Origin of the sequence: Zoogloea ramigera (assembly GCF_006539865.1) — a bacterium.
Taxonomy (GTDB): domain Bacteria; phylum Pseudomonadota; class Gammaproteobacteria; order Burkholderiales; family Rhodocyclaceae; genus Zoogloea; species Zoogloea ramigera.
In genome coordinates, this window is record NZ_BJNV01000006.1 from 1 (window position 1) to 56860 (window position 56860).

Genomic DNA, 56860 nt, shown 5'->3' on the forward strand with positions numbered 1-56860 from the left:
AATGGTGACGCCGCCGGGCAGCAGCGTGTCCTGGCCGGGGTCGAGGTAGTTGGCGAGGTTGAGGGTGTAGGCGACGCCAGCCGTGGCCGTGGCGGCGCCGCTGGCGTCGATGTCGGGGGCGACGTTGGTGACGTTGACGGCCTTGGTGGTGCTCCAGGTGCCGTCTTCGTCGGTGGCTTCCACGGTGATGTTGCGGTTGGCATCGCCATCGGCGTAGGTGTGGCTGAGGTTGCCGCCGAGGGTGGTGAGCTGGGCTGCACTGAGGACTTCGACGGCGCTGCCGTCACCCCAGTCGATGCGGTAGGTGTGGAGGGTGTCGGCGCCGGGGTCGCTGTGGGCGATGTGGAGGGCGTAAAGGCTGCCTTCCGGGGTGCTGGCGTTGCCGCTGAGGGTGAGGGTGGGGGCCACGTTGTTGACGGTGATGGCCTTGCTGCCGGCGTTGGCGTGGGCGCCGTCTTCGTCGGTGACGAGCACGCTGATGGTGGGGGTGGTGTTGCCGTCGGCGTAGATGTGGCTGTAGCTGCCGAGGCTGGCGACCACTTCGGCGTTGCCGTCGCCCCAGTTGATGGTGTAGCTGGTGGGGGTGTCGGTGCCGGGGTCGGTGACGCCGACGAGGGTGAGGGTGTAGCTCCCGCCTTCGTCGATGGCGTCGGCGCCGCTGAGGGTGACGCTGGGGGCGACGTTGGCGACGGTGATGGCCTTGGTGTTGCTCCAGGTGCCGTCTTCGTCGGTGGCCTCGACGGTGATCGTGCGGGCCGCGCTGCCGTCGGCGTAGGTGTGGCTGATGTTGCCGCTGGCGGCGGCGAGTTCGGCGGCGCTGAGCAGGGTGGCGGGCGTGCCGTCGCCCCAATCCACGCTGTACTGGGTGATGCTGTCGGTACCCGGGTCGGAGGCGGCGATGTTGAGGGTGTAGAGGCTGCCTTCGGCGGTGCTGCCGTTGCCCGACAGGCTGAGCGTGGGGGCGACGTTGTTCACCGTGACCTGGAAGCTGTCGCTGGCCTGCTGGGCGCCGTCGTCGTCGATGTTGACCGACACGGTGTAGGCGGTGGTGCGGTCGTCGGCGTAGCGGTGGCTGATGTCCAGGGTGCCGGCGTTGTGGGTGCGGCCGCTCGACGTGCTGCCGTCGCCCCAGTCGATGGTGTAGAGGCGGCCGGTGGGGTCGGTGTCGGTGGGGTCGGTGAAGGTGATGGTCTGGATGAAGGTGCTGCCTTCGCCCACCGTGCGGTCGGCGCCGGCATCCACCGTGAGCACTTCGGCCGGCGCGCTGACGGTGACGGCCTTGGTGGCGACGTTGGTGTAGCTGCCGTCTTCGTCGGCCAGGCTGACGTTGATGGTGCGGGCGCCGCTGGAGGCGTAGGCGTGGGTGAGCTGCCGGTTGGCGGGCAGGTCGGCGGGCAGCACGATCTGGGTGGGGCTGCCGTCGCCCCAGTCGATGCGGTACTCGCTCAAGGTGTCGGCGCCCGGCTCGGTGATGCCGCCGAGGGTGAGGGTGTACACCTCGTTCTGCACGACGGTGGCGTCGCCGAAGAGGTTGAGGTCGGGGGCGACGTTGCTCACCGTGACCTGGAAGCCGTCCACCTGCACGCTGTTGCCCTGGCCCTGCTGGTCGTTGGCGGTGACGGTGACGTTGTACACGCCGTCGTCGGCGTAGGTGTGGCCGATGTTGAACAGGTCGGCGCTGGTGTTGTAGACGCTGTTGGGGCTGCCGTCGCCCCAGTTGACGGTGATCTGGTGGGTGTCCGGGTCGGGGTCGCCGAGGGTGATGGCGTGGGTGAAGAAGTGGCCTTCGGCGGGGGTGTCGTCGGCGCCGGCTTCGAGGGCCGGGGCGTCATTGACGTTGCTGAGGTTGATGTTGGTGTAAACCGGGGTGCCGGCAAAGGCCACGCCGTCGCTGCCCGTCCAGGCGAACTGGTCGAGGCCGAAGTAGTTGGCGTTGCCCTGATAGGTGAGCTTGCCGGCCTGCAGCTCGGCGAGGCTGATCTCCTGCCCGGCGACGAGGTCAATGCCGTCGAGCCTGAGGGTGCCCTCGCCCGGCAGCGTGGTGATCTTGATCGCGGCGAGGTTCTGGCCTTCCGGGTCGTTGAAGCCGGAGATGAAGAGCGCGTCGGTGAGGACGATGCTGCTGTCTTCTGCGCCGCTCACGAAGACGTCGGTGAGCACCGGCGCGGTGTTGCTGTAGCGCTGGAGGCGGATCTCCTGGGTGTTGTTGCCGCCGTCGGGCAGGCCGTCGCCGTTCTGGTCGCTGGAGTACACATAGGACGCGTAGGCCACCACGAAGCCGCCGTCGGCCATGCTGGTGATGGCGGGCTGGTTTTGCGTGCTGGGTGTGTAGCGGTTGACCAGGGTCTGGCCGTCGAGCTGGCGGCCGGCGGCGTCGTATTGCTGCAGGAAGACGTCGGAGTCGGCCCAGGTGATGACCCAGCCACCGTTTTCGAGGGCGGTGACCGCCGGGTCGTCCTGGTTGCCGCTGGTGGTGGTGTTGACGCGGAACTCTGCGCCGACGGTGTTGCCGGCGGCATCAAAGCGCTGGGCGTAGATGCCGCCGCTGGAGAGATCCTGCCCCTCCGAGCGCCACACGATGAGGTAGCCGCCGTCTTTCAGGGCGGCGATGTCGGGCTGGTACTGGTTGCTGTCGGTGTAGGTATTGACGCGGAACTCGCCGCCGAGCTTGCTGCCGTTGGCTGCAAAGTGCTGGGCGTAGACCCCCGTGCCGTTGCCGTCCTGGGCGGCGTCGGTGCGCCAGGTGACGACGAAGCTGCCGTCGCCGAGCACCGCGATGGCCGGCTCGTACTGGTTGGACGGGCTGGCCGTCGGGGTGTTGGCCTTGATCTGACCGGTGAGGGGGCTGCCGTCGGCGCCGAACTGGCGCACGTAGACATCGCCATGGCTGCCGGTGCCCGAGCTGTCGTAGTTGTCGTTGTACCAGGTGACGGCGAAGGCGCCGTCGGCGAGGGCGGTGACGTCGGGCTGGTACTGGCCGCCGGCGGTGGTTTCGTTGATCCGGAACTCGCCACCCACGGCCACGCCGGCGGCGTCGTAGCGCTGGGCATACACGCCGGCGCTGCCGCCGTCCTGGTTGTCGGAGCGCCACACGGCGACGAAGCCGCCATTCGTGAGGCCGACCACCCGGGCCTCGTACTGAGCGCCAGCGGTGGTGGTGCTGATGCGGAATTCGCCGCCGACGGCGTTGTCGTCGGCGTCGTAGCGCTGGCCATAGACGCCGTGGCTGCTGCCGTCGGCGCCGCCCTGGTCGGTCCACACCACCACGTAGCCGCCCGCCGCCAGGTGGGCGATGGAGGGCTCCACCTGGTTGCCGGCCACGGTGGTGTTGACGGTCTTTTCGAGGCCCCGTGGCACGGCGCCATCCACCGCCGCAGTGACGTTGAGGGTGATGAACTTGGCGTCGCTGGCGCCGCCGTCGCCGTCGGTCAGGCGCACCGACACCGTGCGGCTGGCGAAGGGGTTGCTGGAGGTGTTCTGGTAGGTGAGGTTCTCGACGACCGACTCGACCGCTTCGACCGTGGCGTTGCTGTTGAACACCACCGCCAGCTTGCCGTGGTTGGCGCCGTTGGCGGTGATGGTGCCGACCTGCACCCCGCTGTAATACACGCCGAGGCCGCTGACGCGGACCTGGGTCGGGCCGTCGCCCTCGGAGCGGATGCCGAGCTGGTCCTGGTTCTCGAGGCCCTGCATGCCCAGCTGATCCTGGCCGCCGTAGCCGCTGATGTAGTCCACCTCGAGCCGCCCGCCGGCAAAGTTGGCCGAGTCGGGGTCGTAGAGGCCGACGCCCGGGTCGATGAGCTGCGGCGCCAGGTTGAGCGCGTTCTCGCCATAGGTGACGCTGCTGGCCACATCCACCAGCAGCGGGTTGGTCTGGCGGCTGAAGTCGGCCGGGTTGCCGAACAGGCGCTGGTAGATGCCGTAGGAGCTGGCGCCATCGTCGCCCCGGTCGGCCCAGCTGACGACGAAGTTGCCGCTGCCCAGGCCCAGCACCACGGGCTGGGTGGCGGAGCTGTTGTCGGCCACGTCGACGCGGATGTCGCCATCGACGGCCACGCCGTTTGCGTCGAACTGCTGGGCGAAGATCTGACTGCCGTTGGTCCACGCGATCACGAAGCCGCCGTTGGCCAGGGCGCCCACGCTGGGCTGCTGCTCGCTGCTGGCGGTGGCGGTGTTGACGCGGAACTCGCTGCCGACGGGGGTGCCGTCGTTGGCGTAGCGCTGGGCAAACACGCCGAAGTTGCTGCCGCTGTCCTGATAATAGGACGTCCAGCTCACCACGAAGCCGCCGCCGGTGAGAGCCGCAATGCTCGGATCCAGCTGGTTGTTGGGGGTGTGGGTGTTGATGCGGAACTCGCTGCCGAGGGCGGCGCCGTTGGCGGCAAAGCGTTGGGCAAAGATGCCCGAGTCGTTGCCGTCCTGGCTGCCGTCGGCACGCCAGGTCACGACGAAGCTGGCGTCGCTGAGCACCGCGATGCTGGGTTCGTACTGGGCGCTGTTGGTGAAGCCGGCGCTGGTGTTGGCGCGGGTTTCGGTGCCTAGCGGGCTGCCGGTGTTGTCGAAGCGCTGGACGTAGACGTCGTAGTAGCGCCCGTCCTGGAGCGCGTCCGAATACCAGGCGACGATAAAGCCTCCACCGGCCACGCTGGCGATGGTCGGCTGGTACTGGTTGCCGCCGGTGCTGCTGTTGACCAGGAAGGCCTCGCCCACCTGCAGGCCGCCGGCGTCGTAGCGTTGGCCGAACAGGCCGGAGCCGCTGCCGTCGCGGCCGCCCTGGTCACGCCACACGACCACGAAGCCACCACCGTCGAGGCTGGCCACCTCCGGCTCGGTCTGGTCGTAGGGTGTGTAGTCGTTGACCTGGAACTGGTTGCCCACCGCGACGCCCTGGGCGTCGTAGCGCTGGCCGTAGATGCCGTAGCCCCAGCCGTCCTGGGTTTCAGACGTCCACACGGTGACGTAGCCACCGTCGCCCAGGCGGGCCATGGCGGGCTGGCTCTGGTCGGACGGGGTGTAGGTGTTGACCAGGTCTTCGGTGAACAGGGGCTGGCCGCCGTCGTATTGGGGGGTGACGTCGATCTGCACCACCTGCGGCTTGCCGGCCCCGCCGGCGCCGTCGCTGACCTGGATGCTCACCAGGCGGCTCGCTGCCGGGTTGGAGGCGGTGTTGCGGTAGGTGAGGTTCTCGATCACCGCTTCCACGGCGGCTGCGGTGGCAGCCCCGTTGAAGGTGACGACGAGGTCGCGGCCCGCCGCACCATCGGCGACGATCGTGCCGATGGGAGTGCCGCCGTAGCGCAGCTCGGTGCCGGAAACCGACACCTGGCCGGTGCCGCCGCCCTGGTTGCGGATGCCGAACTGATCCTGGGCTTCCGGATTCTGGGGCAGCTGGGCCTGTTCGATGCTGCCGTAGCCGCTGATCACGCTGACCACCAGCTGGCCGCCGTTGAAATTGGCGGAGTCGGAGTCGGTGAGGCGCACCGCGGCGTCGATGAGCTGGGGCGTGGCGTTGACGAGGTTCTCGTCGAAGCTGACCTGGCTGGCCACATCGACCAGCTCGGGTGCCGCCGAGCGGGTGATCGAGCCCGGGGTGCCCAGGATCTGGCTGAAGATGCCGTAGGTGCTGGGGGCGCCGGCCTCCTGGTCGTAGCCGGCCCAGGTGACCACGAAGTTGCCGCCGCTGCCGATGGCGGCGACGTCAGCGTAGTACTGGGTGCTGGCGGTGGTGGTGTTGACGCGGGTCGGGCCGTCGACCTTGCCACCGGCGGCGTCGAACTGCTGGATGTACACCTCGTAGCCGTTGGCGTCCCAGGCCGCGACGAAGCCGCCGCTGGCCAGGGCCGTGACGCGGACGAAGTTGTTGTTGGGGGCGGTGTCGACGGTGCTGATGCGGAACTCGCCCGCCAGCTTGGCGCCGGCGGCATCGAAGCGCTGGCCATAGAGCTGGTTGTCGGCCGACCACCAGGCGGCCACGTAGCCGCCACCGGCGAGGGCCGCCACGTCGTGGCCGCTCTGCTGGCCAGAGACGGTGGTGCTGACCACCTGCTCGGCCACCGCCTGGGTGCCGTCGGCGTTGAAGACCTTGCTGAAGACGCCGTAGCCGCTGCCGTCGTTGCTGCTGGCGTCGCCATAGACGGCGACGAACCGTCCATCGGCGAGGGCCGCCAGGCGCGGGTTGTACTGGGTGCCGGTGGTGGTGGTGTTGACGGTGAACTCGGGGTTGAGCTCGTTGCCGGTGGCGTCGAAGCGGCGGGCCAGCACGTCGTCGTTGTAGTAGCCGGAGGCGTTGGTGTAGTCGCTGCGGTAGGCGACGACGAAGCTGCCGTCGGTAAGGCCGACCACGGCCGGCTCATTCTGGTTGCTGGTGGTGGTGGCGTTGAGCTGCCGCTCGGAGCCGACGCGGGCGCCGTCGGCGGCGTAGATCTGGCCGTAGACCCCGGCGGCCGAGCCGTCCTGGTTGTCGGAGCGCCACGCGACGACGAAGCCGCCATTGGCGAGGCTGGCCACCTGGGGCTCGTACTGGGCGCCGAGGGTCTGGCTGTTCACCTGGAACTCGGCACCGACGGCGGCGCCCCGGGCGTCGTAGCGCTGGCCGTAGACGCCGTAGCTGTCGCCGTCCTGGGCGCTGGAGCGCCACACCACGACGTAGCTGCCGGTGTTGGGGCCCTGCAGGCCGACGGTGACCGGCACGTGCTGCTCGTTGGTTTCGTAGGTGTTGACCTGCTGCTCGCCGAAGATCGGGCCGGCGCCGTCGACCTGCGGGGTGACGTTGATCTGCATGTCGCGGGCGGTGCTCGCGGCGCCGGTGCTGTCGGTCAGCACGAAGCGGATGTTGCGGCTGGCGTTGGGCCCGTCGGAGGCGTTGCGGTAGGTGAGGTTCTCGATGACCCGCTCGATGCCCTGATCGGTGGCGCTGGCGTTCCAGGTGATCTGCAGGTTGTTGCCGTTGACGCCGTTCAGCGTGCCGCTGAGGGTGCCGATCTCGGTGCCCTGGAAGCTCACCGCGGTGCCGGAGACGCCCACCTCGTTGGGGCCGCTGCCCTGGTTGCGGATGGCGAGCTGGTCGTCAACGCGGTTGGTGCTGCTGAGGTAGGAGACCGTGAGGGTGCCGGTGTTGAAGTTGCCGGCGCCGTAGTAGGCGACCTGCGCCGCGTCGTCGAGCACGAAGCCGCCGGCCTGGGCCTGGGCTTCGGTGAGGGTGACGCTGGTTTCGATGTCGTTCACGAACTCTGCGGTGGGCGCGATCGTGGGCTGGATCTGGATCTCCACGTTCGCCGCGTTGCTGGTGCCACCGTCGCCGTCGGTGAGGCGGAAGCTCACGTAGCGGTCGGTGGTGCCGGAGGGCGGCGCGGTGTTCTGATAGGTGATGTTCTGGGCCAGGGCGCGCAGCGCCAGCGGGGTGGCGTTGGCGTTGAGGGTGACGGTGAGCAGGCCGTTGCCGGCGCCGCCGCCGGTGAAGCTGCCGATCACGGTGCCGGCGAAGCTGACGTCGCTGCCCGACACGCCGATCTGGAAGGCGCCGGTGCCCTGGTTGCGGATGCCGAGGGCTTCGCTGGCCGTGGCGCCGTTGAGCAGCGTGACGGTGAAGCTGCCGCCGTCGAAGTCGGTGGAGTCGGCGTCCTGCACGCTCACGTCGGCGTCGATGAGCTGCGGGTTGCCGGCGTAGAAGGACGAGGCGGCATCACTGACCAGGATGCGCTGGGTGCGGAAGTCGTCCAGCACCGGGCCGGCCGAGCTGCGGGCGAGCTCGGCGGCGTTGCCGAAGAGCTGCTGGTAGACGCCGGAGTTGCTGCCGTCCTGGGTGTCGGAGCGCCAGGTGACGACGAAGTTGTCGCTGCCCAGGTGGGCGATGGCGGCTTCCGACTGGGTGCTGCTCGGGAAGCTGTTGACCTTGCGCTGGCCGTCGATGGCGACACCGCTGGCGTCGTATTCGCGGATGTAGACGTCGGCGGTGGTGCCGCTGCCGCTGATGTCGTAGTTGTCGTTGAAGAAGCTGACGACGAAGCCGCCGTTGTCGATGCCCACCACGTCGGGCTGGTACTGGCCGCCGCTGGTGGTTTCATTGACCAGGAACTGGGCGCCGAGCTTGTTGCCGGCCGCGTCGAAGCGCTGGCCGAAGACGGCGTTGCCGGAGCCGTCGGCGCCGTTGTCGTCGCGCCACACGATCACGAAGCCACCGCCGACGAGGCTGCCGACCTTGGCTTCGTACTGGTTGCTGGCGGTGAGGGTGTTGGCCAGGGTTTCGGGGCCGAGCTTGTTGGCGCTGGCGTCGAAGCGCTGGAAGTAGATGCCGGCGCCGCTGCCGTCCTGGTTGTCGGAGCGCCAGCTGACGACGAAGCTGCCGTCGGCGTGGGTGGCCACGTCGCTTTCGTACTGGCTGCCGCTGGTGGTGGTGTTGGCGCGGAAGAGGGCGCCGACCGGCGTGCCGTCGGTGTTGAAGCGCTGGGCATACACGCCGTAGCCGCTGCCGTCACCGCCGGTGGCGAGGGTGGCGTTTGATTGCCAGGTGATGATGTAGCCGCCGGCCGCGAAGGCATCGATGGCGGGCATTGCCTGCGTGCTGTTGGTGGAGGCGCTGTTGACCAGGAACTGCGACCCCGCCGGCACGCCGGCGGCGTCGAAGCGGCGGGCGTAAACGCCGTAGCTGCTGCCGTCGGCATTGGTGTTCTGGTCGGTCCACGTGATCACGAAGCTGCCGTCGGCGAGGCCGGCGGCCTTGACTTCACGCTGGTTGCCGTCGGTGCTGGTGTTCACCCGGAACTCGGGCCCCGTGGCTACCCCGTTCTCGAGGAAACGCTGGGCGAACACGCCGTCGCCACTGCCGTCCTGGCTGCGGGAGATCCAGGTCGTCACATAACCGCCACCACTCAGCGCGGCCACCGCGGGCGACCACTGGTAGTCGAAGGCCTGGGTGTTGACCTGCTCCTCGCCGTGGGCAGTGGGCGTGCCGTCGAGGCTCTGGGTGATGTTGACGGTGAGGGTGCTGGGTTCGCTGGTGCCGCCGTCGCCGTCGGCGACGCGCAGGGCGAGGCTGCGGGTGGTGGTGGGGCTGGAGTCGGCGTTGCGGTAGCCGAGGTGCTGGATGAGGGCCTCGACCGCCTCGACGGTGGCGGCGGTGCTGGTGAAGTCGATGCGCAGGTTGCTGCCGTTTGCGCCACCGCTGACGGTGCCGATGGCGGCCCCGCCGTAGCTGACGGTGCTGCCCGCCACGCCGATCTGGCCGGGGCCGTTGCCCTCGTCGATGACGCCGAGCTGGTCTTCGGCGCCGGCGCCGCGCACGTAGTAGAGGTCGAGCCGCCCGCCCTCGAAGTTGCCCGAATCCGGGTCGGTGAGGCCGACGGCCGTGTCGAGGGCCTGCAGGCCGGCGTTCACGTCGTTCTCGACAAAGGTGACGGTGCCGGTGACGTCGCCCAGCTCCGGGCGCTCCGAGCGGGCCAGGGCGGCGCCGGTGCCGAAGAGCTGCTGGCGGATCTCGTAGGTGTTGTTGCCGCCGTTTGCGCTGGTCGCGTAGCCGCTATAGACGACCGCGAAGTTGCCGCCGCCCAGGTCGGTGACGGCGGGCTGTCCGGCGGTGCTGTTGTCGGGGGACTCGAGCTTGCGCTGGCCGTCGATGGGGTTGCCGCTGGCGTCGTATTCGCGGATGTAGACGTCGGAGGTGGTGCCGGCACCGCTGATGTCGTAGTTGTCGTTGTAGAACGTGACGACGAAGCCGCCGGTGGACAGGGCGGTGATCTCGGGCTGGTATTGGCTGCCGGCGGTGGTCTCGTTCACCACGAACTCGCCGCCGAGCTTGTTGCCGCTGGCGTCGAAGCGCTGGCCGATCACGGCCCAGCCGTTGCCATCCTGGAGGTAGGAGGGCCACACGACGACGAAGTTGCCGCTGGCGAGCACCGCCACGTTGGGCGCCTCGTCGTAATCGCTGGCGCCGCTCTGCTGGTTGGCGGTGGTGGTGTTGACCAGGAAGCTGCTGCCGAAGGTGCCAGCCGCGGCGTTGTAGAGGCGGCCATAGACGCCGTAGCTGCTGCCGTCGTTGCTGCCCCCGTCGGCCCACACGACGATGAGGTTGCCGTTGCTCCAGGCGGCCGCGTCGGGCAGGTACTGGGCTCCGCCCTGGGCGGTGGCGCCGCCGGGCACGGTGCTGACGAGGGTCTCGGCGCCTACCTTGACGCCGTCGTTGTTGAAGCGTTGCTGGTAGATGTCGCTGCCGGTGCTCCACACCGTGGCAAAGCCGCCGGGGTAGGCGGCGACGTTGTTGTGGTACTGGGTGCCGCTGGTGGTGGTGTTGATCAGGAACTGGCCGCCGAGGGCGCTGCCGGCCGCGTCGAAGCGCTGGCCATACACGGCGTAGCCGCTGCCGTCGTTGGCGCCGTCGTCCTGCCAGGTGATTACGTAGCCGCCGGTGGACAGGGCGGCAACCTGGGCCCAGCTCTGGTTGCCGCCGGCAAGGGTGTTGACCCGCAGCTCGGGCCCGATGACCTCGCCGTTGCTGGCGAAGCGCTGGGCGTAGATGCCCCAGCCGTCACCGTCCTGGCCGCTGTTGGACTGCCAGGTGACCACGTAGCTGCCGTCGGCCAGCGTGGCTGCCGAGGGCCAGTACTGGGCGCCCGTGGCGTGGGTGTTGACCTGCTCCTCGGCGTGGGCGAGGGGCGTGCCGTCATTCTCACGCAGCACCTTGATCTGCACCGACCCGGCGTTGCTGGTGCCGCCGTCGCCGTCATAGACGCGCACGCTCACGGTCCGGCTGGCCTGCGGGCTGTTGGAGCTGTTGGCGTAGGTGAGGTTCTGGATCAGCGCCTCGACCGCGTCGACGCTGGCGTTGGCGTTGAGGTCGATCGTGAGCAGGCTGCCATTGGTACCGCCGCCGAGAGTGCCGATGGCGACCGCACCGCTGCCGTCGTTGTAGCTGACCGTGTTGCCCGTGACGCCGATCTGGGCCACGCCGGTGCCCTGGTTGCGCACGCCAAGCTGGTCTTCGGGGCTGCCGAACTGGGTGTAAAAAATTTCGACACGGCCGCCGTCGAGGTTGGCGGAGTCGAGGTCGAGGAGGCTGACCGCCGGGTCGATGATCTGCGGCGTGGCGTTGACCAGGTTTTCACCGAAGGTCAGGGTGCCGGCGAAGTCGCCCAGGCTGGGGCTGGCCTGGCGGGGAAGTTCGGTGGCGTCGCCGAAGAGCTGCTGGTAGACGCCGCTCTGGCTGCCGTCCTGGCCTTCGGAGCTCCACACCACCACGTAGTTGCCGCTGCCCAGGCTGGCGATGGCCGGCTCGGACTGGGAGCTCTGGCTGGCGGTGGGTGTGTTGGCCTTGAGCTGCCCGGTGAGCGCGGTGCCGTCGCCGGCGTATTCGCGCACGTAAACGTCCTGGTAGGAGCCGGTGCCGGACACATCGTAGTTCTCGTTGTACCAGCTGACCGCGAAACCGCCGCCGGCGATGGCCGACACATCGGGCTGGTACTGGCCGCCGGCGGTGGTCTCGTTGACCCGGAACTCACCGCCCGCTGCGACACCGGCGGCGTCGTAGCGCTGCCCATAGACGCCCGCGCTGCTGCCGTCCTGGCTGTCGGAGCGCCACACGACGACAAAGCCGCCGCCTTCAAGGGCGGCCACCCGGGCTTCGTACTGGTTGCCCGAGGTGGTCGAGTTGGCCCGGAACTCGCCGCCCGCCGGGCTACCGTCGGCGTTATAGCGCTGGGCATAGACGCCCGCGCTGCTGCCGTCCTGGCCGTCGGAGCGCCACACGACGACGAAGCGGCCGTCGGCGAAGGCCGCCACGTCGGGTTCGTACTGGCTGTTGGTGGTGGCGGTATTGACGCGAAACTCGTTGCTGCCGCCCGTCAGCACCGGGTTGCCGGCGTTGTCGAAACGCTGGGCGTACACGCCGTAGCCGCCGCCGTCCTGGCCGTTGGAATACCAGGTGACGACGTAGCCGCCGGTGTAGGCGGCGATGCTCGGCTGGCCCTGGTCATTGGTCGTGAATGTGTTGACCTTCTGTTCGCTGCCCAGCAACTGCCCCGCCGCGTTGACCCGCTGCATGTAGATCCCGTAGCTGCTGCCGTCGGCGCCGCTGCCGTCGGTCCACACCACCGCGAAGCTGCCGTCGGAGAGGCCGGTCACCCTGGGTTGGACCTGGTTGTTGACCGTAGTGGTGTTGACGCGGAACTCCGGCCCGGTCGGCACCCCCGAGGCGGTGAAGCGCTGGGCGTAGATGCCGTCGTTGCTGCCGTCCTGTTCGCGGGACGTCCACACCACCACGTAGCCGCCGCCTGCGAGAGGTGAGACGCTCGGCGCATACTGGTAATCGACGGTGTAGGCGTTAACGCGTTCTTCACCATAAACGTAGCTCATGAAGGCACCTCTTCGGATCGGTTAGGCTGGGGACGCGGGCATGGCGTCGATGTCGAATGTGATCAGCAGCAATTTTGATGCCATTCGAAAAAACCTATAAAAAAGCCGGAGATGTGCCATTAGTGGCGGTGTGGTGTAAAAAAAGCTGACATGGGTTGCCAGGTGTTTTTGCTGTGAAAAGCCTTGGTATTAATATTCTCTATATGACCACTTTGTTTTTGTGGTGAAAAAATCTCGGGTTATGCCTTCTGAGCGTTTTTGCCGTGCTGCTTGGTGGCTGTGCTGGCGCTCGTCATGCGTCAGCCGGCTGGGATTGGGTGGCCTGCTCTGCGTGCTGAGCAGCTGGGCCGTGGCCCAGGACGAGGGGTTCGCGTGGATTGCCGACGGGCGCCCGAACCAGGAGGCCCACCAGGCGGTGTCGATTCTGCTGGGGGCTGCCGCCGACGGGCTCGAGCCCGACGACTATGGGGCGGGCGGGCTCGAGCAGGCGCTCGCCGAGGCCGAGGCCGAGGCCCTGGACGCCGCCGGGCAGCGTGCCCTCGAGGCGGCGCTCACCCGGGCCATGACCCGTTATCTGGCCGACCTGCACGGTGGCCGCGTGGATCTGCGGGTGATCCAGCCCGGTCAGCGTTTCGAGCGCGACAACGGCTTCGCTCCGGCCGAGGTGCTGCAGGCGGCGCTGGCCGCCGGGCGTCTGCCCGAGGCGGTACGTGAGGCGGCACCGGCCCAGCCCGACTATCCGGGCCTGCGGCGCGCCCTCGGGTGGTATCGCGAGCTGGCCGAAGACCCGCTGCGCGGCGGCCTGTGGCAGACACCGCTGGCGCCGCTGCCCGGGCGCAAGCTCGAGCCCGGGCAGGCCTGGGCCGGGGTCGGCGACCTGGCCCGGCGTCTGGTGGCCCTGGGTGATCTGCCGGCGACGGCCCGGCTGGCGAGCCGCTATGAAGGCGAGGTGGTGGCCGGCTTGCGGGCCTTCCAGGCGCGCCACGGCCTGGCGGCGGATGGCGTGATCGGCCGCGAGACCGTCGCCCAGCTCGAGGTGTCACCGGCGCACCGGATGCGCCAGATCGTGCTCGGCCTCGAACGCCTGCGCTGGACGCCGCGCCTGCGGGCGCCGCGGAGCATCGTGGTGAATGTGCCCGAGTTCATGCTGCGCGCCTACACGCTGGAGGGCGGTGCGGCTACGCTGGCGCTGCAGATGCGGGTGATCGTCGGCAAGGCACTGGACACCCGCACGCCGCTCTTCGCCGAGGACATGCGCTTCATCGAGTTCAGCCCCTACTGGAACGTGCCGCCCTCCATCGCCCAGGCCGAGCTGGTGCCCAAGCTGCAGCGCAGCCCCGGCTATTTGGCCCGTCAGGGTTTCGAGTTCGTCGATGGCGGCGGCCACGTTTACACGACGCTGGCCCCGGACCGGCTGAACGCGGTGCTGCGCGGCCAGTTGCGCATCCGCCAGCGGCCGGGGCCGAAGAACGCGCTGGGGGACATCAAGTTCGTGTTTCCCAACGACGACAACATCTACCTCCACCACACCCCCTCTCCGGGGCTGTTTGCGCGCCAGCGGCGGGATTTCAGCCACGGCTGCATCCGCGTCGAGGCGCCGGTGGCGCTGGCGGGCTTCGTGCTGGCGGGCATGCCCGGGTGGGATGAGGCGCGCATCCGCGAGGCGATGGCGCGGCGCAGCTCGAACACCCTGCGGCTGCGTGAGCCGCTGCGGGTGGTGATCGCCTACAACACGGTCGGGGTGGCACCGGATGGGCGGGTGTTGTTCCATCCGGACATCTACGGCCACGATGCAGCCCTCGACGCGGCCTTGCGCCGTGGTGCGCGGGCCGCGGCGCCGTGAAGCCTAGCGGCCGAAGGGCAGCATCCGGCGCAGGGTGGCGTCCTTGTCGATCAGGTGGTGCTTGAGGGCGCCGGCCACGTGCAGGCCCACCAGCACCAGTAGCGCGAGGTTGAGGGCCTCGTGGGCTTCCTTCAGCAGGTCGCCGAGCTCCTTGTCCTTGCCCACCAGGTCGGGCAGCGGCAATACGCCGAAATAGACGGTCTGGAAGCCCTTCGCGGAGCTCATCAGCCAACCCGACAGCGGCACCAGCACCATCAGCAGGTAGAGCAGGTGATGGGTGCCCTCGGCCACCTTGTGCTGCCACGCCGGCATCGGCAGCGGGGCCGGCGGGCGGTGGGTGATGCGCCACAGGATGCGCGGCACGAAGAGCAGCAGCATCGTGATGCCGATCCACTTGTGGTACGCGTAGAGCTTGAGCTTGTCGGGCGACAGGGGCAGCTCGTGCATGTACGCGCCCAGGGGCCAGGCGACGATGATCAGCAGGGCGACGACCCAGTGGGCGGCGATGGCCGGGCCGGTGTAGCGTGCGGGCGAGTTCATTGTTGTGCGGGTGCGGGAGTGAAGGGGGCGGGGCTGGCGTCCTGCCACAGGTAGGCGTCCATGGCGAGGCCGCTGTAGGTGTATTCGGGGGTGAGGCGCAGGGGCTTCTCGCCGGGCTCGGCGGCACCCAGGGCGGCAAACAGCGGCAGCAGGTGCTCCTCGGTGGGGTGGGCGCCGGCGCCGTGGGGCGCGGCGCGGCGATAGTCGAGGAGGGCCGGGCGGTCGTCCCGGGCCAGCGCCTCGCCCACCCAGTCGGCAAAGGCCGCGGCCTGGGGCACGGGCTGGCCGTTGCGGCCCCAGGTGAGCCAGTCGAAGTTGTGGGTGACGGCGCCAGAGGCCAGGATCAGCACGCCTTCGTCCCGCAGCGGGCGCAGCGCGGCACCGAGCTGGCGGTGCCAGTCGGGCCCTTCGCAGGGCTGGATCGCCAGCTGCACGACGGGGATGTCGGCCGCCGGGTACATGGCCTTCAGGGGAATCCACGCCCCGTGGTCGAGGCCGCGGGCCGGGGTTTCGGCGCAGGGCAGGCCGGCGCCGGTGATCAGCTCGCGCACCCGGCCGGCGAGCGCCGGGGCACCGGGGGCCGGGTAGGCCATCTCGTAGAGGGCCGGCGCAAAGCCGCCGAAATCGTGGATGGTCTCGGGCGTGGCGGTGGTGCTCACGGTGGGTTCCCGCGCGGCCCAGTGGGCCGAGACGACCAGGATCGCCCGCGGGCGGGGCAGCCGGTCGCCCAGGGTTTCCCACAGACGCACGGTGGCGCCGGGCTTTAGCAGCACGTCGGGGGCGCCGTGGGAGACGAAGAGGATGGGATGACGGTTCATGGTTTGCTCCTGCAGGCGGATGCGCCTGGGTGATGGGGCGCACTTTAGCCCCTTGATTGGAGCAAAAAAAGCCTTTTAAATGGCTTTCTTTGTTGCGATTGTGGCAACAATTAGCCGTTGCATCCGCGGCTGCGCCGGCTGCGGCCCCATGGCCCGAGACGCCCGGGGCCGCCCGGGGCGCGCGGCAGGAATACCTTCAAGACGGAGTTGAACGCAGTTCGGGCCGGTCTCTCAGGCTCGCATTGCAGGCAGCAGGGTGGCCAGGTAGGCCAGGCCGACGATCACCGCCACGACGCTGGCGACCAGCACCGCGCCGGCCGCCACGTCCTTGACCACGCCGATCTCCGGGTGCTGGCCCGGGTGCAGGTGGTCGGCCAGGGTTTCGATGGCGGTGTTGGCCATCTCCGCCACCAGCACCAGCCCGACCGCCAGCCCCACGAGGGCCCACCACAGGGCGGGCGCCCCGGTGAGGCTCAGAAAAATGCCGACCGCGATGACGGCCGCCCCGTGGGTGCGCATGCTGCGCTCCCGCCGGAAGGCCGTGACGATGCCTGCCCGGGCATAGCCGAAGCGGCGGAGAAAGCCTTGTCCCTTCATGCCGCCAATCTACGCCTGCCGCCAGCGGCTCGCCAGCGGGCGCGGCCCCTGCCGTGGCGGCCTGGGCGCCGGGGGGGCGAGCGCAGGCCGAGTCAGGGTCATGGGGCAGGGTTCTCGAGGAGCCAGGGATCAGGGGCAGACGTAGAGGCTTTCCTTCATCTCTTCCATCACCACGTAGCTGCGGCAGTCCACGGTGGCCGGCAAGAGGGCGTGGAGCCGGCACAGCAGCTCGTTGTATTCGCTCATGGCCCCCAGGCGCGCCTTGAGGAGGTAGTCGAAATCCCCGGACACCAGGTGGCATTCCATGATGTCGGCGATCTCGTCGAAGGATTCCCGCACCTTGGCGAGGATCTCGCGCGATTTGGCGGCGAGGCGGACCTCGATGAAGACCAGGATGCTTTGCCCGAGGCTGTGGGGGTTCACCCGGGCGTGGTAGCCGGAGATGATCCCGTCCCGTTCCAGCCGGCGGACGCGCTCGGTGCAGGGGGTGGCGGAGAGACCGATCTGGACGGCCAGGTCGGTCATCGTGATTCGACCGTCCTTCTGCAGGATTTCAAGGATTTGCCGATCGACGGCATCAAGGGTTCGCATTGTGTTCTTTCTCGTTGTGATTGTTGTTCTGTTCTTGTCATCACTACACAGACCCGGATTCAGGAGGCACTAACGCCCCCTGCCGGAGGGCGGCAAGACCGCTCCGGCAGGGGGGGGCTTTCAGGTGGAGCCGGCGTCAGAGGCGACGCGGGCCCGGGCGCTCGTCACCCGGCGCCGGGGGGCTCTGGCGGGGTGTCTGCCTGTCAAAGCGGTTTTTGAGCTCATCGGCCTTCTTGCGCTGTTCCGGGGTCAGGGTCTGGTAGATCTGGTTAAGGCTCGCTGCGCGCATCTGGGCCAAGGTCGCCATCGCCTGGGCGTTGGTCTCGCTCAGGGTGCGGACGCGTGCCTCATCGTATTTATCCGAGAACATGAGTGCGTGCAATTCGTAGTTCGCCTTACTCACCTCCTTGGCCTTGTCGCGCAGTGCAGGGGCTCGATCGTGCATGATCTTGAAGATCTTGTCATGCTGGGCGTCACTCAGATTGAGTTCCCGCATGAAAGGCGGCAGGTGCATGCCACCGCCGAAGGGGCCCATTTCGTCGTGCATCATGGCGCCGCCGGGGTGGTGCTGGCCACAGTGGCCGCCGCGCATGCCGCCCATGCCGTGGGCCATGGCGGGAGCCGCCAGGGCGATGCTGCCGGCGACGAGAAGGGTGCCGAGGATCTTGTTGTGGATGGTCATGCTGTTCTCCTTGATCGGGGGTGTCGGGTCAGGGGCCGGCTGGCCTCGTCTGATGGCTGAATCATCGGCCGCCGACGGGTTAAGGGCGGTTCGCGGTGCGTAAAAGGGGGTTAAGGCGGTGTTACGAAGCGGTTCGGCCCTCGCGCCCGGTTTGCAGGCGGGTCGGGGCGCGTAAAGGCATGTAAATGCGGGTAAAAGCTCCGCGCACGCTTTGGTACGCCGCGCGGCGGCTCGTATCATCGAGGCATTCCAGAAGGGCAGGTGCAGGATGAACAAGGTTTTGCTGGTGGACGACGACGTGGAGCTGGTCTCGATGCTGCGGGAGTACATCGAGAGCGAGGGCTTCGCGGCGGACGCCGTGCACGACGGCGAGGCCGGCGTGGCGGCGGCTCTGTCGGGGCAGTACGCGATCGTCGTGCTGGACGTGATGATGCCGCGGGTGAACGGCATCGAGGCGCTGCGCCGCATCCGCGCCCACAGCCAGGTGCCGGTGCTGATGCTGACCGCCCGGGGCGACGATGTGGACCGCATCGTCGGCCTCGAGCTGGGTGCCGACGACTACGTGCCCAAACCCTGCACGCCCCGCGAGCTGGTGGCCCGGCTGCGGGCGATCCTGCGCCGCAGCGGCGAGCCTGCCGGCGCCGATGGTGCGGCCGGCCCGCTGAGCGTCGGCGCGCTGGTGATGTGGCCGCAGATGCGCCGCGCCCAGTGGCAGGGGCAACCGTTGGCGCTGACCAGCACCGAGTTCAACCTGCTCGAACTCCTCGCCCGCAACGCCGGCCGGGTGGTCGGCAAGCCGGAGCTCTCCGAGCAGGGCCTGGGGCGGCCGCTGGCCCGCTTCGACCGCAGCATTGACGTGCACCTGTCGAGCATCCGCCACAAGCTGGGGGTGCGCCCGGACGGCCGTTCGTGGATCGAGACGGTGCGCGGGCAGGGTTATCTGATGGTGCGCGAGTGAGGGCGGGGCGATGAGGCTGGGGCGCCTTTTCTGGAAATTCTTCTTCGCGTTCTGGCTGGCGTTGATCCTGGCCGGCGCGGCGGTCGGCAGCGCGGTGTGGTGGCACCAGCAGGGCGAGCGCAGCCGCATCGAGGCCGAGCGCGACTCGGCCCTGGCCGGCGGGCCGCGGGCGGCGATGACGGTGTCGGCCGCCGCCGCGGTGCTCGGCCACGGCGGCGTGCCGGCGCTGCGGGCGTGGCTCGCCGACTGGCCGCGGGAGCGCATGCCGCTGCTGCTCTATGTGGTGGACGGCGCGGGCCACGAACTGCTCGGGCGCGAGGTGTCGGAGGCGGTTGTCGCCGATGCCCGCCAGCGGGCCCGCTCGGCCGACCCGCGCCGGCCGGCCCGCCAGGTGACGACGGCCGACGGGCAGGCTCACCTGCTGTTTATCCCCGCCGAGGCGGTGGGGCGCGACGTGCGTGGCTTCGGGCCACGCCACCCGCCGGAGCCGCCGGGCCTGTGGGCGCCGGTGTCGGTGGGGCTGGTGGCGAGCGTCTTCTTCAGTGCGCTGCTGGCCTGGTATCTGTCGAAACCTATCCGCAACCTGCGCTGGGCCTTCGGGGCGGTGGCCGAGGGGCGGCTGGAAACCCGGGTGCGGCCGCTGATGGGCAGCCGGCGCGACGAGATCGCCGACCTGGGCGGCGACTTCGACCGCATGGCCCAGCAGTTGCAGAGCCTGATCGGCGCCCAGCGCCGCCTGCTCCACGACGTCTCCCACGAGCTGCGCTCGCCCCTGGCCCGCCTGCAGGCCGCCATCGGCCTGATGCGCCAGGACCCGTCGCGCCTCGAGGCCAGCATCGAGCGCATCGAGCGCGAGACCGGCCGGGTGGACGAGCTGGTCGGCCAGCTGCTCACGCTGGCCCGCCTGGAGGCCGGCAGCCGCGACATGCACGAGGAGCAGGTGGATCTGGTCGACCTGGCCGCGGCGATCGCCGACGACGCCGGCTTCGAGGCCGAGAGTCTGGGCCGCAGCCTGCGCTTCGACGGCCACGGCGAGGCCCCGGCGCCGGTGCGCGTCGAGCAGATCCAGCGCGCCTTCGACAACGTGATCCGCAACGCCCTGAAGTTCACGCCGCCCGGCACCGGCGTTGACGTGCGGGCCGCGGCGGGCGAGGGCGGCTTCGTGCTGCGGGTGGAAGACCGCGGCCCGGGCGTTGCCGAGGCCGACCTCGAGGCGATCTTCGAGCCCTTCCATCGGGGCGGCAACGGCCACACCACCGGCGGCTTCGGGCTCGGGCTGGCCATCGCGCGGCGGGCGGTGCAGGCCCACGGCGGGCGCATCCAGGCCAGCAACCGGGCTGGCGGCGGGCTGTGCGTCGAGATTTTTCTGCCCCTTGTGCCTGCTGCGCTGCAAAAGGATTGACCCCCGGCCGGGGCAAGCTGTTAGAATCCGCGCCGTGGCGGGTCTCCCCGCATTGCAGCGCGGTGAACCTGGTCAGGGCCGGAAGGCAGCAGCCACAGCCGTTCCCTGCAAGTGCCGGGGGTCAGGCTCGCCACCCTCATTCAGAAATGGGCGCCCATCGTGGCGCCCATTTCATTTTGTGCGCCGCCACCGGGCGCGATTGCTGCCGGGCGCGTCTCGGCCGGCGCCGGCCTGTTAGAATCCCGCCATGGCTTATCAAGTACTTGCCCGCAAGTGGCGCCCGCGCAGCTTCGAGACACTCGTCGGGCAGGAGCACGTGGTGCGTGCCCTGACCCACGCGCTGTCCACCGGCCGCCTGCACCACGCTTATCTGTTCACCGGCACCCGCGGGGTCGGCAAGACCACCATCTCGCGCATCCTCGCCAAGGCCCTCAACTGCGAGACCGGTGTCACCCCGACGCCGTGCAACCAGTGCGCGGCCTGCACCGCGATCGACGCCGACCGCTTCCCCGACTACGTCGAGATGGACGCCGCCTCCAACCGCGGCGTCGACGACATGGCCGCGCTGCTCGACCAGGCGGTGTATGCGCCGGTGCAGGGTCGCTACAAGGTCTACATGATCGACGAAGTGCACATGCTCACCGGGCATGCCTTCAACGCCATGCTGAAGACCCTCGAGGAGCCGCCCGAGCACGTCAAGTTCATCATCGCCACCACCGACCCGCAAAAGATCCCGGTCACGGTGCTGTCGCGCTGCCTGCAGTTCAACCTCAAGCAGATGCCGCCGGGGCACATCGTCAGCCACCTCACGCGGCTGCTCGAGGCCGAGGCGGTGCCCTTCGAGCCGGGCGCGCTGCGTCACATCGCCAAGGCCGCCAGCGGCTCGATGCGCGATTCGTTATCGCTGCTCGACCAGGCCATCGCCCACGGCGCCGGCAAAGTGGAGGAGCAGGCCGTCCAGGACATGCTCGGCTCCGTCGGCGACGACCACCTGTATGCGGTGCTCGACGCCCTGCGCGCCAACGACGTGCAGGCCCTGATGAGCGCCGTCGACGCCATGGAGGCGCGCAGCCTGTCCTTCGAGTCGGCGCTGCAGGCCCTCGCCAGCCTGCTCCACCGCATCGCCCTGGCCCAGCTCGCGCCGGCGGCCATCGCCGACGAGTTCGAGGCCGCACGGCTGGCGCCCTATGTCGAGGCCTTCGACGCCGAGTTCCTGCAGCTGGCCTACCAGATCGCCATCCACGGCCGCGACGAGCTGCCCCTGGCCCCCGACGAGGCCACCGGCTTCTCGATGACCCTGCTGCGCCTGTTCGCCTTCCGCCCGACCCAGCCGGCCGCCCTCGGTGGCGTGCTGGCCGGTGGGGGCGGCGACGGCCAGGCCCGGCCGCTGCCGGCCGCTGCGCCCCGCCCGGTTGCGCCGGCGCCCGCTGCCGCGCCTCGCCCGGCTCCGGTTGCTGGTCCGGTGAATGCCGCTCCGGTCGCCAAGCCCCAACCCAAGCCCGAACCGGAGGCCCCGCGCCCTGCGCCGATGGAGGCGCGGGCGCCTGAGCCGGTTCCGGCCCCGGTCGCCGCAGCGCCCACTCAAGCAGCGCCGCCAGCGCCGGTGCATGTACCGCCGCCTGCGCCGGCCAAGGCCAGCGAGCCCGACTACGGCAGCAGCGTGCCGCCCTGGGAAGACCTGCCGCCGGAGGCCCACGAGAGCCTGGACGCGCCGGTGCGTCGTTCGCCCGAGCCGCCTTCTGTAGCAGCGACCATCCCCGAATCGTTCGCGTCTGAGCCCGCCGCGGCACCGCCTGCGCCTGCTCCCGTCAGCGTGGCGCCGGTCCTTGCCGCAGCGGCTTCCGAAGCGCCCGTGCCGGCTGCCGCCGATTCCGGCGAACCCTTGCCCGCCGACATCGACTGGCACGCCCTGCAGGAGCAGATCGGCCTTGGCGGCTTCAACCTGCAGCTCGCCCAGCACAGCGAGCTCGTCAGCGTCGAAGGCCGGCTCTTCAAGCTGCGTCTCGCCAATGACCAGCGCCACCTGCTGCAGATCAACCGCAGCGGCCCCGAGAAGCTCCAGGAGGCCTTGTCGGCCCATTTCGGCTTCCCGGTGCGGGTCGCCATCGAGGTGGGCGAGATCGCCACCGTCACGCCGGCCCAGCGCAACCAGGCCGAAAAAACCGAGCGCCACGCCGCCGCGGTCGTCGCCCTCGAGCAGGACCCCTTCGTGCGCGAGCTCATCGCGCGCTTCGATGCGACGCTGGAAGTGGCGTCGGTCAAACCCCTCTGATTCCCTTTGAATCTCACCCAACCCATCCGGAGAACAGCACCATGATGAAAGGCGGCATCGCCGGCCTGATGAAACAGGCCCAGCAAATGCAGGACAACATGAAGAAGATGCAGGACAGCCTCGGCAGCATCGAGGTTGAAGGGCAGTCCGGCGCCGGCATGGTCAAGGTCACCATGACCTGCAAGCACGATGTGCGCCGCATCGCCATCGACCCGTCGGTGATGGACGACAAGGAAATGCTCGAAGACCTGGTCGCCGCCGCCGTGAACGACGCCGTGCGCCGCGTCGAATCCACCACCCAGGAAAAGATGTCCGGCTTCACCGCCGGCCTCAACCTGCCCCCCGGCTTCAAGATGCCCTTCTGAGGCCCTGACGGCAGCCCCGCGTGAGCACCCCTTCCAGCCTCGACGTCCTCATCGAGGCCCTGCGCTGCCTGCCCGGCGTCGGGCCCAAGTCGGCCCAGCGCATGGCCTTCCATCTGCTGCAGCGGGACCAGCGGGGCGCCGCGCGGCTGGCCACGGCCCTCGGCCACGCGCTCGAGGTGCTGCGCCACTGCTCGCGCTGCAACACCTTCTGTGAAGACGAGGTCTGCGCCCGCTGCGCCAGCCCCCAGCGCGACGCAAGCCAGTTGTGCGTCGTCGAAATGCCCTCCGACCTGGCGATGCTCGAGCAGACCCACAGCTACCACGGCCTCTATTACGTGCTGATGGGCCGCCTGTCGCCCCTCGACGGCATCGGCCCGCGGGAGCTCGGGCTCGAGAAGTTCCTCGGCCGCGCCTGCGACGGGGCGGTGCAGGAGGTCATCCTCGCCACCAACTTCACCAACGAGGGCGAGGCCACCGCCCACATGATCTCCGAGCTCCTCAAGAGCCGCGGCATCAAGGTGAGCCGCATCGCCCGCGGCATCCCGGTGGGCGGCGAGCTCGAACACACCGATTCGGGCACCATCGCCCAGGCGCTGGTCGAGCGCCGTTCCCTCTGAGCCCCAAGCGGGCCTTCCCGGCATGAACACTCCATCGAAGCCCCTCGCCGGCGTCAAGGTGCTGGAACTCGGCACATTGATCGCCGGCCCCTTCTGCACGCGCATCCTGGCCGAGTTCGGCGCCGAGGTGATCAAGGTCGAGTCGCCCGACGGCGGCGACCCGCTGCGCCAGTGGCGCAAGCTCCACGAGGGTACGTCGCTGTGGTGGTCGGTGCAGGCCCGCAACAAGAAGTCGATCACCGCCAACCTCAAGCACCCCGAGGGCCTCGCCGTCGTGCGTCGGCTGGCCGAAGCGGCCGACATCGTCGTCGAGAACTTCCGCCCCGGCGTGCTCGACAAGCTCGGCCTCGGCTGGGATGCGCTGTCGGCGGCCAACCCCGGCCTGGTGATGGTGCGCCTGTCGGGCTTCGGCCAGACCGGGCCGTACCGCGAGCGGCCAGGTTTCGGGGCGATCGGCGAGTCGATGGGCGGGCTGCGCTACATCACCGGCTTCCCCGACCGGCCGCCGGTGCGCACCGGCATCTCCATCGGCGATTCCATCGCGGCCCTGTGGGCGGCCATCGGCGCACTCATGGCCCTGCGCCACCGCGAGGTGAACGGCGGGGTAGGGCAGGTGGTGGACGTGGCCCTCTACGAGGCAGTGTTTGCGATGATGGAGAGCATGGTGCCGGAGTTCGACGTGGCCGGCTTCGTGCGCGAACGCACCGGCAACGTGATGCCCGGCATCACCCCGTCCAACACCCACACCACCCGCGACGGCCGCCACATCATCATCGGCGGCAACGGCGACGCGATCTTCGTGCGCCTGATGCGGGCCATCGGCCGCCACGACCTGGCCGACGACCCGCAGCTCGCCAGCAACGCCGGCCGCGACGCCCGCGCCGCCGAGCTCTACGCCGCCATCGACGCCTGGGTCGCGGCCCACGACAGTGACGCGGTGCTGGCCGCGATGGAAGCCGCCGAAGTGCCGGCCAGCGCGATCTACTCGGTCGCCGACATGTTCCGCGACGCCCAGTTTGCCGCCCGCGGCATGTTCGAGTCGGCGACCCTGCCCGACGGCACGCCGATCCATCTCCCCGGCATCGTGCCCAAGCTGGCCGAGACCCCCGGCGGCACCGAGTGGCTGGGCCCCAAGCTGGGCGAGCACACCAGCGAGATCCTCGCCGGGCTCGGCTTCAGTGCGGAGGAGATCATCGCGCTACGTGAAAAAGGCGCAATCTGAGCGCTGCCCGGGGGCGGGGCGGGCGTGAGGCGCGCTATCATGCTGCCGTCCTTTGACTGTCCGGATCACACCATGCCCACGATTCTCGTCACCGGCGGCGCCGGTTACATCGGCTCCCACACCTGCGTCGAACTCCTCGCCGCGGGCTACGAGGTGCTCGTCGTCGATAACTTCAGCAACAGCAAGCCCGAGGCCCTGCGCCGCGTCGAGGAGATCGCCGGGCGCAAGCTCGGCGCCTTCTACCGCGCCGACATCCGCGACAAGGCCGCGCTGCGCGAGATCTTCAAGGCCCACGCCATCGACGCGGTGATCCACTTCGCGGCCCTCAAGGCGGTCGGCGAGTCGGTGGCCAAGCCGCTCATGTACTACGACAACAACATCGCCGGCACCGTGGCGCTGGCCGAGGTGATGGCCGAGGCGGGCGTCAAGTCGCTGGTCTTCAGCTCGTCGGCCACCGTGTATGGCGACCCGGCCAGCGTGCCGATCCGCGAGGACTTCCCCACTGGCCCGACCAATCCGTATGGCCGCACCAAGTGGATGATGGAGTTCGTGCTGTCCGACCTGGCCGCTGCCGACCCCGAATGGCGGGTGGCGCTGCTGCGCTACTTCAACCCGGTGGGCGCCCACGCCAGCGGCCGCATCGGCGAAGACCCGAATGGCCTGCCCAACAACCTGATGCCCTACGTGAGCCAGGTGGCGGTGGGGCGCCTGCCCCAGTTGCGCGTCTTTGGTGGCGATTACCCGACAAGCGACGGCACCGGCGTGCGCGACTACATCCACGTGGTGGACCTCGCCGTCGGCCACGTGGCCGCGGTGCGCCGCCTCACCGAGCGCCCCGGGGTGCTCACCGTCAACCTCGGCACCGGCCGCGGCTACAGCGTCATCGAGGTGGTCAAGGCCTTCGAAAAGGCCAGCGGCCGCCCGGTGCCCTACGAGATCGTGGCCCGCCGCCCCGGCGATGTGGCCCAGTGTTACGCCGAACCGGGCCTCGCCGAGCGTGAGCTGGGCTGGCGCGCCCAGCGGGGCATCGACGAGATGTGCGCCGACGCCTGGCGCTGGCAGAGCGCCAACCCGGAGGGTTACCCCGATTGAGCGCCGATCTTCCCCCCAGTGACGCCCTCAACGTGCTGGGCGGCCCGCTCCTCGCCTGCAGTTACGACCCGCTGACCGGCTGGATGCGCACCGGCTGCTGCGAGGCCGACGCCCAGGATATCGGCCGCCACCACGTCTGCGTGAAGGTGACCGAGGCCTTCCTCGAGTTCAGCAAGCTGCGGGGCAACGACCTGTCCACGCCGCGGCCCGAGTACCGCTTCGCCGGCCTCAAGCCCGGCGACCGCTGGTGCCTGTGCGCGCTGCGCTGGCGCGAGGCCTGGGAGGCCGGCGTCGCCCCGCCGGTGGTGCTGGCCGCCACCCACATGGACGCCCTCGAGGTCATCCCCTTCTCGGCGCTGAAGCGTCACGCCTACGAAGGCTGAAGTCGCGCCCGCCCGGCTTCGAGCTTCCCATTCCACCGTCCGTGCCGAACGGCCCCGGGCCGCTCCGAGCGCTCCTGCGATCCCCTCGGGGGCGGAAGTGTCGCGTGGTGGCGCTGCCGGGGGCCGTCCTCGCAGGAACGCGCCGGGCCGTCCCAAGCGTTTCTGCGACCCCTCGGGGGCGGAAGTATCGCGTGGTGGCGCTGCCGGGGGCCGTCCTCGCAGGAACGCGCCGGGCCGTCCCAAGCGTTTCTGCCACCCCCTCGGGGGGGGAAGTGTCGCGTGGTGGCGCTGCAGGGGGCCGTCCTCGCAGGAACGCGCCGGGCCGCCCCAAGCGTTTCTGCGACCCCCTCGGGGGGCGGAAGTATCGCGTGGTGGCGCTGCCGGGGGCCGTCCTCGCAGGAATGCGCCGGGCCGTCCCAAGCGTTTCTGCGACCCCCTCGGGGGGTGGAAGTGTCGCGCAGCGGCACTGCCGGGGGGCCGTCACCTCGCCGTAACCCACTCCAGCAGCGCATCCTGGGCATCGCGGGTGGCGCCTGCGTTGGGGTGGTTGATCATCAGCACGACCGCGTAGCGCTGGCCGTCACGGGCCAGCACGTAGCCGGCCAGGCTGCGCACGCCGTCGAGGGTGCCGGTCTTGATGTGGGCATGGCCGGCGGCAGGGCTGTTGGCGAGGCGCCGCCGGGCGGTGCCGTCGACGCCGGCGATCGGCAGGGAGGCCAGCAGCTCGGGCATCGTCGGGCTGCGCCAGGCACTCAAGAGCAGCTGCCCGAGGCTGTGGGCGCTGATCCGCGCGCTGCGCGAGAGCCCGGCGCCGTTCTCGATCACGAAGCCGCTGGTGTCGACGCCGCCCGCCCTCAGGCTCTGTTCGACGACGCGCCCGCCGGCCGCAACGGAATCCTGCTCCGGCTCGGCGGTCGCACCCAGGGTGGCCAGCACATGGCGGGCGATCACGTTGTTGGACCACTTGTTCATGTCACGGAGCACTTCCGGCAAGGGCGGGGAGCTTGTCTCGGCCAGCAGGCGGGCGTCCGGCGGCGTGCTGCCGGGCCGGAAATGCCCGCCGATCTCGCCCCCAAGCTCTTTCCACAGGCTGCGGAACAGGCCTTCGAACAGGCGCTCCGGCGGCAGCGGGGCCAGGTTCCAGTCGAAGGCCTCGGTGCAGCTGGCGGCGAGGCTGCCGCTGAGGCTGAGCCTCGTCACGCCGCCGGCCCGCGCGGTGCTCGCGCTGAGTTGGCTGGTGGGGTCGCCGCAGGCGCCGGCTTCGCCGCGGCGGATCCGGCTTTCGATGACGAGGCCCGCGGGCAGGGGGTCGCTGCGCACGCTGGCGCCGTCGGCGGTCGGCTCCACGCGCAGGCGGATCGCCCCGTAATCCACCGTCAGGGCGTCGGCGCCCACGTTGTAGGGGCGCAGCGGGCGCTGGTCGAAGGCGGCCGGGTCGTGGGGGGCGAGGCGGAACAGGCTGCGGTCGGTCACCACGTCCCCGGCGATGCGCCGGACGCCCTGGGCGCGCAGCTCCCGCAGCAGCAGCCACAGGCGCTCCCGCGACAGGCGCGGGTCGCCGCCGCCGGCGATATGCAGCGAGCCGTTCAGCACCCCGCCGCGGATCTCGCCGTGGGCGAAAACGCGGGTTCTCCAGGTAAATGTGGGGCCTAGCCGCTCCAGCGCGACCCGGGCGGTGACGAGCTTCATCACCGAGGCCGGGTTCATCGCCTCGCCGCTGCGGTGGCTGACGAGGGGGGCGCCGCCGTCCACCTTCTGGACGAGGACGGCCACCGCGCTGTGGGGGATGTTGGCGCGGGCCAGGCTGGCCTCCAGCGGTGCCGGGAGCGTGTCCGCCCTGGCCGCCGAAGGAGGCATCGCGAGGGTGGTCAGGAGTGAGGCGAAGAGAATCTTGCGGGCGAGCATCGGTGGGGGCGTAGGTGCAGGGGAGGGAGTGGCCTTTGGCGCAGGGTGGTCGAGCAGGGCTCGAGCCAGATTTAAACATCCTTTTTCGCGCGCTGCGACTGCCGAAATTCTCAATGCTGGCGGGGGTTTGCGAGGCGAAGCTTTTTTTGGGTGCGGCTTTTCGGTATACTTGCAAAGTTTTCCGTATTGCGATCTTCGAAGACTCTTTTATTGAGGTTAGTGGGCCATGAGCGTGGATCAAAAAGTGGATGGGAGTCGGCGCCAGCTGTTGCTGGTGACCTCGGCAGCGGGGGGCGTGGCCGCTGCGGCTGCGGCTGTTCCGTTTGTCGCGAGCCTGACGCCGTCCGAGCGTGCTAAGGCAGCCGGTGCGCCGGTTGAAGTGGATATCGGCAAACTCGCTCCGGGCGAGATGATGACTGTCGAGTGGCGTGGTAAACCGGTGTGGATCATCAACCGCACCAAGGAAATGCTGGACTCCCTCAAGAAGACCGAGGGCGAGGTCAGCGACCCCAACTCCGACAAGCCGATGCAGCCGGAGTACGCCAAGAACGAAACCCGCTCCATCAAGCCGGAAATCCTGGTGGCGGTCGGCATCTGCACCCACCTGGGCTGCTCCCCGTCGGACAAGTTCAAGACCGGCGCCGACAGCGGCATCGCCGCCGACTGGCCGGGTGGCTTCCTGTGCCCCTGCCACGGCTCCACCTTCGACATGGCGGGCCGTGTGTACAAGAGCAAGCCGGCACCCGACAACCTCGAGATCCCGCCGCACAAGTACCTGAGCGACGCCAAGATCCTGATCGGCGAAGACGGAAAGGCCTAAACGATGAGCAAAAACTCCCAATCGGTGATGGACTGGATCGACGCGCGTTTTCCGCTCACGTCGTCCATCAAGGGCCACCTCACCGAGTACTACGCGCCCAAGAACTTCAACTTCTGGTATTTCTTCGGCTCGCTGGCCCTGCTGGTGCTGGTGCTGCAGATCGTCACCGGCATCTTCCTGGTGATGCACTACAAGCCGGATGCCTCCCTGAACGCCGCCGGCGTCCCGGTGGCCTTCGCTTCGGTCGAATACATCATGCGTGACGTGCCGGGCGGCTGGTTGATCCGCTACATGCACTCCACCGGCGCCTCGGCGTTCTTCATCGTGGTGTATCTGCACATGTTCCGCGGCCTGCTCTACGGTTCCTACCGCAAGCCCCGCGAGCTCATCTGGGTCTTCGGCACGCTGATCTTCCTGGCGCTGATGGCCGAGGCCTTCATGGGCTACCTGCTCCCGTGGGGGCAGATGTCCTTCTGGGGCGCCCAGGTGATCGTGAACCTGTTCTCCGCGATTCCCGTCATCGGTCCCGACCTCTCCGTCGTGATCCGTGGCGACTTCGTGGTGTCCGACGCGACCCTCAACCGCTTCTTCTCCTTCCACGTCATCGCCGTGCCGCTGATCCTCATCGGCCTGGTTGCCGCCCACATCGTCGCCCTGCACGAAGTTGGCTCCAACAACCCGGATGGTGTCGAGATCAAGAAGAAGAAGGACGCTCGTGGCATTCCGCTCGACGGCATCCCCTTCCACCCCTACTACACCGTCAAGGACATCGTGGGCGTGGTCGGCTTCCTGATCGTCTTCTCCTTCATCGTGTTCTTCGCGCCTGAAGGCGGCGGCTACTTCCTGGAGTTCAACAACTTCATCCCGGCCGACCCGCTCAAGACGCCGCCGCACATTGCGCCGGTCTGGTATTTCACGCCGTTCTACTCGATCCTGCGTGCCGTCACCTACCCGCTGTTCGGTATCGATGCGAAGTTCTGGGGTGTGGTGGCCATGGGCGCCGCGGTGGTGATCATCGCGTTCCTGCCCTGGCTCGATCGCAGCCCGGTCAAGTCGATCCGCTACAAGGGTGGTCTGTTCAAGATCATCCTGGCGGTCTTCGTCATCTCCTTCTTCATCCTCGGCTACCTTGGCGTGCTGCCCCCCACCCCGGGCCGTACCCTGGTGTCGCAAATCTGTTCGGTGATCTATTTCGCGTTCTTCCTGCTGATGCCGGTGTACTCGAAGATGGACAAGACCAAACCCGTTCCGGAAAGGGTTAGCTGAAAATGAAAATCCGCGGAATCAGTCTCGTGAAAAAGCTTCTGGCTACGGCACTCTTCGCCCCGCTGCTCGCTGTCGCGAGCGGCCCCGAACTGCACCTGGACAAGGCCCCGGTGTCCACCGATCCGGCTGCGCTGGCCAACGGCGCCAAGCTGTTCGTCAATTACTGCCTGAACTGCCACGGCGCCAGCTACATGCGCTACAACCGGCTGCAGCAGATCGGTCTGTCCGAGTCGATGATCAAGGACAACCTGATGTTCACCGCCGACAAGATCGGCGAGCCGATGCGCATCGCGATGCAGCGCGAAGAGGCGAAGGTCTGGTTCGGGGCTGCCCCGCCCGACCTCACCGTGATTGCCCGTTCGCGCGCGTCCGAGTTCGGCAGCGGTGCCGACTGGCTGTACACCTACCTGCGCGGTTTCTACCGTGACAGTGAGCGTCCGACCGGCTGGAACAACGTGATCTTCGAAAACGTCGGCATGCCGCACGTTCTCTACGAGCTTCAGGGTGAGCAGGTCGCCAAGGTCACCGAGGCGGACGACGGCCACGGCGGCAAGGTCAAGACCATCGCGCTGGAGCAGGGCAAGCCCGGCAAGATGTCCAAGGAAGAGTACGACAAGGCGACCGCCGATCTCGTCTCCTACCTGGTCTGGATGGGTGAGCCGATGGCCGAAACCCGCAAGACGATCGGCACTGTCGTGCTGGCCTTCCTTGGTCTTCTCTTCGTCCTTTCCTATCTTCTCAAGAAGAATTACTGGAAAGACATTCATTAATCGGCTTGGTTTTGCCGATGCAGTCTCTTGCCGCAACTGAGCAAGACGCACCACGCGCCCGGCGCGTGGTGCGTGATTCAGAGTATCCGTGGGGTAACACAACGATGATGAATTTGTATTCCGGAACGACAGATCCTTTCAGTCACCGGTGTCGTATCGTGCTCTTTGAAAAGGGCATGGATTTCCAGGTGATTGATGTCGATCTCTTCAACAAGCCGGAAGACATCGCTGTCATCAACCCGTACAACCGGGTTCCTGTGCTGGTTGATCGTGATCTGGTGCTCTATGAGTCCAACATCATCAACGAGTACATCGACGAGCGTTTCCCGCATCCGCAACTCATGCCGCCCGACCCGATCATGCGGGCTCGTGCGAGGCAGCTGCTGCACACCTTCGAGCTTGAGCTGTTCTCCCATATCGACGTCCTCGAGAAGAACCCGAAGGGTGCCGACAAGGAGCGTGCTCATGTCCGCGACCAATTGACGCAGCTGGCTCCGATGTTTGCCAAGCAGAAGTTCCTGCTGGGCGACGATTTTTCGATGCTCGATGTGGCCATCGCGCCGCTCCTGTGGCGTCTCGACCACTACGGCATTGAACTCCCTCGTTCCGCCGCACCGCTGATGAAGTACGCCGAGCGCATCTTCAGCCGCCAGGGCTTCATCGATGCGATGACTCCCTCCGAAAAGGTGATGCGGCGCTGATGTATCGCCGGGGCCGCGGGTTTTGCGGCCCCGTCATCGGGCTTCCCTTCCCGTCGTTCCCCTTGCTCGAAGGTCCGGCTCATGAGTGAAATCTCAACCAAGCCTTATCTGATCCGCGCCATCCACCAGTGGTGTTCCGATCAGGGGCTGACTCCTTACCTCTCCGTTGTCGTCGATCACCGGACCCTGGTGCCGCGCCAGTTTGTCCAGGACGGCCAGATCGTGCTCAACGTCAGCACCGACGCCACCCAGAGCCTGGTGATGGGCAACGAGATGATCGCCTTCCAGGCGCGTTTCGGCGGCGTGGCTCAGAACATCTCCCTTCCCGTCGATAACGTATCGGCGATCTACGCCCGCGAGAACGGTCACGGGATGGCCTTCGAAATCGGCGCTGGCAGCTTCGAGGAAGAAGCTGACGCAGGCCTGGATCTCGAGCCGGGCTTGCCCGAAACCTCGGCTTCAGTCGAAGCCGACGCCGAGCCGAACCCGCCCAAGGGTGGCGGACGCAGTCATCTCAAGCTGGTCAAGTAGGCTCGCCTGCTGCCGGCTTGTTGCCGCATTGACGCCGCTTGATCTGGCGCAGGGCGCGGGGCTCGCCCGGCCCTTAGAGTCGCGCTCAATCTATGTCTGAAAGGTTTTGAAATGGCCGCCATGGAATGGACTGAAAAACTCACCCTCGGTCTGGGCCCGATGGACCAGACCCACGTGGAGTTCGTCGATGCCTACAACCGTCTGCTGAGCCTCTCGGGTGCGGAACTGCTGGCAGCGATGGATGATTTCATCGTGCACACGGTCGAGCACTTCGACCAGGAAAACCGCTGGATGGAGCTGATCGGCTTTCCCGGCTGCCACAAGGCCGAGCACGACCGCGTCCTCGCCGTCTGCCGCGATGTCCGCAAGCGCATGGAGCGCGGTGACACGGCCCTCGGGCGACAGCTGATCCAGGAGCTGCCGGTGTGGTTCGATAACCACGTGGCCACGATGGACGCTGCCCTGGCCTCGTACATCCAGAGCATCGGCTTCGACACCGAGACCGGCGAGATCCGCAACCCGCCGAAGGAAGACTGTGGCGATGGTTCGTCGGCCTGCTGCACGCCGCCGGCGTCCGCTGCAACGGTGGAATCCCAGCCCGCCTGAAGCTTCTCCCCGCCCGGCACTTCCCGGTGAGCATTTTCGATCAACTGGCCGAAGAGCGGATCCGGGCTGCCCTCGAGAAAGGGGAGCTGTCGAGGCTGCCCGGTGAAGGCCGGCCCCTCGAGTTTGATGACGATGCGCTGGTGCCGGCCGAGCTGCGCATGAGCAACCGGATCCTGCGTAACGCCGGTTACGTGCCGCCGGCGATCCTTGAACTGCGCGAGTTGCGCGCCCTCTGCGAGGCCCTGGCGGCAGGTTCCGAGGGCGTCGACTCGGCCGCCACTGCGCGCCGCCTGACAAGCCTGTTGCTGAGGGTCGAGGCGGCGGGTTTGTCCCACGTCTCGTCGGCCATCCTGGCGCGCCTCAACGCTCCCCGCCTGAAGACTCTGACCCCGTCGCCGGCTGTCACTCCCGGGGTCTGAGCCACTGCGCCATTCAAGTCCGCCCGCCGGGTGACGTTATCAGGCGACCGTCTTATACAGCTTGGGTGCGTGATGTCTTTTGTGCGAGTCAATACCGGTGAAGTCGAGGTGGGGCAACCGGTGCCCTGGGCCCTGTACGACGATCGCAAGCAGTTGCTGTTTGCGCGGGGTGTTGTCGTCGAGACCGAGTCCCAGAAGAAGGCCCTCATCGAGCGTGGCCTGTTCCGCAAACTCCCGGTCAACGATACCCGTTTGAATACCGAGAGCGGCGACAAGCCCGCCGACAACCTGTGCGCTTTCGATGACATCAAGCTCGACATCGGCGACACGCTGCAGCTGCAGTCCCAGGGCGAGGGTCCCCAGAGCCGCTTCTATGTCCGGCTCATCGGCTACCTCAAGGGCCGCAGCATCATCGTGACGACGCCAACCCAGGACGGCAAGGTGCTGTTGATGCGGGAAGGGCAGGGCTTCGTGGTGCGGATGTTTTCGGGCAAGAGCGTCTATGCCTTCGGAACGTCCATCCACAAGGTGGCCAACGTGCCTTTTCCCCATCTGCATCTGAACTACCCCGGCCAGGTACGTGGCCTGGTGGTCCGGCGAGGCGCTCGGGCGCGGGTCAATCTGATCGCCGCCGTCGTTGGCGCCGATGGCCGCTCCCACGCGGCGTCCCTGGTGGATCTCAGCACCGGCGGGGCCATGCTCACGGCCAGGTTGCCGATGGGCGCGAGGGATGATCGCCTGCTGCTCAAGTTCCGCGTCGTGGTGAACGAGATCGAGGAATATCTCAGCATCCCGGCCGTGCTGAAGTCGGTTCATGCCGGCGCCGCCTCCGAAGGAGATTCTCCCCTGATCAACCACGGCGTGCAGTTCGAGGAGCTTCCCCATAACCAGCAGGTGGTGCTGTCGGCGTTTGTGTATCGGGTGCTCTTCGAGGAGACAGCGGAGGGCTGAAGCCCTGCAGCGCTCAGCGGGGTTTCAGGAAGGGGAAGGTCGCCTCCGGCTGTGTGCCCGTCACGATATCGGCGATTGCCCGGCCGGAACCGCAGGCCAGGGTCCAGCCCAGGGTGCCGTGGCCGGTGTTGAGGTAAAGCTTGTCGATGCCGCTGTGCCCGATCAGCGGCAGGTTGCTCGGCGTGGCCGGGCGCAGCCCGCACCAGTGTTCAATCTGGCTGAGGTCGGCGGCGCCGGGGAAGTGCTCTTCCAGCCAGCGCACCAGGGCGGCGCTGCGTTCGGGGTTGGGGCTCAGATCGAAACCGTTGAGCTCGGCCGTGCCGGCAACGCGCAGGTGCTGCCCCAGCCGTGAGCACACCACCCGGCGCGATTCATCGGTGAGGCTGATCTTGGGCGCCAGGCCCGCATCGACAACCGGTGCGGTGATCGAATAGCCCTTGACCGGGTAGATCGGCAACTTCAGGCCCAGCGGGCGGACGAGCCCCGCACTGTAGCTGCCCGCCGCCAGCACGATCGCGTCGGCGCGCATCATGCCGCTCCGGTTGGCGTCGTCAAATATGCGCACCCCGGTGATGCTGCCGTGGACGACATCGAACTTGCTTACCCGGGCCCCGAACACGAACCGCACGCCCGCGTCGGCGGCCAGCGTCGCGAGCCCCCGGCAGAACAGGTGGGCGTTGCCGCTCTCGTCGTCCAGCCCATGCAGCGCGCCGGCGAGCCGTGGGCCCAGCGCCGCGAGGGCGGGCTCGACCTCGACCGCTTCGGCGGGGCTGAGAATCCGCCCGTGGATGCCCAGCGCTTCCAGCTCGTCGAGGCGCTGCGGCAGCCTTGCCGCCTCGGCGGCTTTCTCGAAAAGATGCAGGATGCCGCCCTCGCGGGATTCGTAGCGGAGGCCCGTGTCCTGCCTGAGCGCCCGGAGCTGCTGTCGGCTGTAGATCGCCAGGCTGGCGATGGCGGCCGTGTTGCGCGCCGCCCGCCGCGGCAGGCATTCGCGGAGGAAGGACAAACCCCAGCGCCATTGGGCTGCATCGACCCGGATACGGAACAGCAGCGGCGCGTCCTCGCGGCCCAGCCAGCGCAGGATGGTGCCGGGCGCCGAAGGGTTGGCCCAGGGTTCCGGGTGGCTCACCGAGATCTGCCCGCCGTTGGCGAAGCTGGTCTCGAGCCCGGGCCCGGGCTGACGGTCGACAACGGTGACCTTGCACCCGGCCTGGGCGAGATACCACGCACTTGTGACGCCGGCGAGGCCGGCGCCGATCACCAGAACTTCCATGATGCCCTGTGAAAAAACTCAAAGAAGGGCGGCAGGCGGCCGCCCCGACGCGAGGTGAGCAATCATAAACGACGAACGAGGGCGATCCGGGCGATAATCTCGCCTTTCAAGGCCCACTTTTGGAGAAACATGACATGCGTCGAGTCACGCTCACCCAATTTCTGATCGAGCAGCAGCGCAAGGGGCTGATGGACGCCGACCTGCGTCTCCTGATGGAGGTCGTCGCCCGCGCGGTCAAGGCGATCGCCGTCAACGTCTCGAAGGGCGCCCTGGCCGGCGTGCTCGGCGAGGCGGGCAGCGACAACGTCCAGGGCGAGGCCCAGAAGAAGCTGGACGTCATCGCCAACGACATCCTGATCCAGGCCAACGAGTGGGGTGGCCACCTGGCGGCGATGGCCTCCGAAGAAGTCGAGGAGATCCGCCCGATCTCCAGCGACTACCCGCGCGGCGGTTTCCTGCTGCTGTTCGATCCGCTCGACGGCTCGTCCAACATTGACGTGAACATCTCGGTCGGCACGATCTTCTCGGTGCTGCGCTGCCCCGAGGGTTCCAAGGCGCCCACCGAGGCCGATTTCATGCAGCCCGGCACCGCCCAGGTGGCGGCGGGGTATTCGGTCTATGGCCCGTCCACCCAGCTCATCCTCACGGTGGGCGATGGCGTGCATGGTTTCACCCTCGACCGCGAGATGGGCAGCTTCATCTACACCCATCCGAACATGACGATTCCCGAGGACACCAAGGAATACGCCATCAATGCGTCCAACGCGCGCTACTGGGAGGCGCCCGTCCAGCGCTACGTCGGCGAACTGCAGGCCGGCAAGGAAGGCCCGCGGGAGCGTGACTTCAACATGCGCTGGGTGGCTTCGATGGTGGCCGATGTGCACCGCATCCTCACCCGCGGCGGCATCTTCATGTACCCGATGGACAGCAAGATGAAGGCGCAGGGCGGCAAGCTGCGTCTGATGTACGAGGCCAATCCGATGGCGATGATCGTCGAGGCCGCCGGTGGCGCCGCATCGACGGGCCGCGAGCGCATCCTCGAGATCCAGCCGACCAAGCTGCACCAGCGTGTGCCGGTGGTGCTCGGCTCGAAGAACGAGGTCGAGCGGGTCGTCCGCTACCATCTCGAGGCTTGAGCGGTCCGGCGGTGGCGCGCTCTCGTTGCCTGGCTGCCGGCCGTCGGCTGGCTGGCCTGGTCGTCTTTGCGGCCCTGCTGTCCAGCGGGGCGGCGAGCGCCGTCGGTGTGGTGAGCCTCGAGGCGCCGTCCGGCCTGCAGCCTCTCCTCGAGAAGCATCTGGGTTTCATCGGCGAAAAGTCTGGCGACGAGCTCGATGAAGGGGGGCGGGTGGCGCTGCTGCGGCGGGCGCGCAAGGAGGTCGCCGACATCCTCGCCACCGAGGGGCATTTCAAGCCGTCGGTCGAGGGGCGTGAAACACCCGGCGGCGGTTTCGCCGTTGTCGTCGATCCCGGGCCGCGCACCACCATTGCAGATGTCGAACTCCACTTCAGCGGTGCCGCGAGCGGCGCCGCCGAACGCCTCGACGCCCTGCGGGCGGCCTGGGCCTTGCCAGTCGGCCAGCCCTTCCGGCAGGCCGACTGGGACGCGGCCAAGCAGCAGCTCCTCGACGGCCTGAGCCTGCGCGATTACGCCGCCGCGGCCATCACCGCCAGCGAGGCCTTGATCGATCCAGAAAGCGCTAGCGCCCGCCTGCGCGTCGACATCGACTCGGGCCGGGCTTTCCGCTTTGGCTCCATCGAGGTGACCGGCCTCGCGGACTATGACCGTAGCCTCCTCGAGCGCTACCAGCCGCCCGAGCCCGGCGAGCCCTACAGCCAGGAGCGCCTGCTGCGTTACCAGACGGCGCTGCAGAACACGCCTTACTTCGCCTCGGTCGTCGTCGACATCGACCGCTCCACCGCGACCCCGGAGGCCGCCCCGGTGCAGGTTCTCGTCACCGAGGCCAAGCCGCGTCGGGTGGGCTTTGGGGTCGGGGTGAGCAGCAACACCGGTTATCGTTTCGAAACCAGCTACCGCGACGCCCATTTTCTGGACAAGGCCTACAACCTCGTCAGCGGCCTGCGCATCGAACAGCGCCGTCAGCTGGCCTACGCCGACGTCTTCCTGCCGCCAACCCAGGCGGGCTACCTCGACAGCGTCGGTGCGCTGGTCGAGCATACCCACATCGCGGGCCTGCAGACACGGCGCCAGTCCTTTGGTGTGGTCCGCACGATCCCGCGGGGCAACATCGAAAACCGCTTTGCGATCAACTATCAGCGCGAAATGCTGGCGCCCGACGACAGCCTCGGCACGCGGCGCAACGCGCTCACCGCCAACTGGTCGTGGACTGGCCGCTTCGTCGACAACATCCTCGACCCACGGGATGGGCAGGTGCTGAATCTGCAGCTCGGGGGCGCCTCCCAGGCGGTGTTGTCCGATCGCAACTTCGTGCGTGTCTATGGGCGCTACCAGCTCTTTTGGCCGGTGATGCGGCGGGATGTGCTGATCCTGCGGGCCGAGGGCGGCATCACCCTCGCCGAATCCCGTGATGGCGTGCCGCAGGACTTCCTGTTCCGCACTGGCGGCGCCCAGACCGTGCGGGGCTATGCCTACCAGAGCCTGGGTGTGAAGGACGGCAGCGCCACCGTCGGCGGGCGCTACCTGGCGGTGACGAGTGCCGAGTACGTCCATTGGTACGAGGGAAACTGGGGTGTTGCAGCCTTCGTCGATGCCGGCAACGCCAACGACGAGCGTCAGCTTTTCAAGATGAACCTCGGCTACGGCGTCGGGCCGCGCTGGAAGAGCCCGGCCGGGCCGATTGCGGTCGATCTCGCCTACGGCCAGCGCGATCACCGGCTGCGTCTGCAGTTTGCGGTGGCCATCGCGTTCTGATGCGCGCTTTCGTCGCAGCCGTCTGAAACCCGCGCAGCTTCGGCAGGTCAACGCTTGGCGCCCGCGAGGCGTTAAGACTTTGCTACCATCCGCGGCCCGGGCCGGCGTTCCGGCCAGGCTTTCATGATTGGCAAATTTGCGGCGGGAAGTTTAGACTCCGCTAATATTCTGCCTACTTACACCGAGAGGGATCACAATGAAGAAGCTGTTTGCTGTTGCCGCCATCGCCGGCCTGCTGGGCTCCACCGCCGCTTTCGCCGACGCCGGCGCCGATCTGGCCAAGGCCAAGAACTGTCTGGCCTGCCACGCCGTCGACAAGAAGCTGGTCGGCCCCTCCTACAAGGACGTGGCCGCCAAGTACAAGGGCGACAAGACCGCCGAAGCCAAACTGATCGAGAAGGTCCAGAAGGGTGGCGTTGGCGCCTGGGGCCAGATCCCGATGCCCCCCAACCCGCAGGTCAACGCTGCCGAAGCCAAGACCCTCGTGGCCTGGGTGCTCGCCCAGAAGTAAGTCCTCCGGGCTCCGCCCCGTCAAAAGCCAGCCTTCGGGCTGGCTTTTGTGCTTTCCGGGCCGGGCGTGGCGGAAGCTGCCGAGAGTGAGCGGGCGTGTTGCGCCCTTGCAACAGTCCACCGGCCCCTCGCACCCAAAAAACAACGCCGTCCTTGCCCGGGCTTTGCCACCCAAGGACAATGCAGTCCAACTTCTCGTTAGAGAGGTGAAATTGGTCGGCCCCGCGAAAGCGGTGCGTGCCAGTCTTCAATCAAGAGGAGAATCATATGCAAAAGAAACTGATCGCTCTGGCCGTTGCTGGCCTGGCCTCCACCGGCGCCTTCGCTCAAGCCAACGTCACCGTCTACGGTGTCGCTGACGCCACCTTCGACGTCGTCAAGGTTTCCGGCGACGCCGTGAACGACCTGGGCAACACCACCCGCGTTTCCACCAACTCTTCCTACATCGGTTTCAAGGGCGCTGAAGCGCTGGGCAACGGCCTGACCGCCGTGTTCCAGTTCGAGAGCGGTGTTGGCTTCGACAACGCTGGCACCCTGGGCACCACCCGTGACAGCTTCGTCGGCGTTGCCGGCGGCTTCGGTACCGTGGTTCTGGGTAAGCTGACCGGCCCGACCCGTGCTCTGGGTGGTGCGGTTGACGTCAACTCCGGCGCCACCAGCATCGGCGCTAACTCCGCCCTGCTGGGCAAGCTGGGTGGCTACCTGACCTCCGGCACCACCATCAGCCAGACCGGCGCCACCGCTGGCGATGTCGTCACCAAGGCCTGCGCTGCTTCCAGCATCTGCGTGTCCCCGTTTGACGACCGCTGGAACAACGCCATTGCCTACGTTTCCCCGACCTACGCTGGCCTGAACGCCACCGTTGCTTACGTGGCTAACGAAAACAAGGCTTTCAACGGCCTTGGCCCCCAGAACACCTCCGGCTATGACGTGGGCCTGAAGTACGCCAACGGCCCGGCCATGGCTGCTGTGACCTACAACAAGGTCCGTTTTGGTGACAACTTCGACACCCGTGCCGGCGACTTCCGTATCGGTGGTACCTACAACTTCGGCATGGCCTCCGTTCGCGCCCTGTTCGACCGTGTCCGTCTGGACGTGGACGGCGCTCGCGTTACCCAGAACGTGTTCGGCCTCGGCGGCACCTTCAACGTGACCCCGGCTGGCAAGCTGATTGGTCAGTTCTACATGGCCAACGACCTGAAGGCTGACGGTTCCAGCGCCAAGGACACCGGCGCCAAGCTGTTCGAGATCGGCTACGAGCACAGCCTGTCCAAGCGCACCATCCTCAAGGCTGTGTACGCTCACCTGAACAACGACAAGAACGCCAGCTACGACTTCGGCATCAACGCTGTCGGCACCAACGCCAACGTTTATGGCTCCCCGGCTGGCACCGCTGCTGCTCCGCTCGGCAACACCATCGGTGGCACCCTGCAGGGCATCCAGATCGGTCTGCGTCACTCCTTCTAATTCAGACTCCGTCTGAGCTAGAAACGGCGGGCACCTTCGGGTGCCCGTTTTTCGTTGACGTTTTCCGGTGGCTAACTTTTTAGCGGAAAAGTGCAGACGAAAAAATGGCCACCCGAGGGTGGCCATTGCTTTTGGTGCGGAGTGCTAGCCGATCAGCACCAGGTTGTCCCGGTGAATGAGCTCGGTTTCTTCCACGTAGCCCAGAGTGTTCTCGATCTCCGCCGAGCTGTGGCGGGCAATGCGGCGGGCGTCGTTGGCGGCGTAATTGACGAGGCCGCGCGCGATCTCGCGGCCATCCGGCGTGCGGCAGGCGACCACCGCGCCACGGTTGAAGTCACCCTCGACGGCGGTGACGCCGATCGGCAGCAGGCTCTTGCCTGACTTCAGGGCCTCTACGGCGCCGTCGTCGAGGATCAGGCTGCCGGCCAGCTGCAGGTGATCCGCCAGCCATTGCTTGCGGGCGGCGAGTGGCGTGCTGGAGGCGTAGAGCAGGGTGCCGACCTGCTTGCCATCGGTGACCCGCAGCAGCGCGTCAGCCTCGCGGCCGCTGGCGATGCAGGTGTGGGCGCCGCTGCGGGCGGCGCGCTGGGCGGCGCGTACCTTGGTGATCATGCCGCCCTTGCTGATGCCGCTGCCGGCGCCGCCGGCCATGGCCTCGAGGGCGGTGTTCTCGGCGCGCTCCTCACCGATCAGCGTGGCGGACGGGTCCTTGCGCGGGTCGGCGGTGTACAGGCCCTGCTGGTCGGTGAGGATGATCAGCGCCTCGGCGTCGATCAGGTTGGCGACCAGGGCGCCGAGGGTGTCGTTGTCGCCGAACTTGATCTCATCGGTGACCACCGTGTCGTTCTCGTTGATGATCGGCACCACGCCCAGCTCGAGCAGGGTGATCAGCGTGGAGCGGGCGTTGAGGTAGCGGGTGCGGTCGGCCAGGTCGGCGTGGGTGAGCAGGATCTGGGCGGTGTGCAGGCCGTTCTGGGCGAAGACGCTCTCGTAGGCCTGGGCGAGGCCCATCTGGCCGACGGCCGCCGCCGCCTGCAGCTGGTGCATCTCCTGGGGTCGGGCCGTCCAGCCGAGGCGCTGCATGCCAGCGGCGATGGCGCCCGAGGAGACCAGCACTACCTGGCGGCCGTCGGCGATGAGGGCGGCGATCTGGCGGGCCCAGTCGGCGAGGGCTTCGACGGCGAGGCCTTCGCCGTTGTTGGTGACGAGGGCGCTGCCGACCTTGACGACGAGGCGGCGGGCCTTACTGATTCGGGTTCTCATCGCGGTCTTCCTGTTCGTCGTCTTCGTCGTCGTAGTCTTCGTGGCGGGTGTCGTAATCGTCGTCCACTGCCTCCGGGGTGGTCTCGCCGCGCTCGGCGGCGGCTGCCGCGGCCGCATCGGCGGCGGCCTGGGCTGCGGCTTTTTCTTCGTCGAGGATGTCCTGGATCGCGAAGACGACCTCCTGGCAGCCGGCGCGGCTGATCGCCGACACTTCGAAGTGGCGCTCGACGGGGCCGTAGCCCTCGAGGAAGGTGGCCACGCGGGCCTCGCGCTCGTCTTCGGGGATCAGGTCGAGCTTGTTGAGGACCAGCCAGCGGCGCTTGTTGGCCAGCTCTTCGTCGTATTTGTGAAGCTCTTCGACGATGGCGTGAGCGTCGTGGACGGGGTCGGCTTCGGGGTCGAAGGGGGCCAGGTCGACGATGTGCAGCAGAATGTGGGTGCGCTGCAGGTGGCGCAGGAACTGGTGGCCGAGGCCGGCACCGTCGGCCGCGCCTTCGATGAGGCCGGGGATGTCGGCGATCACGAAGCTGCGGTTTTCGGACGTGCGCACCACGCCGAGGTTGGGGGCCAGCGTGGTGAAGGGGTAGTCGGCAACCTTGGGCTTGGCCGACGACACCGCGCGGATGAAGGTGGATTTGCCGGCGTTGGGCATGCCGAGCAGGCCGACGTCAGCCAGCACCTTGAGCTCGAGGTTGAGGCTCTTGCGCTCGCCTTCCTGGCCCATGGTCTTCTTGCGCGGGGCGCGGTTGGTGCTGGTCTTGAAGTGCAGGTTGCCGAGGCCGCCACGGCCGCCGCGGGCGATGATCACGCGCTTGCCGTCCTGGTCGAGGTCGGCGATGAGCTCGCCGGTTTCCTGTTCGGTGATGACGGTGCCCACCGGCATGTGCAGCTCGATGTCGTCGCCACCCTTGCCGTAGCAGTCGGCGCCGCGGCCGTTCTCGCCGCGTTCGGCGAGGAAGGTGCGCTTGAAGCGGAAGTCGATCAGGGTGTTGAGGTTGCGGTCGGCGACGGCGTAAACGTCGCCGCCCTTGCCGCCGTCGCCGCCGTCCGGGCCGCCCATCGGGATGTATTTTTCGCGGCGGAAGGTGGCGGCGCCGTTACCGCCGTCGCCGGCGATGACTTCAATACGGGCTTCGTCGAAAAATTTCATGGGTGTTTCCGGTTGGGGCGTTGTTCAGGCCCTGAATGAAAAAAAGCCCTATCGCGAGATAGGGCTTTGAATACGTGCGAGCTGAACTTATTCAGCGGCGGGCACGATGTTCACGGTGCGACGCTTCTGGGCGCCCTTGACGGTGAACTGCACGGTGCCTTCGGTCAGCGCGAACAGGGTGTGATCCTTGCCGATGCCGACGTTTTCGCCCGGGTGGTATTCGGTGCCGCGCTGGCGAACGATGATGTTGCCGGCGAGGACGAACTGGCCGCCGTAGCGCTTGACGCCAAGGCGTTTACTTTCTGAGTCGCGACCGTTACGGGAACTGCCGCCAGCCTTTTTGTGTGCCATGTCGGTTTCTCCTTAGGCCGAGATCGCTTCGATGCGAAGCTCGGTGTAGTTCTGACGGTGACCCTGATGCTTCTGGTAGTGCTTGCGGCGACGCATCTTGAAGATCTTGACCTTGTCGTGACGGCCGTGGGAAACCACGGTGGCCGTGACGGTGGCGCCAGCCACAACGGGGGTGCCGATCTTGACCGACTCGCCTTCGCCGACCATGAAGACCTGGTCGATGATGATTTGCGAGTCCACGTCAGCCGGTATCTGTTCTACTTTGAGTTTTTCGCCGACGACGACGCGATACTGCTTGCCGCCGGTTTTTATGACCGCGTACATGGATGTACTCCGATTGAAGGGTTTTCAGGAAACGCGCAAGTATATATGCGGCCGCCTGTCGAGTCAAACAAAGCATGGCCTGCCGGCGCCTTAGCCGTTGGTGTATTCCCGTAGGATCAGCCATTGCCCATCGCGGCGGACGAGCTCGAGGGTTTTCTTGTCGGTGAGGGTCTGGGCCTCGGCGCGGTAGATCTGCTGGAAGCGGGCGCTGGCGGTGTCGCCGCTCTGCTCGATCTGCAGGTCGATGATCTCGACGCTGATCGCCCCCGGGCGTGACAGGCGCTGCCGGCGCTGGGCGAGCCAGTCGCCGTGGGTCAGCTTGCCGGCTGGCTTGAAGTCGGGGGCGTAGTGCCCGAGGTAGTCGTCGATGGCCTTGTTCTGCCACGCCGCGGCCCAGTCATTGACCCGCTTGCCGATGGCCGGGTCGGCTTCCGGCGCGGTGGGGGCGGGCGCCGCAGCTGTCGCTGGTGCGGGCGCCGGGCCGGCGGTGGCAATGTTGACCTTGGCGAGATGGGCGGCTTCAGGGGGCAGGATGCCCTCGGAGCCGGATTCGAAGTCGCTGCTGGTGGCGCCGGCTCCCGGGCCGGAAACGGTGGCTTGTACCGGCGGGGTGACCGCGGTGGGGCGGGGGGCGGCCTGCTCCGGGGCGGAGGCCGCCTGTGAGGCCGTGGTGAAGGGCAGCGATCCCTGCAGGCCGAGCTTGATGGCGAAGAGGGCGGAGACGATCAGGAACATCCCGGCAACGCCTGCCGAGAACCAGAGGAGGGTCTGGCTGGCGGACAGGGCCTTGGTGGTGGCCGGGCGTGGCGTCTTGCTTGGTGCGGAGTTCATTGAATGAAGCCGGAGAAAGTCATTGGTGCACCGGATTTTATGTCGTCGGGGATGCGCAGGTGGTGACCGTGCCTTTTGCCGGGCTGAAACTGACGTAAGTTCACAGAGGCCTGCGCTCGGGCCGGCTGTTGTGTGCGGTGGGAGCTTCCGCGCTGGCGGCCGTGTTGCAGCCTTCAGATGGGACGTGCGCGCCTCGCTCGGGCCTGCCATTTTAGACAGGCCCGGGCGAGGGCGATGAACGGCGGGTGCGCCCTTGCCTGGCTTTATTTTTTCCAGGTGTCGCGGAGCGTGACGGTGCGGTTGAACACCGGCGCGCCATCGCGGGAGTCGACCCGGTCGGCGACGAAGTAGCCGTGGCGCTCGAACTGGAAGCGGGCCTCCGGCCGGGCGGCGCGCAGGGCGGGTTCGAGTTGGGCGGTGATGACCTGCAGGCTGTTCGGGTTGATGTCGCTCGTGAAGTCGCGCTCGAAGCCTTCCGGGTCGCCTTCGCGGCGGGCGCCGGGGTAGGCGTGGGCGAACAGGCGGTCGTAGAGGCGGACCTCGGCGGTGTAGGCGAACTCGACGGAGACCCAGTGCAGGTTGCCCTTGACCTTGTAGTTGTCGGCGCCGGGGGTGCCGGATTTTGAATCGGGCAGGTATTCGCACAGCACGGCGGTGATGTTGCCGTCGGCGTCTTTTTCGCAGCCGGTGCACTTGACGACGTAGCCGTAGCGCAGGCGGGCCATGTTGCCCGGGTAGAGGCGGTGGTAGCCCTTGACCGGGGTTTCCATGAAGTCTTCGCGCTCGATCCAGAGCTCACGGCCGAAGGGCATTTCGCGCTTGCCGAGCTCGGGGTGGAGCGGGTGGTTGGGGGCGTGGCAGCGCTCGGTCTCGTTGGCGGGGTAGTTGGTGATGATGAGCTTGAGCGGGTCGAGCACGGCGACGCGGCGCTCGGCGGCCTCGTTGAGGTCTTCGCGCATGCAGTCTTCGAGCACGCTCATGTCGATCCACGAGTCGGCCTTGGAGACGCCGATGCGCTCGGCGAAGCGCTTGAAGCCTTCGGCGGTGAAGCCGCGGCGGCGGGCACCCACCAGGGTGGGCAGGCGCGGGTCGTCCCAGCCGGCGACGTGCTTGTCGTCGACGAGCTGGATCAGCTTGCGCTTGGAGAGCACCACGTAGGTGAGGTTGAGCCGTGCGAACTCGATCTGGCGCGGCACCGGCCGGCTGAAGAAGCCGCCCTCGGCGAGGTTGTCGAGCAGCCAGTCGTAGAAGGGGCGCTGGTCTTCGAACTCGAGGGTGCAGATGGAGTGGGTGATGTCTTCGAGCGCGTCCTCGATGGGATGGGCGAAGGTGTACATCGGGTACACGCACCACTTGTCACCGCTGCGGTGATGGGTGGCGTGACGGATGCGGTAGATGGCCGGGTCGCGCAGGTTGATGTTGGGCGAGGCCATGTCGATCTTCGCGCGCAGGATGTGGGTGCCGTCGGGGAACTCGCCGGCCTTCATGCGCTGGAACAGCTCGAGGTTCTCGGTGACGCTGCGGTTGCGGTAGGGGCTGTCCTTGCCCGGGGCCGACAGGGTGCCGCGGTAGGCGCGCATCTCTTCGGCGTTGAGCGAGTCGACGTAGGCCTTGCCGACCATGATGAGGTGCTCGGCCATGGCGTACATCTTGTCGAAGTAGTCTGACGCGAAGTAGAGGTGCTCCTGCCAGTCGAAGCCCAGCCACTGGACGGCCTCGATGATGCCGTCGACGTATTCCTGCTCTTCCTTGGTGGGGTTGGTGTCGTCGAAGCGCAGGTGGCAGGCGCCGCCGTAGATCTGGGCCAGACCGAAGTTGAGGCAGATGCTCTTGGCGTGGCCGTAGTGCAGGTAGCCGTTGGGCTCGGGCGGGAAGCGGGTCTCGACGCGGCCACCCCACTTGCCGAGGCGGCGATCTTCGTCGATGAGGTTGCGGATGAAGTTGCTGGGTGCGGCGTCGGCCGGGGAGGTCGGTGCGGTCATCTGGGTCTTACCTTGGCGGGCTGGGGCGGATTGCCGGCGGATTCAAAATGAGGCCGTGATTGTAGCCGATGGCGCGCCCGCTGCAGGCTTGCCGGCGGCATTCCGTGGGTTCTTGGGCCGGCGGCGGTTGCGCCAGCCTCTCCGGACACTTCAGATCGGCCTTGTCGGAGCCGATAACGAAAGCTCAGACATAATGGAAGCGGATTCATGAGTCGTCATCGAACTGGAGTGCTGCTGGCCACCCTGCTGGGGGCCGGCGCCGCCGGAGCCGTCGAGACTTCGTTCATCGATTTACCCCTGGAAGAGCTGGGCAAGCTGGAGGTCGCTGCGGTGTCCCGCAAGGCCCAGAAGCTGTCGGACATGCCGGCCGCGGTGACGGTGCTGTCGGCCGAGGACATCCGGCGCAGCGGCGCCCGCAGCATTCCGGAGGCCCTGCGTGAAGTGCCGGGCGTCAATGTGGCGCAGATCGGCTCGGCGCGCTGGGCGGTGGGGGTGCGGGGGGCCCAGGGGCGCTTTGCCAACAAGCTGCTGGTCCAGGTGGACGGGCGCAGCATCTACAACCCGCTGTTCTCGGGCGTGTTCTGGGAGGCCCAGGACATCCTGATCGAAGACGTGGAGCGCATCGAGGTGGTGCGTGGCCCCGGGGCGTCCCTGTGGGGGGCGAACGCGGTGAATGGCGTCATCAACATCGTCACCCGCAAGGCCACGGCAACGCGGGGTGGCCAGGTGTCGGTGGGCGCGGACAGCCAGGGCGGGGTGACGACGGCGGTCCGGCAGGGGGTGGAGCTCGAGGGCATCGGCACCATGCGCGTGTTTGCCAAGGGGCGGGATCTCGGGCGCTCCGATACGATGGATGGTGACAGGGCCAGTGACACGGCCGGCGGTTGGCTCGCCGGCTTCCGCATCGACGGCGAGGGGGGCTGGATGGTGCAGGGCAACAGCTATCGCCACTCCAGCAAGGAGCTTCTGCCGATCTCCACCGCCCTCGACCCCAGCGGAGGCTTTCCGGTCTCCTTCGTGTTCGAAGGCAGCAACCTGCTGGCGCGGCGCAGCTGGGGCATGGCGGGCGGTGACGCGACCCTGCAGGCCTACGTTGACCATACCGATGCCAGGCTCAACGCCCAGGGCAACGGCAAGATCGACATTGCCGATGTGGACTTCCAGCACACTCTGGCGCCGATGGGGCGCCACGAGCTGATGTGGGGGCTGGGCGCCCGCTACGGGCATGTCGATTTCACCTCGAGTTCGCCGGCCTTCACCTTCAAAGACCAGCTCGTCGAATACCGGATCGCCAGTGCTTTCGTGCAGGATGAGATCAGCCTGGTGCCGCAAACCTGGACCCTCACCCTCGGTTCACGCTTCGAGCATTCGACGCTGTCCGACTTCGAGACCCAGCCGACCGCGCGCCTGATGTGGACGCCGACAACGGATGACAGCCTGTGGCTCAACTGGTCGCGGGCTGCGCGCACGCCGTCCCTCGGAGAGCTCAACGCCAATGTGGTGCTCGGGGCCCAGCCGCAGCCCTTGGCTCCGGGAGGGGTTGTCGTCTTGCGCTCCTTGCCGGCACCCAATCTGAGGCCCCGGGCCGAGCGCGTGGATGCGCTGGAGCTTGGCTACCGCCGCACCCTGTCGAGCGGTAGTCTCGAAGCGGTGCTGTTCCACCACGACTATCGTCGGCTTGGCGCCACGACGATGGGCCAACTGGACATGAGCTCTCCTCCGTTCGTCCAGCCCTTGTACCGGAGCTATTTTGCGAACGCCTGTACCACCGGCCTGGAGCTGGCGGCGGATATCAACGTGACGGCCACCCTGCGCCTGCAGGGCAGCTACACGGTGCTCGACACGCGGGCCCGGCACTATCTCGACCCCGCCGCCGATGCCGCCGGTGTGGCCAGGGAGGGGGCCGCGCCCAAACACTGGGCGAGCCTCCATGCCCTGTGGTCGCCGGGTGGCGGGCACGAGTTCGATCTGATGCTGCGCCGGGTCGGAGAGGTGAGCGCCGGCGATGTGCCGGCCTACACCAGCGTCGATGCCCGCTATGGCTGGCATCCCGGCCGGAGCTTCGAGCTGGCGGTCATCGGGCAGAATCTCTTCGACAACCGGCACCTCGAATACGCATCGGATTTCTTCGCCAGCCAGCTGAGCTATCAGCCCCGGCGCGGCTACATCCAGGGGTTATGGCGCTTCTGAACCGGCGGGCAATGACGATGCATCGGCATTTCGCCAGGGCATGTCCATGAAAATGGTGCCTGTGGCCCTTCTCGTGGTGCTGCTCAGCCTGGCCAGCGGGGCGCTGCGTGCTGCGCCGCCGCCGGGGGAGTACCAGATCAAGGCGGCCTACCTGCTCAACTTTGCCCGTTACGTCGAGTGGCCGGCAGCGCGGCTGGCGGCTGCGCAGGCCTTGCGGGTCTGCGTGCTCGGCCGCGATCCCTTCGGCGGTGCGCTGTCGGCCCTCGACGGGCGTCAGATCAATGGCCGCGAGGTGCGCATCCGCCAGCTCGAAGGCATCGATCTGGCCGGCGAGTGCCATGTCGTGTTCATCGCCGATTCCGAAGAGCGCCGGCTCGGCTCCATGCTGCGCTCGCTGGCCAGCCGGGGCCTGCTGCTGGTCAGCGACCTCGACGGTTTCGCCGAGGCCGGCGGCAGCATCGGCCTGGTCACCGAGGACGGCCGCGTCCGCTTCGACATCAATCAGGCCTCCCTGCAGCGCGACGGCCTGCGCGCCAGCGCCCAGCTCCTGCGTCTGGCGCGGAGCGTGCACGGAGCCCGCGCACCCTGAGCGCTCCCGGGGCCGCGCCTCGCCCGAACCAGGTGTGGCCCTGCGTTTTCTTGGGCGCCGGGTTCATTCCGGGCCCCTGGGTTGTTTTTGCTGCAACTCCTTTTGTACGTCTTCTTTCCGCCCTCTGCGAGCATGGCGGCGTTTTTGTTGATATGCTGGACAATTCCGTCGAGGTCATCATGGAGAACAACAAAAAGATGCTCGACACCGCCAGCTCGCCCCTCGCGCCGCAGCTTGCTGCCTGCGGACAGCCCGAAGTCGTGCTCGACCTGGCGGTGCTGATGAGCCTGCCCGGGGTTTCCCAGCGGCGGGATGCGCCCGTCCTCAAGCGTCTGCTGGGCATTTTCGTGGTCGAGACGAGCCGCAGTGTCGGCCTCCTGCAAGCGGCCCTTGAGCACGGCGACCGGGAACAGGTCGGGCGGCTGGCCCACCGCATGAAGTCTTCGGCGCTGGCCATCGGGGCCTTGCACCTGGGCACCGAGGCGCGCCGGCTCGACAGCAGCCTCAAGGCGGGGTCGCCCCTCGACCCCGCCGATGGGGGCATAATCGCCGCGGCCTGGAGGGATGCCCGCCAGGCTTTGCTCGACGAAGGGCTGCTGGGCGCAGATGAGCTCCGCAGCATCGAAGCCTCGATTGGATCATGACCGGAACCCGCAAGATACATGTCCTGATCGTCGATGACGATCCGCTCACGCGCCTGATGGCGTCGGAGGCGCTGCGCGAGAGCGGCTACACCAGCGTAGAGGCCGAGGACGGCTTGCGGGCGCTCGCCCTGTTCGACTCCGAGCGGCCCGACCTCGTGCTGCTCGATGTGATGATGCCGCGCCTCGGCGGCTTCGACGTGTGCCAGCACCTGCGCGCTCGCCCCGAGGGCCAACTGGTGCCCATCATCATGCTCACCGGGCTCGACGACGGCGAGTCGGTCGAGCGGGCCTTCCAGGTCGGGGCCACCGACTTCATCTCCAAGCCCATCAACTGGACCCTGCTGCGCTTTCGCATCCGCTACGTGCTGCGCTCGGCCCAGGTCATGCAGGAGCTCGTCCGCAACAAGGAAAGCCTGTCCAGCGCCCAGCGCATCGCCCGGCTGGGGAGCTGGGAATGGTTCGTGACCGAAGACCGGGTGCAGCGCTCGGCCCAGTACTATCGCCTGTTCGGGCAGCAGCCCGAGAGCTTCGGCGAGCGCATGGAGGCCGTGCTCGATCACGTCTATAAGCCCGACCGGCCGATGGTCCAGGCGGCGCTGAAGGGCGCGGCGAAGGGCCTCGGCTATCAGCTCACCTACCGCGTGGTGTGGCCCGACGGCAGCGTGCGTACGGTGCTCGAGACGGCCGAGCCGGCCGAGGGCGGCGTCGACCTGCTGCTCGAGGGTAGCGTTCAGGACATCACCGAGCAGGTCGATACCCAGCGGCGGATCCGCCAGCTGGCCTATTTCGATCCCCTCACCGGGCTCCCGAACCGGGAGTTCTTCCGCGAGAGCCTGCTCTCCGCGGTGGCCCGCTGCCTGCGCAACGACAGCCGCTGCGCGGTGATGGTGCTGGACATCGACCGCTTCGCCCGCATCAACGACAGCCTGGGCCCGGAGCGGGGCGACCAGGTGCTGCAGGTGATCGGGCACCGCCTGCGCGAAAGCATGGGCGACCGCACGCCCGCCGAGCCCGCCGGCGGCGGCGGCCTGCCTCGCCTCAAGGTGGCGCGCCTCGCCGCCGACGAGTTCGGCGTGCTGGTCAGCGACGTGGGGCCGGTGGATGAGGTGATCGAAGTGGCCTATCGCCTGCTCGACGTGGTGCGGGCGCCGATCCGTGTGCCGGGGCAGGAGATCACCCTGGCGGCGCGGGTCGGGGTGGCGATGATGCCCGAGCACGCGACCGAGGCCGACGCGCTGCTCAAAGCCGCCGAAACCGCCCTCAACCGCGCCAAGCGGTCCACCGGCGAGCAGGTGGCGCTGTTTTCCGAAGAGATGAAGGTGGCGGCCTTCCTGCGCTTCACCCTCGAGGGCGACCTGCGCCGGGCCATCGGCGAGGAGGAGCTGCAGGTGGTCTACCAGCCCATCGTCGACCTCAACGGCCCCCGCATCGCCAAGGTCGAGGCGCTGGTGCGCTGGGCTCACCTGGCGCGGGGCACGGTGCCGCCGCCGGAGTTCATCTCCCTGGCCGAAGAGACCGGCATGATCGTGCCCCTGACGCGGGCGGTGATCGAGCAGGTGTGCTCCGACATCGTGCACATGGGCGACGCGCTGCCGCCGGACTTCCGGGTCAGCGTCAATCTGTCGGGGGTCAACTTCATGGACCCCCAGCTGATCCCCACGATCCGGGCGGTGCTGGGTGCGGCGCAGGTGCCGCCGTCGCGCATCGAGTTCGAGCTCACCGAGACGGTGCTGATGCGCGATCTCGACTACGCCACCACGACCCTGGCCCAGCTCCGCGAGATGGACATCCGGGTGGCGGTGGATGATTTCGGCACCGGCTATTCGTCGCTGGCCTACCTGCGCCGGCTGGCCGTGAACACCCTCAAGATCGACCGCAGCTTCATCGGCGAGCTCCACGACAGCCAGGGCCTGGCGATTGTCGAGGCGGTGATCGGCCTCGCCCGCAGCCTGGGGATGGACGTGGTGGCCGAGGGCGTGGAGACACCGGCCCAGCTGGAAGTCCTGCGGGAGCGGGGCTGCCACCTTATCCAGGGCTACCTGTTCGCCCGCCCGATGTCGCGCCAGGCGCTGCTGCAGCTGCTCGCCGGCGGCGCCGCCGTGCTGCCCCAGCGGGCGGCGCTGCGCCCAGACTGAGGCCGCACGCCGGCCCTGCCGCCCGGGCGGCTCAGGCGCCCTGGGGCGGCCGGATGGCGACGGTGAGGCGGGAGCCTTCGCTGGCTTCGAGTTCGCGCAGCTGGCGGATGAGGTTCTCGTCGAGCACGAAGTCGGCCGCCAGCAGCATCACGCCGTCCTTCCCCACCAGGTCGCGAGCGAGGACCATGCCTGGCCGAAGGGCGTTGGTGCCGATCTCGTGGCCGGCCAGGGCCACCGGATCGCTGGTGCCCATGATCTCCAGAAACGCGTCCACCACCTGCGGGCAATAGCGTTTGCCGCGGTTCTGCTGGATGAAGGTGACGGCCTCTTCCGGCTTCAGGCGGCGCGGTGACAGGACGCCGATCTGCAGGCCGTCGAAATCGTTGGCGACCGCGATGATCCGCGCGCCATACGGGATCGTCAGCCCCGAGAGGCGGTCGGGGAAGCCCTGGCCGTCCCAGCGCTCGTGGTGGGCGCGGATGTAGGCGGCGGCCTGGCGCAGGTTTTCCAGGCCCATCAGGGCGTTCTGGCCAGAGGTGGGGTGCTTGCGCCACTGCCCCAGCTCGTCGCCGCTCATGTGCGAGACCGGCTTTGACAGGAGCTCGTCGGGCAGACCGATCTTGCCCACGTCGTGGAGCAGGCCGGCGAGCATCACGTCCTGCACCTCGGTCGGCTTCAGGCCCAGCCGGACGGCGATCTTGCGGGCCAGGTCGGCGACCCGCCGCGAATGGCCGCACACCGCGCCCTCACGCAGCTCGATGAGGTTGGAGAACACCCGGATCGAGGTGAGGAAGTTCTGCTTGAGCTTCTCGTGGGCGCCGCGCAGCTCGGCGGTGCGGGCCTCGACCTTCTGCTCGAGGCTGGCGTTGAGGCTGCGCAGCTCTTCGTTCTGGGCCTTGGTGAGCGCCTCGAGGCGGGTTTTTTCGCGCTGCAGGGCGCGCCGCTCGAGCGCCTCGCGGACGGTGAGCAGCACGTCCTGGTCGTTCCAGGGCTTCGAGATGTAGCGGGCGATGTGCCCCGCGTTGATCGCCGCGATGGTGGACTCCATGTCGGCGTAGCCGGTGAGCAGCAGGCGCACGGCGTCGGGCTGGCGCTTGCAGGCTTCGGCCAGGAAGGCGGCGCCGTCCATGCCCGGCATGCGCATGTCCGAGATGATCAGATCGATGCGCTCGGCGTCGATGACCGTGAGGCCCTCGGCGCCGCCGCCCGCCACCCGCACGGTGTAGCCCTGGGGGCGGAACAGGCGGCGCAGGGCCGACAGGATGTTGGGTTCGTCGTCCACGCAGAGGATGGTGAAGCCGGACGCTTCGGCGGACGGGGGCGATGGGGGCGTGGTGGAGGCTGTCATTCGGGGGTTCCGGGCTCGGCAGGTTGATGCACGGGTAGCGTGATGCGGAACAGGGTTCCGCTGCCGGGGGTGCTGCTGGCGGTGATCTTGCCGTGGTGTTTCTGGATGATGCCGTAGGACAGGGAGAGGCCGAGGCCGGTGCCCTTGCCCACCGGCTTGGTGGTGAAGAAGGGGTCGAAGATGCGGTCGAGGGTTTCGGATGGAATGCCGCAGCCGTCGTCCTCCACCTCGATCCAGACCTGCTCGCCAGCGTGGCCGGTGCGCACGCTGAGGGTGCCGCGACGCCCGTCTGGGATCGACTGGGCGGCGTTCACGAAGAGGTTCATGAACACCTGGTTGAGCTGGGACGGCAGGCACTCGACCAGCGGGATAGCGCCGTACTCGCGCACCACGTCGGCCCGGTACTTGATCTCGTTGCTGGCGATGTTGAGGGTGCTGTCGAGGCCCATGTGCAGGTCGGCGGCCTGCCACTGCTGCGCGGTGTCGCTACGGGAGAAGTCGCGCAGGTCCTGGACGATCTTGCGAACCCGCTCGGTGCCCTCGGCCGATTCGCGGATGAGCTCGTGGATGTCGTCGCGGAGGTAGTCGAAATCGGCCTCGTGTTTGATCTTGTCGATGCGCGCCCGGGCCGCGTCGGGCAGGGCTGCCTCGGTGGCCTGGTAGACGTCGAGCACCTGGAACAGGCGGGTGATGTAGTCCTGCAGGCTGCGGATGTTCGAGCTGACGTAGCCGATGGGGTTGTTGATCTCGTGGGCCACGCCGGCGGCGAGCTGGCCGATGGAGGCGAGCTTTTCGGATTGCACCAGCTGCTGCTGGGTTTCGTGGAGCAGGCAATTGAGCTCGGTGAGCTCGGCGTAGCGCTTGAGGAGCTCCAGCTCGGCGCCCTCGCGGCGGGCGATGTCGTCCTCGAGGCTGGCCTTGGCCTGCTGCAGTTCGGCGGTGCGGTTCTCGACCTGGGCTTCGAGGTCGGTGTGCACCCGGCGGAGTGCCTCTTCGGCGCGCTTGCGGTCGGTGATGTCGACGAGGATGCAGAGCGTCGTGGCGATGCCCTGGACGGCCTGCTGCGAGAGGCTCAGCTCGACCCAGCGCGCCTCTCCCTGGCGGGTCTGGACAAGGGCCTCGTATCTGGCCGGCACGGGCTCGTCGTCCGGGCCGAGGCGCTCCCGCTGGCGCGCCTCGGCCTGGACTTCGGGAGGGAACAGCGCCCAAAAATCCAGCTTGGCGAGATCGTCCGGGGCGTAGCCGGTGAGTTGCGAGAAGGCCTTGTTGGCAAACAGCACCTGGCCGTCCCGGTGCAGCGCGATGCCGTTGGACAGGGCATTGGCCAGGGGAAACAGGCTGGACGGGAGCGGGTAGGCCTGGTTGTCCATGGGGCTATCCAAGCAGCAGGCTGCAGTGATCGAAGCCTTCCTGGGTCTCTGCCAGCACCCGGGCCAGGGTGTGCTGGTCGAGGTCGAGGGCGTCGATGGTTGCCGGATCGAGATGGGGCAGCTGGGTGTCTTCGGCACCGTCGAGGTCGAGGGCCTTGGCGATGGCGTCGGCGTAATGGATGAGGCCCGCCGGGCCGCCGGGCGTGCCGCCGCTCGGGGCGTGGTGGAAGGCGAGGGCCTGGCGGATGTCTTCGGGGAAGTTCCAGCGCTGGGCCAGGGCCGCGCCGACATCGGCGTGATCGTAGCCGAAGGCGCTCATCTCGGCCTGCTGCCAGGGGCAGTCCTGCTCGTGGGCGGTGGCGATCACGCGGGCGTAGTCGTCGGGGGCCACCACGACCATCGCCAGCCGGCCGATGTCGTGGAGCAGGCCGGCGATGAAGAGGTTGTCGCCCTTGTGCCCGAGCGCCCGGGCGAGGTTCCGGGCGGCCACGCCGACGGCGAGCCCGTGGCGCCAGAAATGCTCCTGGCTGAAACCCGGGCAGCGCCCGGCGGGCAGCCCGCTGACCACCGTCGCGGTGAGCACCAGCGAGCGCACCGACGAGAAGCCCAGCACGACGATGGCGTCGCGGATCGAGCCAACCTGCGTTTGCAGCCCGTAGAACGGCGAATTGGCCACCCGCAGCACCCGCGCGGCGATGGCCTGATCCTGGGCGATACGGCGGGCCAGGGCGTCCACCTCGGTGTTGTCGTCGGAGAGGCTGCTGAGGAGCTCCATCGCGACGGCGGGCATGGCCGGCAGCTTGTGGAGGCGGGCGATCATTTCGGCGAGGCTGGGGTGGGTCATCGGAAGTGTTCCTGCCGGAAGGCCAGCACGGCGTGCAGCAGGGCCTGGGCCTCGGGGGCCTCGGCGCTGTGGCGGAAGATGTGCAGGACGCGCGCCCGGGCTGCCTCGCGAAGGCGGCTGTCTTCGGCGGGGTCGCGAGGCGTGACGATGGCGATGGCCTCGATGCCCCGGCGCTGCAGGTTTTCCAGGTCGGCTTCGGCGAGCACGTAGCCGGCGGGGCGCAGCAGTGCGCCGCCGGCATCGCGCAGGGCTTCGGCCAGCTCGGCGCCGGGCTTGATGTCGGTGATCGGGACCAGGCTGTGGGGTGTCATGTTTGGCAGCCTTCGCAGGTAAAGCTGAGCAGGAGACCCCGCTCGCCATGTTGGCCGCCGAGGGGGTGGGCTTCCACATGATACTGGCGGCCTGCGCATACGAGGTCGGTCTCGCGGGCGCTACCGTCGAGGAGCGGCGCCAGCGCCGCCGGCAGGGCTTCGTCGCCGCCCTGGCCGATCAGCGGGCCCTGCTCGGGAAACAGCCGGCCGGCGGCGTCGTTGGCCAGCGCGATCATGCCGGTGGGGTCGATGCCGATCAGCGGCTGGGGGGCGACGGCGAGGGCTTCCTGGGTGATGCCGAGGGCGGCCTCTTCCATGCTCAGTCGGCGCTGCTGGTCGGCCAGCACCTCCTGGAGCTGCGTGTTGATGCGGGCCAGCGCCTCGTTGGCGTCCTTCAGCTCGCTGGACAGGCGCCGGTTGTCGTCGGCCAGCAGCTTGCGCCGGAAGGCTTCCTCGATGTTGGCCCGCAGCATCGCGTCGTCCCAGGGCTTGGACAGGAACTTGTAGATCGCCCCCTCGTTGATCGCGTCGGTGACCGACTGCAGGTCGCTGTAGCCCGACAGCATCAGGCGCACCGAGTCGGGGTGCATGTCCTTGGCCTTGCGCAGGAACTCGACGCCGGTCATGCCGGGCATGCGCTGGTCGGAGATGATCACATCCACCGGATGGGTGGCCAGCAGCTCGAGGGCGGCCAGGCCACCTGTGGCGGTGAGGATGGTGTAGCCGTCACGCCGCAGCAGGCGCCGCAGGGAGGACAGGATGTTCTCCTCGTCGTCCACCAGCAGCAGGGTGCGCTCGGGGCGCGGGCCGCGCAGATGTGCATTGTCGAGGCGCGTGTCGGCCGCCAGCAGGGCCTCGAACTCCGCCGCGGGCAGGGGGAGCCCGAACAGCGCGCCCTGGAGCAGGTCGCAGCCGGTGGCCACCATCACCGACGCGGTGCGGGAAGCGCCGACGTCCTTGGCGCAGACACTCAGCCCGAGCTTGTGGGCGCGGGTGACCAGGGCGCGGATGATCGCCACGCCCTCCGGGTCGGCGGCCACGTCATCGACCAGCCGGCTGGGCACCTCGATGCCGTCCAGCGGCAGCAGGCGCCGGGTCCAGGCCAGGTGGGCACAGGCCGGGCTGGCGGCGCTCAGGGTGAAGCGGACGCCGCAGTTCTTGAGCTGCTGCAGGGCCCGCTCGCCGGCTTCCGAGATGTCGCCGTAGAGGGTGACGATTTCGAGCTCGAGGCTCTGGGGCGGCAGGCGGGTTTCGACGAGTAGGGCATGCAGCTGCGTCGCAAACTCGGGCAGGCACAGCACCTCGATGTGCGCGCCGAGGGTCAGGGCCAGCGGCCGCCCGTGGCTCTCGGACCAGCCGGCAACCCGGACGCAGGCCTCCCGCAGGGCCATCAGGCCGGCCCCGGAGAGGTTGTCGAGAAAGGTCCCGTCGCCCCGGTCCAGGCCCGCCAGGCTGGCGTGTACGCCGCTCAGGAGGCCGCTCCGGCAGTCGAAGCGGGGCTGGTACAAAAGTGTCGACGGGGCTGCTGCCAGGTTGCGAGGGTGTTCCATCAGGGCTCCAGATACGGCAACCGCCTGGCTTGATCCAAGCGTTGCCTGACGTTCGGGGTATCGGCGCGAGCGCCGACTCCTTTAGGGGGAGTTGGTCCGCGTGACGATGCCCGGCAGCCAGCCGGGGCATATCCGGCGGTCGAGG

General features: G+C 68.1%; 44 protein-coding genes and 1 other RNA gene. 26 read left to right on the top strand and 19 right to left on the bottom strand.

Translation table 11 applies throughout. The annotated features are described in order from the left end of the window. A partial coding sequence (locus tag ZRA01_RS01950) for a PKD domain-containing protein (protein ID WP_218028634.1) occupies positions 1–12342 on the bottom strand: 12342 nt, incomplete at its 3' end. A 313-nt stretch (positions 12343–12655) separates the two neighbouring features. On the opposite strand from ZRA01_RS01950, the gene ZRA01_RS01955 reads away from it, so the two are divergent. Beyond that, positions 12656–14185, top strand: coding sequence for a L,D-transpeptidase family protein (locus ZRA01_RS01955; RefSeq protein WP_246093253.1), 1530 nt, complete (start codon positions 12656–12658; stop codon positions 14183–14185). Between the two features lie 3 nt (positions 14186–14188). On the opposite strand, the gene ZRA01_RS01960 is transcribed toward ZRA01_RS01955, so the two are convergent. The 5 genes from ZRA01_RS01960 to ZRA01_RS20470 all read right to left on the bottom strand — a co-directional run bounded on the left by ZRA01_RS01960 (position 14189) and on the right by ZRA01_RS20470 (position 17413). Beyond that, positions 14189–14725, bottom strand: coding sequence for a cytochrome b (locus ZRA01_RS01960; protein ID WP_141349076.1), 537 nt, complete (start codon positions 14723–14725; stop codon positions 14189–14191). Then, positions 14722–15543, bottom strand: coding sequence for a dioxygenase family protein (locus ZRA01_RS01965; protein ID WP_141349077.1), 822 nt, complete (start codon positions 15541–15543; stop codon positions 14722–14724). Before ZRA01_RS01965 ends, ZRA01_RS01960 begins: the two co-directional genes overlap by 4 nt. A 231-nt stretch (positions 15544–15774) precedes the next feature. Further along, positions 15775–16140 (bottom strand): diacylglycerol kinase, encoded by a 366-nt coding sequence (locus ZRA01_RS01970; protein ID WP_141349078.1) that lies wholly within the window; start codon positions 16138–16140, stop codon positions 15775–15777. Positions 16141–16269: 129 nt separating this feature from the next. Next, complete coding sequence (locus ZRA01_RS01975) at positions 16270–16731, bottom strand: winged helix-turn-helix transcriptional regulator (protein WP_141349079.1); 462 nt, start codon at positions 16729–16731, stop codon at positions 16270–16272. A gap of 136 nt (positions 16732–16867) precedes the next feature. Further along, positions 16868–17413, bottom strand: coding sequence for a Spy/CpxP family protein refolding chaperone (locus ZRA01_RS20470; protein WP_170182870.1), 546 nt, complete (start codon positions 17411–17413; stop codon positions 16868–16870). Positions 17414–17681: 268 nt separating this feature from the next. On the opposite strand from ZRA01_RS20470, the gene ZRA01_RS01985 reads away from it, so the two are divergent. The 9 genes from ZRA01_RS01985 to ZRA01_RS02025 all read left to right on the top strand — a co-directional run bounded on the left by ZRA01_RS01985 (position 17682) and on the right by ZRA01_RS02025 (position 25724). Further along, positions 17682–18371: a response regulator gene (locus ZRA01_RS01985; protein WP_141349081.1), complete on the top strand. Its 690-nt coding sequence runs from the start codon at positions 17682–17684 to the stop codon at positions 18369–18371. Between the two features lie 10 nt (positions 18372–18381). Next, on the top strand, positions 18382–19773 hold the full coding sequence (locus tag ZRA01_RS01990) for a HAMP domain-containing sensor histidine kinase (RefSeq protein ID WP_246093254.1): 1392 nt from the start codon (positions 18382–18384) through the stop codon (positions 19771–19773). Between the two features lie 36 nt (positions 19774–19809). Next, positions 19810–19908, top strand: an RNA gene (gene ffs, locus ZRA01_RS01995) — signal recognition particle sRNA small type. Positions 19909–20020: 112 nt separating this feature from the next. Beyond that, positions 20021–22045: a DNA polymerase III subunit gamma/tau gene (gene dnaX, locus ZRA01_RS02000; RefSeq protein ID WP_141349082.1), complete on the top strand. Its 2025-nt coding sequence runs from the start codon at positions 20021–20023 to the stop codon at positions 22043–22045. Positions 22046–22086: 41 nt separating this feature from the next. After that, positions 22087–22410: a YbaB/EbfC family nucleoid-associated protein gene (locus tag ZRA01_RS02005; RefSeq protein WP_141349083.1), complete on the top strand. Its 324-nt coding sequence runs from the start codon at positions 22087–22089 to the stop codon at positions 22408–22410. A 20-nt stretch (positions 22411–22430) separates the two neighbouring features. Further along, entirely contained in the window at positions 22431–23027 is a 597-nt protein-coding gene (recR, locus tag ZRA01_RS02010; protein ID WP_141349084.1) for a recombination mediator RecR, read from the top strand. Between the two features lie 22 nt (positions 23028–23049). Then, a complete protein-coding gene (locus ZRA01_RS02015) occupies positions 23050–24249 on the top strand; it encodes a CaiB/BaiF CoA transferase family protein (protein WP_141349085.1) in 1200 nt (399 codons plus the stop codon). A 72-nt stretch (positions 24250–24321) separates the two neighbouring features. Next, positions 24322–25341, top strand: a complete 1020-nt coding sequence (galE, locus tag ZRA01_RS02020; protein ID WP_141349086.1) for a UDP-glucose 4-epimerase GalE — start codon at positions 24322–24324, stop codon at positions 25339–25341. Beyond that, positions 25338–25724: a DUF2237 family protein gene (locus tag ZRA01_RS02025; protein WP_141349087.1), complete on the top strand. Its 387-nt coding sequence runs from the start codon at positions 25338–25340 to the stop codon at positions 25722–25724. The genes galE and ZRA01_RS02025 overlap by 4 nt, the downstream gene beginning before the upstream one ends. Before the next feature lie 480 nt (positions 25725–26204). On the opposite strand, the gene dacB is transcribed toward ZRA01_RS02025, so the two are convergent. Then, positions 26205–27629: a D-alanyl-D-alanine carboxypeptidase/D-alanyl-D-alanine endopeptidase gene (dacB, locus tag ZRA01_RS02030; RefSeq protein ID WP_141349088.1), complete on the bottom strand. Its 1425-nt coding sequence runs from the start codon at positions 27627–27629 to the stop codon at positions 26205–26207. A gap of 226 nt (positions 27630–27855) precedes the next feature. Here dacB and petA point away from each other — a divergent pair, with 226 nt between their 5' ends. From petA to ZRA01_RS02070, 8 genes are all read left to right on the top strand, one after another. Further along, the gene (petA, locus tag ZRA01_RS02035; RefSeq protein WP_141349089.1) at positions 27856–28449 is read left to right on the top strand and encodes a ubiquinol-cytochrome c reductase iron-sulfur subunit; all 594 of its coding nucleotides are present in this window, start codon (positions 27856–27858) and stop codon (positions 28447–28449) included. A gap of 3 nt (positions 28450–28452) precedes the next feature. Beyond that, positions 28453–29715 (top strand): cytochrome b, encoded by a 1263-nt coding sequence (locus ZRA01_RS02040; RefSeq protein WP_141349090.1) that lies wholly within the window; start codon positions 28453–28455, stop codon positions 29713–29715. Positions 29716–29717: 2 nt separating this feature from the next. Further along, positions 29718–30485: a cytochrome c1 gene (locus tag ZRA01_RS02045; RefSeq protein ID WP_141349091.1), complete on the top strand. Its 768-nt coding sequence runs from the start codon at positions 29718–29720 to the stop codon at positions 30483–30485. Between the two features lie 104 nt (positions 30486–30589). Continuing rightward, positions 30590–31186, top strand: a complete 597-nt coding sequence (locus tag ZRA01_RS02050) for a glutathione S-transferase N-terminal domain-containing protein (protein WP_141349218.1) — start codon at positions 30590–30592, stop codon at positions 31184–31186. 81 nt (positions 31187–31267) lie between these two features. After that, positions 31268–31717: a ClpXP protease specificity-enhancing factor gene (locus ZRA01_RS02055; RefSeq protein ID WP_141349092.1), complete on the top strand. Its 450-nt coding sequence runs from the start codon at positions 31268–31270 to the stop codon at positions 31715–31717. A 120-nt stretch (positions 31718–31837) separates the two neighbouring features. After that, positions 31838–32323, top strand: a complete 486-nt coding sequence (locus tag ZRA01_RS02060) for a hemerythrin domain-containing protein (RefSeq protein WP_246093255.1) — start codon at positions 31838–31840, stop codon at positions 32321–32323. Positions 32324–32349: 26 nt separating this feature from the next. Beyond that, the gene (locus tag ZRA01_RS02065; protein WP_170182871.1) at positions 32350–32742 is read left to right on the top strand and encodes a DnaJ family domain-containing protein; all 393 of its coding nucleotides are present in this window, start codon (positions 32350–32352) and stop codon (positions 32740–32742) included. A 72-nt stretch (positions 32743–32814) separates the two neighbouring features. Continuing rightward, a complete protein-coding gene (locus tag ZRA01_RS02070; RefSeq protein WP_141349095.1) occupies positions 32815–33693 on the top strand; it encodes a flagellar brake protein in 879 nt (292 codons plus the stop codon). A 13-nt stretch (positions 33694–33706) separates the two neighbouring features. Here the strand turns inward: ZRA01_RS02070 and ZRA01_RS02075 are convergent, their stop codons facing one another. After that, on the bottom strand, positions 33707–34966 hold the full coding sequence (locus ZRA01_RS02075) for a D-amino acid dehydrogenase (protein ID WP_141349096.1): 1260 nt from the start codon (positions 34964–34966) through the stop codon (positions 33707–33709). A 134-nt stretch (positions 34967–35100) separates the two neighbouring features. On the opposite strand from ZRA01_RS02075, the gene ZRA01_RS02080 reads away from it, so the two are divergent. The 4 genes from ZRA01_RS02080 (at position 35101) to ZRA01_RS02095 (ending at position 39833) form a co-directional block, all read left to right on the top strand. Continuing rightward, the gene (locus ZRA01_RS02080) at positions 35101–36102 is read left to right on the top strand and encodes a class 1 fructose-bisphosphatase (protein ID WP_141349097.1); all 1002 of its coding nucleotides are present in this window, start codon (positions 35101–35103) and stop codon (positions 36100–36102) included. An 11-nt stretch (positions 36103–36113) separates the two neighbouring features. Next, positions 36114–37856 (top strand): autotransporter assembly complex protein TamA, encoded by a 1743-nt coding sequence (locus ZRA01_RS02085; protein WP_246093256.1) that lies wholly within the window; start codon positions 36114–36116, stop codon positions 37854–37856. Positions 37857–38052: 196 nt separating this feature from the next. Continuing rightward, positions 38053–38367: a c-type cytochrome gene (locus tag ZRA01_RS02090; protein WP_141349098.1), complete on the top strand. Its 315-nt coding sequence runs from the start codon at positions 38053–38055 to the stop codon at positions 38365–38367. A 266-nt stretch (positions 38368–38633) separates the two neighbouring features. After that, positions 38634–39833, top strand: coding sequence for a porin (locus ZRA01_RS02095; RefSeq protein ID WP_141349099.1), 1200 nt, complete (start codon positions 38634–38636; stop codon positions 39831–39833). 144 nt (positions 39834–39977) lie between these two features. Here the strand turns inward: ZRA01_RS02095 and proB are convergent, their stop codons facing one another. From proB to ZRA01_RS02125, 6 genes are all read right to left on the bottom strand, one after another. After that, positions 39978–41096, bottom strand: a complete 1119-nt coding sequence (proB, locus tag ZRA01_RS02100; protein WP_141349100.1) for a glutamate 5-kinase — start codon at positions 41094–41096, stop codon at positions 39978–39980. Further along, positions 41077–42246 (bottom strand): Obg family GTPase CgtA, encoded by a 1170-nt coding sequence (cgtA, locus tag ZRA01_RS02105; protein WP_141349101.1) that lies wholly within the window; start codon positions 42244–42246, stop codon positions 41077–41079. The genes proB and cgtA overlap by 20 nt, the downstream gene beginning before the upstream one ends. Positions 42247–42333: 87 nt before the next feature. Beyond that, the gene (rpmA, locus tag ZRA01_RS02110; protein WP_141349102.1) at positions 42334–42597 is read right to left on the bottom strand and encodes a 50S ribosomal protein L27; all 264 of its coding nucleotides are present in this window, start codon (positions 42595–42597) and stop codon (positions 42334–42336) included. 12 nt (positions 42598–42609) lie between these two features. Continuing rightward, on the bottom strand, positions 42610–42921 hold the full coding sequence (gene rplU / locus ZRA01_RS02115) for a 50S ribosomal protein L21 (protein ID WP_141349103.1): 312 nt from the start codon (positions 42919–42921) through the stop codon (positions 42610–42612). A 90-nt stretch (positions 42922–43011) separates the two neighbouring features. Then, positions 43012–43752 carry a YybH family protein gene (locus ZRA01_RS02120; RefSeq protein ID WP_170182872.1) on the bottom strand — a complete coding sequence of 247 codons (741 nt, stop codon included), beginning with the start codon at positions 43750–43752 and terminating at the stop codon, positions 43012–43014. Positions 43753–44015: 263 nt separating this feature from the next. Then, positions 44016–45734: a glutamine--tRNA ligase/YqeY domain fusion protein gene (locus tag ZRA01_RS02125; protein ID WP_141349105.1), complete on the bottom strand. Its 1719-nt coding sequence runs from the start codon at positions 45732–45734 to the stop codon at positions 44016–44018. Positions 45735–45941: 207 nt separating this feature from the next. Between ZRA01_RS02125 and ZRA01_RS02130 the strand changes: the two genes are divergently transcribed. The 4 genes from ZRA01_RS02130 to ZRA01_RS02145 all read left to right on the top strand — a co-directional run bounded on the left by ZRA01_RS02130 (position 45942) and on the right by ZRA01_RS02145 (position 51292). Beyond that, positions 45942–47924, top strand: coding sequence for a TonB-dependent receptor plug domain-containing protein (locus ZRA01_RS02130; RefSeq protein WP_141349106.1), 1983 nt, complete (start codon positions 45942–45944; stop codon positions 47922–47924). A 46-nt stretch (positions 47925–47970) separates the two neighbouring features. Further along, positions 47971–48513 carry a TOL_0243 family YfiR-like periplasmic protein gene (locus ZRA01_RS02135; protein WP_170182873.1) on the top strand — a complete coding sequence of 181 codons (543 nt, stop codon included), beginning with the start codon at positions 47971–47973 and terminating at the stop codon, positions 48511–48513. A 152-nt stretch (positions 48514–48665) separates the two neighbouring features. Next, positions 48666–49157, top strand: a complete 492-nt coding sequence (locus tag ZRA01_RS02140) for an Hpt domain-containing protein (protein ID WP_141349108.1) — start codon at positions 48666–48668, stop codon at positions 49155–49157. After that, a complete protein-coding gene (locus ZRA01_RS02145) occupies positions 49154–51292 on the top strand; it encodes a putative bifunctional diguanylate cyclase/phosphodiesterase (protein ID WP_141349109.1) in 2139 nt (712 codons plus the stop codon). Before ZRA01_RS02140 ends, ZRA01_RS02145 begins: the two co-directional genes overlap by 4 nt. A gap of 31 nt (positions 51293–51323) precedes the next feature. Here the strand turns inward: ZRA01_RS02145 and nosR are convergent, their stop codons facing one another. From nosR to ZRA01_RS20800, 5 genes are read right to left on the bottom strand one after another with little or no spacing between them, the layout of a single operon-like run. Further along, on the bottom strand, positions 51324–52640 hold the full coding sequence (gene nosR / locus ZRA01_RS02150; protein WP_141349110.1) for a response regulator c-di-GMP phosphodiesterase, NosR family: 1317 nt from the start codon (positions 52638–52640) through the stop codon (positions 51324–51326). After that, positions 52637–54010, bottom strand: coding sequence for an ATP-binding protein (locus ZRA01_RS02155; protein WP_170182874.1), 1374 nt, complete (start codon positions 54008–54010; stop codon positions 52637–52639). Before ZRA01_RS02155 ends, nosR begins: the two co-directional genes overlap by 4 nt. Before the next feature lie 4 nt (positions 54011–54014). Next, entirely contained in the window at positions 54015–54854 is an 840-nt protein-coding gene (locus tag ZRA01_RS02160; protein ID WP_170182875.1) for an HDOD domain-containing protein, read from the bottom strand. Next, entirely contained in the window at positions 54851–55165 is a 315-nt protein-coding gene (locus ZRA01_RS20475; RefSeq protein ID WP_170182876.1) for a hypothetical protein, read from the bottom strand. Before ZRA01_RS20475 ends, ZRA01_RS02160 begins: the two co-directional genes overlap by 4 nt. Beyond that, positions 55162–56715, bottom strand: coding sequence for a response regulator (locus ZRA01_RS20800; protein WP_218028635.1), 1554 nt, complete (start codon positions 56713–56715; stop codon positions 55162–55164). Before ZRA01_RS20800 ends, ZRA01_RS20475 begins: the two co-directional genes overlap by 4 nt. Positions 56716–56860: the final 145 nt, after the last annotated feature.

What these genes read in the sequence shown, in the direction of transcription:
- ZRA01_RS02075 (WP_141349096.1), bottom strand. Translation starts at nt 34,966, where the DNA reads ATGGAAGTTCTGGTGATCGGCGCCGGCCTCGCCGGCGTCACAAGTGCG.
- ZRA01_RS02015 (WP_141349085.1), top strand. Translation starts at nt 23,050, where the DNA reads ATGAACACTCCATCGAAGCCCCTCGCCGGCGTCAAGGTGCTGGAACTC.
- ZRA01_RS20475 (WP_170182876.1), bottom strand. Translation starts at nt 55,165, where the DNA reads ATGACACCCCACAGCCTGGTCCCGATCACCGACATCAAGCCCGGCGCC.
- ZRA01_RS02040 (WP_141349090.1), top strand. Translation starts at nt 28,453, where the DNA reads ATGAGCAAAAACTCCCAATCGGTGATGGACTGGATCGACGCGCGTTTT.
- ZRA01_RS20800 (WP_218028635.1), bottom strand. Translation starts at nt 56,715, where the DNA reads ATGGAACACCCTCGCAACCTGGCAGCAGCCCCGTCGACACTTTTGTAC.
- ZRA01_RS02160 (WP_170182875.1), bottom strand. Translation starts at nt 54,854, where the DNA reads ATGACCCACCCCAGCCTCGCCGAAATGATCGCCCGCCTCCACAAGCTG.
- cgtA (WP_141349101.1), bottom strand. Translation starts at nt 42,246, where the DNA reads ATGAAATTTTTCGACGAAGCCCGTATTGAAGTCATCGCCGGCGACGGC.
- ZRA01_RS02145 (WP_141349109.1), top strand. Translation starts at nt 49,154, where the DNA reads ATGACCGGAACCCGCAAGATACATGTCCTGATCGTCGATGACGATCCG.
- ZRA01_RS02120 (WP_170182872.1), bottom strand. Translation starts at nt 43,752, where the DNA reads ATGAACTCCGCACCAAGCAAGACGCCACGCCCGGCCACCACCAAGGCC.
- ZRA01_RS02060 (WP_246093255.1), top strand. Translation starts at nt 31,838, where the DNA reads ATGGAATGGACTGAAAAACTCACCCTCGGTCTGGGCCCGATGGACCAG.
- ZRA01_RS01985 (WP_141349081.1), top strand. Translation starts at nt 17,682, where the DNA reads ATGAACAAGGTTTTGCTGGTGGACGACGACGTGGAGCTGGTCTCGATG.
- petA (WP_141349089.1), top strand. Translation starts at nt 27,856, where the DNA reads ATGAGCGTGGATCAAAAAGTGGATGGGAGTCGGCGCCAGCTGTTGCTG.
- ZRA01_RS01975 (WP_141349079.1), bottom strand. Translation starts at nt 16,731, where the DNA reads ATGCGAACCCTTGATGCCGTCGATCGGCAAATCCTTGAAATCCTGCAG.
- ZRA01_RS01965 (WP_141349077.1), bottom strand. Translation starts at nt 15,543, where the DNA reads ATGAACCGTCATCCCATCCTCTTCGTCTCCCACGGCGCCCCCGACGTG.
- ZRA01_RS02090 (WP_141349098.1), top strand. Translation starts at nt 38,053, where the DNA reads ATGAAGAAGCTGTTTGCTGTTGCCGCCATCGCCGGCCTGCTGGGCTCC.
- ZRA01_RS02080 (WP_141349097.1), top strand. Translation starts at nt 35,101, where the DNA reads ATGCGTCGAGTCACGCTCACCCAATTTCTGATCGAGCAGCAGCGCAAG.
- rpmA (WP_141349102.1), bottom strand. Translation starts at nt 42,597, where the DNA reads ATGGCACACAAAAAGGCTGGCGGCAGTTCCCGTAACGGTCGCGACTCA.
- ZRA01_RS02005 (WP_141349083.1), top strand. Translation starts at nt 22,087, where the DNA reads ATGATGAAAGGCGGCATCGCCGGCCTGATGAAACAGGCCCAGCAAATG.
- ZRA01_RS02135 (WP_170182873.1), top strand. Translation starts at nt 47,971, where the DNA reads ATGAAAATGGTGCCTGTGGCCCTTCTCGTGGTGCTGCTCAGCCTGGCC.
- ZRA01_RS02045 (WP_141349091.1), top strand. Translation starts at nt 29,718, where the DNA reads ATGAAAATCCGCGGAATCAGTCTCGTGAAAAAGCTTCTGGCTACGGCA.
- ZRA01_RS02155 (WP_170182874.1), bottom strand. Translation starts at nt 54,010, where the DNA reads ATGGACAACCAGGCCTACCCGCTCCCGTCCAGCCTGTTTCCCCTGGCC.
- ZRA01_RS02055 (WP_141349092.1), top strand. Translation starts at nt 31,268, where the DNA reads ATGAGTGAAATCTCAACCAAGCCTTATCTGATCCGCGCCATCCACCAG.
- ZRA01_RS02130 (WP_141349106.1), top strand. Translation starts at nt 45,942, where the DNA reads ATGAGTCGTCATCGAACTGGAGTGCTGCTGGCCACCCTGCTGGGGGCC.
- rplU (WP_141349103.1), bottom strand. Translation starts at nt 42,921, where the DNA reads ATGTACGCGGTCATAAAAACCGGCGGCAAGCAGTATCGCGTCGTCGTC.
- dnaX (WP_141349082.1), top strand. Translation starts at nt 20,021, where the DNA reads ATGGCTTATCAAGTACTTGCCCGCAAGTGGCGCCCGCGCAGCTTCGAG.
- ZRA01_RS01960 (WP_141349076.1), bottom strand. Translation starts at nt 14,725, where the DNA reads ATGAACTCGCCCGCACGCTACACCGGCCCGGCCATCGCCGCCCACTGG.
- dacB (WP_141349088.1), bottom strand. Translation starts at nt 27,629, where the DNA reads ATGCTCGCCCGCAAGATTCTCTTCGCCTCACTCCTGACCACCCTCGCG.
- ZRA01_RS02070 (WP_141349095.1), top strand. Translation starts at nt 32,815, where the DNA reads ATGTCTTTTGTGCGAGTCAATACCGGTGAAGTCGAGGTGGGGCAACCG.
- galE (WP_141349086.1), top strand. Translation starts at nt 24,322, where the DNA reads ATGCCCACGATTCTCGTCACCGGCGGCGCCGGTTACATCGGCTCCCAC.
- ZRA01_RS02095 (WP_141349099.1), top strand. Translation starts at nt 38,634, where the DNA reads ATGCAAAAGAAACTGATCGCTCTGGCCGTTGCTGGCCTGGCCTCCACC.
- ZRA01_RS02050 (WP_141349218.1), top strand. Translation starts at nt 30,590, where the DNA reads ATGATGAATTTGTATTCCGGAACGACAGATCCTTTCAGTCACCGGTGT.
- ZRA01_RS20470 (WP_170182870.1), bottom strand. Translation starts at nt 17,413, where the DNA reads ATGACCATCCACAACAAGATCCTCGGCACCCTTCTCGTCGCCGGCAGC.
- ZRA01_RS02125 (WP_141349105.1), bottom strand. Translation starts at nt 45,734, where the DNA reads ATGACCGCACCGACCTCCCCGGCCGACGCCGCACCCAGCAACTTCATC.
- ZRA01_RS02140 (WP_141349108.1), top strand. Translation starts at nt 48,666, where the DNA reads ATGCTGGACAATTCCGTCGAGGTCATCATGGAGAACAACAAAAAGATG.
- ZRA01_RS01970 (WP_141349078.1), bottom strand. Translation starts at nt 16,140, where the DNA reads ATGAAGGGACAAGGCTTTCTCCGCCGCTTCGGCTATGCCCGGGCAGGC.
- ZRA01_RS01990 (WP_246093254.1), top strand. Translation starts at nt 18,382, where the DNA reads ATGAGGCTGGGGCGCCTTTTCTGGAAATTCTTCTTCGCGTTCTGGCTG.
- proB (WP_141349100.1), bottom strand. Translation starts at nt 41,096, where the DNA reads ATGAGAACCCGAATCAGTAAGGCCCGCCGCCTCGTCGTCAAGGTCGGC.
- nosR (WP_141349110.1), bottom strand. Translation starts at nt 52,640, where the DNA reads ATGACAGCCTCCACCACGCCCCCATCGCCCCCGTCCGCCGAAGCGTCC.